The organism is Lelliottia jeotgali (assembly GCF_977070485.1).
Map to the genome: position 1 here is coordinate 115,022 of NZ_CDRVFO010000013.1, position 56,029 is coordinate 171,050.

At 62.9% G+C, this 56,029-nt stretch carries 54 protein-coding genes (1 of these 54 only partly in view); 27 read left to right on the forward strand and 27 right to left on the reverse strand.

Features of this window, described 5'->3' with window-relative positions; translation table 11 throughout:
* Together gyrA and mtnA are read right to left on the reverse strand one after the other, a co-directional pair.
* A protein-coding gene (gene gyrA / locus ACW4TB_RS19385; protein ID WP_279931347.1) for a DNA gyrase subunit A crosses the window boundary here: on the reverse strand, window positions 1-797 show its beginning. It extends 1,975 nt beyond the left edge of the window; the window shows 797 of its 2,772 coding nt (coding positions 1-797); the start codon lies at window positions 795-797; its stop codon lies off the left edge, out of view.
* A gap of 313 nt (window positions 798-1,110) precedes the next feature.
* On the reverse strand, window positions 1,111-2,187 hold the full coding sequence (gene mtnA, locus ACW4TB_RS19390; RefSeq protein ID WP_012313285.1) for an S-methyl-5-thioribose-1-phosphate isomerase: 1,077 nt from the start codon (window positions 2,185-2,187) through the stop codon (window positions 1,111-1,113).
* 110 nt (window positions 2,188-2,297) lie between these two features.
* Here mtnA and ubiG point away from each other — a divergent pair, with 110 nt between their 5' ends.
* Genes ubiG through ACW4TB_RS19405 form a run of 3 tightly spaced genes read left to right on the forward strand, consistent with a single transcriptional unit; the run spans window position 2,298 to window position 4,454 of the window.
* A complete protein-coding gene (gene ubiG, locus ACW4TB_RS19395) occupies window positions 2,298-2,996 on the forward strand; it encodes a bifunctional 2-polyprenyl-6-hydroxyphenol methylase/3-demethylubiquinol 3-O-methyltransferase UbiG (protein ID WP_046787382.1) in 699 nt (232 codons plus the stop codon).
* Between the two features lie 2 nt (window positions 2,997-2,998).
* The gene (gene mupP / locus ACW4TB_RS19400; protein WP_012313283.1) at window positions 2,999-3,670 is read left to right on the forward strand and encodes an N-acetylmuramic acid 6-phosphate phosphatase MupP; all 672 of its coding nucleotides are present in this window, start codon (window positions 2,999-3,001) and stop codon (window positions 3,668-3,670) included.
* A 43-nt stretch (window positions 3,671-3,713) separates the two neighbouring features.
* Window positions 3,714-4,454 carry a YciK family oxidoreductase gene (locus ACW4TB_RS19405; RefSeq protein ID WP_012313282.1) on the forward strand — a complete coding sequence of 247 codons (741 nt, stop codon included), beginning with the start codon at window positions 3,714-3,716 and terminating at the stop codon, window positions 4,452-4,454.
* 140 nt (window positions 4,455-4,594) lie between these two features.
* Here ACW4TB_RS19405 and ACW4TB_RS19410 read toward each other — a convergent pair whose 3' ends face one another.
* The 7 genes from ACW4TB_RS19410 to ACW4TB_RS19440 all read right to left on the reverse strand — a co-directional run bounded on the left by ACW4TB_RS19410 (window position 4,595) and on the right by ACW4TB_RS19440 (window position 12,425).
* Window positions 4,595-5,380: a TenA family transcriptional regulator gene (locus ACW4TB_RS19410; protein WP_012313281.1), complete on the reverse strand. Its 786-nt coding sequence runs from the start codon at window positions 5,378-5,380 to the stop codon at window positions 4,595-4,597.
* A gap of 39 nt (window positions 5,381-5,419) precedes the next feature.
* Entirely contained in the window at window positions 5,420-7,876 is a 2,457-nt protein-coding gene (locus ACW4TB_RS19415; protein WP_254467293.1) for an EAL domain-containing protein, read from the reverse strand.
* Window positions 7,877-7,991: 115 nt separating this feature from the next.
* Window positions 7,992-9,773 (reverse strand): ABC transporter ATP-binding protein, encoded by a 1,782-nt coding sequence (locus ACW4TB_RS19420; protein ID WP_455843053.1) that lies wholly within the window; start codon window positions 9,771-9,773, stop codon window positions 7,992-7,994.
* A gap of 43 nt (window positions 9,774-9,816) precedes the next feature.
* Window positions 9,817-10,449, reverse strand: a complete 633-nt coding sequence (locus ACW4TB_RS19425) for a DsbA family protein (protein WP_012313278.1) — start codon at window positions 10,447-10,449, stop codon at window positions 9,817-9,819.
* Between the two features lie 4 nt (window positions 10,450-10,453).
* A complete protein-coding gene (gene trhO / locus ACW4TB_RS19430) occupies window positions 10,454-11,386 on the reverse strand; it encodes an oxygen-dependent tRNA uridine(34) hydroxylase TrhO (RefSeq protein WP_254467292.1) in 933 nt (310 codons plus the stop codon).
* Window positions 11,387-11,590: 204 nt separating this feature from the next.
* Window positions 11,591-11,890 carry a BolA family protein gene (locus ACW4TB_RS19435; RefSeq protein ID WP_012313276.1) on the reverse strand — a complete coding sequence of 100 codons (300 nt, stop codon included), beginning with the start codon at window positions 11,888-11,890 and terminating at the stop codon, window positions 11,591-11,593.
* 10 nt (window positions 11,891-11,900) lie between these two features.
* Window positions 11,901-12,425: a DUF2059 domain-containing protein gene (locus ACW4TB_RS19440; RefSeq protein ID WP_039602789.1), complete on the reverse strand. Its 525-nt coding sequence runs from the start codon at window positions 12,423-12,425 to the stop codon at window positions 11,901-11,903.
* Between the two features lie 155 nt (window positions 12,426-12,580).
* Between ACW4TB_RS19440 and ACW4TB_RS19445 the strand changes: the two genes are divergently transcribed.
* Window positions 12,581-13,975 carry a class II fumarate hydratase gene (locus ACW4TB_RS19445; RefSeq protein WP_279931357.1) on the forward strand — a complete coding sequence of 465 codons (1,395 nt, stop codon included), beginning with the start codon at window positions 12,581-12,583 and terminating at the stop codon, window positions 13,973-13,975.
* A gap of 166 nt (window positions 13,976-14,141) precedes the next feature.
* On the opposite strand, the gene ACW4TB_RS19450 is transcribed toward ACW4TB_RS19445, so the two are convergent.
* Window positions 14,142-15,104, reverse strand: a complete 963-nt coding sequence (locus ACW4TB_RS19450; protein WP_012313273.1) for a DMT family transporter — start codon at window positions 15,102-15,104, stop codon at window positions 14,142-14,144.
* A gap of 119 nt (window positions 15,105-15,223) precedes the next feature.
* The gene (pap, locus tag ACW4TB_RS19455; RefSeq protein ID WP_455828477.1) at window positions 15,224-16,717 is read right to left on the reverse strand and encodes a polyphosphate:AMP phosphotransferase; all 1,494 of its coding nucleotides are present in this window, start codon (window positions 16,715-16,717) and stop codon (window positions 15,224-15,226) included.
* A 156-nt stretch (window positions 16,718-16,873) separates the two neighbouring features.
* Here pap and mnmC point away from each other — a divergent pair, with 156 nt between their 5' ends.
* From mnmC to ACW4TB_RS19480, 5 genes are all read left to right on the forward strand, one after another.
* Window positions 16,874-18,847: a bifunctional tRNA (5-methylaminomethyl-2-thiouridine)(34)-methyltransferase MnmD/FAD-dependent 5-carboxymethylaminomethyl-2-thiouridine(34) oxidoreductase MnmC gene (gene mnmC, locus ACW4TB_RS19460; RefSeq protein WP_279931360.1), complete on the forward strand. Its 1,974-nt coding sequence runs from the start codon at window positions 16,874-16,876 to the stop codon at window positions 18,845-18,847.
* A 217-nt stretch (window positions 18,848-19,064) separates the two neighbouring features.
* Window positions 19,065-20,852, forward strand: a complete 1,788-nt coding sequence (locus ACW4TB_RS19465; RefSeq protein WP_012313214.1) for an N-acetylglutaminylglutamine amidotransferase — start codon at window positions 19,065-19,067, stop codon at window positions 20,850-20,852.
* A gap of 3 nt (window positions 20,853-20,855) precedes the next feature.
* Window positions 20,856-22,601, forward strand: a complete 1,746-nt coding sequence (gene ngg, locus ACW4TB_RS19470) for an N-acetylglutaminylglutamine synthetase (RefSeq protein WP_012313213.1) — start codon at window positions 20,856-20,858, stop codon at window positions 22,599-22,601.
* 149 nt (window positions 22,602-22,750) lie between these two features.
* Complete coding sequence (locus ACW4TB_RS19475; RefSeq protein WP_279931364.1) at window positions 22,751-23,935, forward strand: osmoprotectant NAGGN system M42 family peptidase; 1,185 nt, start codon at window positions 22,751-22,753, stop codon at window positions 23,933-23,935.
* Window positions 23,936-23,996: 61 nt separating this feature from the next.
* On the forward strand, window positions 23,997-24,224 hold the full coding sequence (locus ACW4TB_RS19480; protein WP_039603187.1) for a YheU family protein: 228 nt from the start codon (window positions 23,997-23,999) through the stop codon (window positions 24,222-24,224).
* Between the two features lie 54 nt (window positions 24,225-24,278).
* Here ACW4TB_RS19480 and csrA read toward each other — a convergent pair whose 3' ends face one another.
* Together csrA and ACW4TB_RS19490 are read right to left on the reverse strand one after the other, a co-directional pair.
* The gene (csrA, locus tag ACW4TB_RS19485) at window positions 24,279-24,467 is read right to left on the reverse strand and encodes a carbon storage regulator CsrA (RefSeq protein ID WP_012313210.1); all 189 of its coding nucleotides are present in this window, start codon (window positions 24,465-24,467) and stop codon (window positions 24,279-24,281) included.
* A gap of 120 nt (window positions 24,468-24,587) precedes the next feature.
* Window positions 24,588-25,403: an SDR family oxidoreductase gene (locus tag ACW4TB_RS19490; protein WP_254467288.1), complete on the reverse strand. Its 816-nt coding sequence runs from the start codon at window positions 25,401-25,403 to the stop codon at window positions 24,588-24,590.
* Between the two features lie 206 nt (window positions 25,404-25,609).
* On the opposite strand from ACW4TB_RS19490, the gene ACW4TB_RS19495 reads away from it, so the two are divergent.
* Complete coding sequence (locus ACW4TB_RS19495; protein WP_003252624.1) at window positions 25,610-25,762, forward strand: DUF3309 family protein; 153 nt, start codon at window positions 25,610-25,612, stop codon at window positions 25,760-25,762.
* Window positions 25,763-25,827: 65 nt separating this feature from the next.
* Here the strand turns inward: ACW4TB_RS19495 and ACW4TB_RS19500 are convergent, their stop codons facing one another.
* From ACW4TB_RS19500 to ACW4TB_RS19510, 3 genes are all read right to left on the reverse strand, one after another.
* On the reverse strand, window positions 25,828-27,492 hold the full coding sequence (locus ACW4TB_RS19500) for a cation acetate symporter (RefSeq protein WP_012313208.1): 1,665 nt from the start codon (window positions 27,490-27,492) through the stop codon (window positions 25,828-25,830).
* A complete protein-coding gene (locus ACW4TB_RS19505; RefSeq protein WP_012313207.1) occupies window positions 27,489-27,800 on the reverse strand; it encodes a DUF485 domain-containing protein in 312 nt (103 codons plus the stop codon). Before ACW4TB_RS19505 ends, ACW4TB_RS19500 begins: the two co-directional genes overlap by 4 nt.
* A 249-nt stretch (window positions 27,801-28,049) precedes the next feature.
* A complete protein-coding gene (locus ACW4TB_RS19510) occupies window positions 28,050-28,892 on the reverse strand; it encodes a glycine betaine ABC transporter substrate-binding protein (protein ID WP_455843054.1) in 843 nt (280 codons plus the stop codon).
* Window positions 28,893-29,119: 227 nt separating this feature from the next.
* On the opposite strand from ACW4TB_RS19510, the gene ACW4TB_RS19515 reads away from it, so the two are divergent.
* A complete protein-coding gene (locus ACW4TB_RS19515; protein WP_455843055.1) occupies window positions 29,120-30,673 on the forward strand; it encodes a glycoside hydrolase family 17 protein in 1,554 nt (517 codons plus the stop codon).
* Window positions 30,674-30,712: 39 nt separating this feature from the next.
* Here ACW4TB_RS19515 and ACW4TB_RS19520 read toward each other — a convergent pair whose 3' ends face one another.
* Window positions 30,713-31,081: a hypothetical protein gene (locus tag ACW4TB_RS19520; protein ID WP_279931372.1), complete on the reverse strand. Its 369-nt coding sequence runs from the start codon at window positions 31,079-31,081 to the stop codon at window positions 30,713-30,715.
* 240 nt (window positions 31,082-31,321) lie between these two features.
* Here ACW4TB_RS19520 and ACW4TB_RS19525 point away from each other — a divergent pair, with 240 nt between their 5' ends.
* Window positions 31,322-32,575 (forward strand): hypothetical protein, encoded by a 1,254-nt coding sequence (locus ACW4TB_RS19525; RefSeq protein WP_455843056.1) that lies wholly within the window; start codon window positions 31,322-31,324, stop codon window positions 32,573-32,575.
* Window positions 32,568-33,392, forward strand: coding sequence for an MlaA family lipoprotein (locus ACW4TB_RS19530; protein ID WP_012313202.1), 825 nt, complete (start codon window positions 32,568-32,570; stop codon window positions 33,390-33,392). Before ACW4TB_RS19525 ends, ACW4TB_RS19530 begins: the two co-directional genes overlap by 8 nt.
* A 157-nt stretch (window positions 33,393-33,549) precedes the next feature.
* On the opposite strand, the gene ACW4TB_RS19535 is transcribed toward ACW4TB_RS19530, so the two are convergent.
* Both ACW4TB_RS19535 and ACW4TB_RS19540 read right to left on the reverse strand, forming a co-directional pair.
* On the reverse strand, window positions 33,550-34,698 hold the full coding sequence (locus ACW4TB_RS19535) for a patatin-like phospholipase family protein (protein ID WP_279931375.1): 1,149 nt from the start codon (window positions 34,696-34,698) through the stop codon (window positions 33,550-33,552).
* A gap of 66 nt (window positions 34,699-34,764) precedes the next feature.
* Window positions 34,765-35,700, reverse strand: coding sequence for a lipid A biosynthesis lauroyl acyltransferase (locus ACW4TB_RS19540; protein WP_012313200.1), 936 nt, complete (start codon window positions 35,698-35,700; stop codon window positions 34,765-34,767).
* 111 nt (window positions 35,701-35,811) lie between these two features.
* Here ACW4TB_RS19540 and minC point away from each other — a divergent pair, with 111 nt between their 5' ends.
* The 5 genes from minC to ACW4TB_RS19565 all read left to right on the forward strand — a co-directional run bounded on the left by minC (window position 35,812) and on the right by ACW4TB_RS19565 (window position 39,918).
* On the forward strand, window positions 35,812-36,558 hold the full coding sequence (minC, locus tag ACW4TB_RS19545) for a septum site-determining protein MinC (RefSeq protein WP_279931378.1): 747 nt from the start codon (window positions 35,812-35,814) through the stop codon (window positions 36,556-36,558).
* A gap of 99 nt (window positions 36,559-36,657) precedes the next feature.
* Window positions 36,658-37,470, forward strand: a complete 813-nt coding sequence (gene minD / locus ACW4TB_RS19550; RefSeq protein WP_012313198.1) for a septum site-determining protein MinD — start codon at window positions 36,658-36,660, stop codon at window positions 37,468-37,470.
* A gap of 3 nt (window positions 37,471-37,473) precedes the next feature.
* On the forward strand, window positions 37,474-37,728 hold the full coding sequence (minE, locus tag ACW4TB_RS19555) for a cell division topological specificity factor MinE (protein ID WP_012313197.1): 255 nt from the start codon (window positions 37,474-37,476) through the stop codon (window positions 37,726-37,728).
* Between the two features lie 141 nt (window positions 37,729-37,869).
* Window positions 37,870-38,505, forward strand: a complete 636-nt coding sequence (locus ACW4TB_RS19560) for an RluA family pseudouridine synthase (protein WP_012313196.1) — start codon at window positions 37,870-37,872, stop codon at window positions 38,503-38,505.
* 123 nt (window positions 38,506-38,628) lie between these two features.
* Window positions 38,629-39,918, forward strand: coding sequence for a M18 family aminopeptidase (locus ACW4TB_RS19565; protein WP_279931382.1), 1,290 nt, complete (start codon window positions 38,629-38,631; stop codon window positions 39,916-39,918).
* Window positions 39,919-39,962: 44 nt separating this feature from the next.
* Here ACW4TB_RS19565 and ACW4TB_RS19570 read toward each other — a convergent pair whose 3' ends face one another.
* The gene (locus ACW4TB_RS19570) at window positions 39,963-40,700 is read right to left on the reverse strand and encodes a hypothetical protein (RefSeq protein ID WP_279931384.1); all 738 of its coding nucleotides are present in this window, start codon (window positions 40,698-40,700) and stop codon (window positions 39,963-39,965) included.
* Between the two features lie 52 nt (window positions 40,701-40,752).
* The gene (locus tag ACW4TB_RS19575) at window positions 40,753-41,184 is read right to left on the reverse strand and encodes a hypothetical protein (protein ID WP_254467281.1); all 432 of its coding nucleotides are present in this window, start codon (window positions 41,182-41,184) and stop codon (window positions 40,753-40,755) included.
* Window positions 41,185-41,397: 213 nt separating this feature from the next.
* Here ACW4TB_RS19575 and ACW4TB_RS19580 point away from each other — a divergent pair, with 213 nt between their 5' ends.
* A complete protein-coding gene (locus tag ACW4TB_RS19580; protein WP_012313193.1) occupies window positions 41,398-41,565 on the forward strand; it encodes a hypothetical protein in 168 nt (55 codons plus the stop codon).
* Window positions 41,566-41,609: 44 nt separating this feature from the next.
* Window positions 41,610-43,766 carry a mechanosensitive ion channel family protein gene (locus ACW4TB_RS19585; protein ID WP_012313192.1) on the forward strand — a complete coding sequence of 719 codons (2,157 nt, stop codon included), beginning with the start codon at window positions 41,610-41,612 and terminating at the stop codon, window positions 43,764-43,766.
* Between the two features lie 28 nt (window positions 43,767-43,794).
* On the opposite strand, the gene ACW4TB_RS19590 is transcribed toward ACW4TB_RS19585, so the two are convergent.
* Entirely contained in the window at window positions 43,795-44,508 is a 714-nt protein-coding gene (locus tag ACW4TB_RS19590; protein WP_279931388.1) for a UTRA domain-containing protein, read from the reverse strand.
* A 341-nt stretch (window positions 44,509-44,849) separates the two neighbouring features.
* Here ACW4TB_RS19590 and ACW4TB_RS19595 point away from each other — a divergent pair, with 341 nt between their 5' ends.
* From ACW4TB_RS19595 to ACW4TB_RS19620, 6 genes are all read left to right on the forward strand, one after another.
* Window positions 44,850-45,914, forward strand: coding sequence for an ABC transporter substrate-binding protein (locus tag ACW4TB_RS19595; protein ID WP_012313190.1), 1,065 nt, complete (start codon window positions 44,850-44,852; stop codon window positions 45,912-45,914).
* A 109-nt stretch (window positions 45,915-46,023) separates the two neighbouring features.
* Window positions 46,024-46,830 carry an alkaline phosphatase family protein gene (locus ACW4TB_RS19600; RefSeq protein WP_012313189.1) on the forward strand — a complete coding sequence of 269 codons (807 nt, stop codon included), beginning with the start codon at window positions 46,024-46,026 and terminating at the stop codon, window positions 46,828-46,830.
* A complete protein-coding gene (locus ACW4TB_RS19605) occupies window positions 46,827-47,666 on the forward strand; it encodes an ABC transporter permease (RefSeq protein ID WP_012313188.1) in 840 nt (279 codons plus the stop codon). Before ACW4TB_RS19600 ends, ACW4TB_RS19605 begins: the two co-directional genes overlap by 4 nt.
* Window positions 47,656-48,462 (forward strand): ABC transporter permease, encoded by an 807-nt coding sequence (locus ACW4TB_RS19610; RefSeq protein ID WP_012313187.1) that lies wholly within the window; start codon window positions 47,656-47,658, stop codon window positions 48,460-48,462. The genes ACW4TB_RS19605 and ACW4TB_RS19610 overlap by 11 nt, the downstream gene beginning before the upstream one ends.
* Before the next feature lies 1 nt (window position 48,463).
* A complete protein-coding gene (locus ACW4TB_RS19615) occupies window positions 48,464-49,453 on the forward strand; it encodes an ABC transporter ATP-binding protein (protein WP_012313186.1) in 990 nt (329 codons plus the stop codon).
* A gap of 13 nt (window positions 49,454-49,466) precedes the next feature.
* A complete protein-coding gene (locus ACW4TB_RS19620; RefSeq protein WP_012313185.1) occupies window positions 49,467-50,120 on the forward strand; it encodes an HAD family hydrolase in 654 nt (217 codons plus the stop codon).
* 100 nt (window positions 50,121-50,220) lie between these two features.
* On the opposite strand, the gene ACW4TB_RS19625 is transcribed toward ACW4TB_RS19620, so the two are convergent.
* Window positions 50,221-51,183 carry an NAD(P)H-quinone oxidoreductase gene (locus ACW4TB_RS19625; RefSeq protein WP_012313184.1) on the reverse strand — a complete coding sequence of 321 codons (963 nt, stop codon included), beginning with the start codon at window positions 51,181-51,183 and terminating at the stop codon, window positions 50,221-50,223.
* 142 nt (window positions 51,184-51,325) lie between these two features.
* On the opposite strand from ACW4TB_RS19625, the gene ACW4TB_RS19630 reads away from it, so the two are divergent.
* On the forward strand, window positions 51,326-53,407 hold the full coding sequence (locus ACW4TB_RS19630; RefSeq protein WP_012313183.1) for a carboxy terminal-processing peptidase: 2,082 nt from the start codon (window positions 51,326-51,328) through the stop codon (window positions 53,405-53,407).
* A 111-nt stretch (window positions 53,408-53,518) separates the two neighbouring features.
* Here ACW4TB_RS19630 and ACW4TB_RS19635 read toward each other — a convergent pair whose 3' ends face one another.
* The 4 genes from ACW4TB_RS19635 to ACW4TB_RS19650 form a co-directional block, all read right to left on the reverse strand.
* Window positions 53,519-53,887: a hypothetical protein gene (locus ACW4TB_RS19635; RefSeq protein WP_012313182.1), complete on the reverse strand. Its 369-nt coding sequence runs from the start codon at window positions 53,885-53,887 to the stop codon at window positions 53,519-53,521.
* On the reverse strand, window positions 53,884-54,222 hold the full coding sequence (locus tag ACW4TB_RS19640) for a helix-turn-helix domain-containing protein (RefSeq protein WP_012313181.1): 339 nt from the start codon (window positions 54,220-54,222) through the stop codon (window positions 53,884-53,886). Before ACW4TB_RS19640 ends, ACW4TB_RS19635 begins: the two co-directional genes overlap by 4 nt.
* Before the next feature lie 100 nt (window positions 54,223-54,322).
* Window positions 54,323-54,763, reverse strand: coding sequence for a YkvA family protein (locus ACW4TB_RS19645; RefSeq protein ID WP_012313180.1), 441 nt, complete (start codon window positions 54,761-54,763; stop codon window positions 54,323-54,325).
* A 280-nt stretch (window positions 54,764-55,043) separates the two neighbouring features.
* Window positions 55,044-55,808, reverse strand: a complete 765-nt coding sequence (locus ACW4TB_RS19650) for an FKBP-type peptidyl-prolyl cis-trans isomerase (protein ID WP_012313179.1) — start codon at window positions 55,806-55,808, stop codon at window positions 55,044-55,046.
* Between the last annotated feature and the right edge of the window lie 221 nt (window positions 55,809-56,029).

Genomic DNA, 56,029 nt, shown 5'->3' on the forward strand with positions numbered 1-56,029 from the left:
GGCAGTTCGGTGACGACGATCTGCTGGCGGCCACCGACCTTGTCGATGTCTTCGATCTCGGAGCGCGCGCGCATGTAGATGCGGCCACGGCCGGTACGGTACGCCTCGATGATGCCCTGGCGGCCGTTGATGATGCCGGCAGTCGGGAAGTCGGGGCCGGGGATGAACTGCATCAGCTCGTCGACGGTGACTTCCGGGTTGTCGATCAGCGCCAGGCAGCCGTCGATGACTTCACCGAGGTTGTGCGGCGGAATGTTGGTCGCCATGCCCACGGCGATACCGCTGGAACCGTTGACCAGCAGGTTGGGGATACGGGTGGGCATGACCGCCGGGATCTGCTCGGTGCCGTCGTAGTTGGGCACCCAGTCGACGGTTTCCTTATGCAGGTCGGCCAGCAGCTCGTGGGCCAGCTTGGCCATACGCACTTCGGTGTATCGCATCGCCGCGGCGTTGTCGCCGTCGACCGAACCGAAGTTGCCCTGGCCGTCGACCAGCAGGTAGCGCAGCGAGAATGGCTGGGCCATACGCACGATGGTGTCGTAGACCGCAGTATCGCCGTGCGGGTGGTACTTACCGATCACGTCACCGACCACACGGGCGGATTTCTTGTACGGCTTGTTCCAGTCGTTGCCCAGTTCGCTCATCGCAAAGAGAACGCGACGATGCACGGGCTTCAAGCCGTCACGTGCATCGGGCAGCGCTCGCCCGACAATCACGCTCATCGCGTAGTCGAGGTAAGACTGTCTCAGTTCGTCTTCGATATTGACCGGGAGGATTTCTTTGGCCAGTTCGCCCATGAGAAGCCTGATTCCTTTTTCTGGTGAAACTTCGCAGCTCCATCAAGGGCCGAACGAAGCTCGCCGCCGCAGCGCATAAGGGTGCGACGACTTACGACAAATCAATGAGTTGTAACATGGATCTGCGCAATGAAGGCCGCCGTCATGGGCGGTCTTGGAAACTGCCGGATGTTATCACAAAGGCAGTAGCGGTGGGGAGATATGGCGCAGGGGGTGGAGGGGGTTTTGTGGGAATTGTTGACGTGATTGGCGCTGATGCCGTATTGCCGGCGCTCGACCTCCCGCACTCCCTCTCCCACCCCACCCCAAACGATCAATGCAGGCGTTTGCGGCACATCAATTGCGCCAGTTTGGCTGTATCCGGGCGCTCGATGACACCTTTCTCAGTCACGATCACATCGATCAGGTCAGCCGGAGTCACGTCGAACACCGGATTGAACACCTCCACCTGCGGCGCCACGCGGGTGCCGGCGTAATCCAGCAATTCGTCGGCATCACGCTCTTCCAGCGGGATGTCTTCACCCGTGGCCAGATTGAGATCGATGCTGGTGCTGGGCGCCACCACCATGAACCGCACACCATGGTGCATGGCGTTCACCGCCAGCTGGTAGGTGCCGATCTTGCTCGCCACGTCACCGTTGGCGGCTATGCAATCGGCGCCGACCACCACCCAGGTAATGCCCTTGCTCTTCATCAGGTGGGCCAGCGCCGAATCGGCACACAGGGTTACCGGAATGCCTTCGTTGGCCAGCTCCCAGGCGGTAAGGCGCGAACCCTGCAGCCAGGGCCGGGTTTCGCCGGCATAGACGCGCTCGACCATACCCTCGAGAAAGCCTGCGCGGATCACCCCCAACGCCGTACCGAAGCCTCCACTGGCCAGGGCACCGGCGTTGCCGTAGGTCAGCAGGGCCTGCTCGCTACCCTGGTGGCGGCGGATCAGCTCGATGCCTTGCTGGGCCATGGTCAGGTTGGCCTCACGGTCGCTTTCATGAATGGCCACAGCCTCGGCCTCCAGCGCTGCCAGCACATCCTCGCCGGGGCGCAGGCGCTGCAGGCGATCACGCATGCGGTTGAGTGCCCAGAACAGGTTGGCGGCCGTAGGCCGCGCTTCGGCCAGGCTGAGGAAGTCCTCTTCCAGGTCCATTTCCCAGTCGCCACCCTCGGCCAGGCGCTCTTCCAGGGCAAGCACCAGGCCATAGGCGGCAGCAATGCCGATGGCCGCCGCACCCCGCACGGCCATATCGCGGATCGCCGCCGCCACCTGCGCGACATTGTCGCAGGCCAGCCAGCGTTCTTGCGAAGGCAGCAGGCGCTGGTCGAGCAGGTGCAAGGCGCCGTGGTGCCACCGGATACCGGTCACCTTCTCCGCCGCCATAAGTCGCTCGCGCATCACCTCTCCCTGACTTTCGCATATCAAAAGCGGACGATTATAGCGACCAACAGCCTTGGGCGCTCGGGTATACTCCGGCGCAATTCGTAGAAGTTTCAGAGGACTGTTCAATGAGCAACGTCGACCACGCCGAAATCGCCAAGTTTGAAGCCTTGGCGCACCGCTGGTGGGACCGCGAGAGCGAGTTCAAGCCGCTGCACGATATCAATCCGCTGCGCGTCAACTGGATCGACGAGCGCGTCAGCCTGGCCGGCAAGAAGGTGCTGGACGTAGGCTGCGGCGGCGGCATCCTCAGCGAGGCAATGGCCCTGCGTGGCGCCACCGTCACCGGCATCGACATGGGCGAGGCGCCCCTGGCCGTGGCCCAGCTGCACCAGCTGGAGTCCGGCGTGGAGGTGGAGTACCGGCAGATCACCGCCGAGGCCCTGGCTGAAGAAATGCCCGAGCAGTTCGATGTGGTCACCTGCCTGGAAATGCTCGAGCACGTGCCCGACCCGTCTTCGGTCATCCGCGCCTGCTACCGCATGGTCAAGCCGGGTGGCCAGGTGTTCTTCTCGACCATCAACCGCAACCCCAAGGCCTACCTGCTGGCCATCATCGGCGCCGAATACATCCTCAAGATGCTGCCGCGCGGCACCCACGACTTCAAGAAGTTCATCCGCCCTTCCGAGCTGGGTGCCTGGAGCCGCGTGGCCGGCCTTGAGGTCAAGGACATCATCGGCCTGACCTACAACCCGCTGACCAAGCACTACAAGCTCAGCAGCGATGTGGACGTCAACTACATGATCCAGACACTGCGCGAGGAATGAGCATGCGTTTGCGAGCAGTACTCTTTGACATGGACGGCACCCTGCTCGACACGGCGCCGGACTTCATCGCCATTTGCCAGGCCATGCTCGCCGAGCGCGGCCTGCCGGCCATCGACGACAAGCTGATCCGCGACGTGATTTCCGGCGGTGCCAGGGCGATGGTCGCCGCGACCTTCGCCATGAGCCCGCAGGACGAGGGTTTCGAGGCCCTGCGCCTGGAGTTCCTCGAGCGCTACCAGCGTGACTGCGCGGTGCACAGCAAGCTGTTCGACGGCATGGGCGAATTGCTGGCCGACATCGAGCGGGGCAACCTGCTGTGGGGCGTGGTGACCAACAAGCCGGTCCGCTTCGCAGAGCCGATCATGCAGCGCCTTGGCCTGGCCGAGCGTTCTGCACTGCTGATCTGCCCGGATCACGTGAAAAACAGCAAGCCCGACCCGGAGCCGCTGATCCTGGCCTGCAAGACCTTGAACCTGGACCCGGCCAGCGTGCTGTTCGTCGGCGACGACCTGCGCGACATCGAGTCGGGCCGCGATGCCGGCACCCGCACGGCGGCCGTGCGCTACGGCTATATTCATCCAGAAGACAACCCGAACAACTGGGGCGCCGACGTGGTGGTGGACCACCCGCTGGAACTGCGCAAGGTGCTCGACAGCGCCCTGTGCGGGTGCTGATCTTTTAGCGGCAAGCTGCAAGCTTCAACTCAAGGACAAACGCATGTTCGACTATACCGCCCGCCCCGACCTTCTCAAGGGCCGCGTCATCATGGTCACCGGCGCTGGCCGTGGCATCGGTGCAGCCGCCGCCAAGGCTTATGCCGCCTTGGGCGCCACTGTGCTGCTGCTGGGCAAGACCGAAGCCAACCTGAACGAGGTCTACGATGAAATCGAGGCCGCCGGCCACCCGCAGCCGGTGGTGATCCCGTTCAACCTGGAAACCGCCCTGCCCCACCAGTACGACGAACTGGCTGCGATGGTCGAGGAACAGTTCGGCCGCCTGGACGGCCTGCTCAACAATGCCTCGATCATCGGCCCGCGCACCCCGCTCGAGCAGCTCTCGGGCGACAATTTCATGCGGGTGATGCACATCAACGTCGATGCCACGTTCATGCTCACCAGCACCCTGCTGCCGCTGCTCAAGCTGTCGGAGGACGCCTCGGTGGTGTTCACCTCCAGCAGTGTCGGGCGCAAGGGCCGGGCTTACTGGGGCGCTTATGGCGTGTCCAAATTCGCTACCGAAGGCCTGATGCAGACTTTGGCAGACGAACTGGAAGGTGTGGCGCCGGTGCGCTCCAACAGTATCAACCCGGGGGCTACCCGCACGGCGATGCGGGCCCAGGCCTATCCGAGCGAGAACCCGCAGAACAACCCGCTGCCTGAAGAGATCATGCCGGTGTACCTGTACCTGATGGGGCCGGACAGTACCGGGGTGAACGGGCAGGCCTTCAACGCTCAGTAGGGCTTGAAACCGATGGGGCCGCTTTGCGGCCCTTCGCGACACAAGGCCGCTCCTACAGGATAGCGGTGCCGTTGAATCCGGCATCAAATCTGTAGGAGCGGCCTTGTGTCGCGAAAGGGCTGCAAAGCAGCCCCAGGCATTCAGCCAGCAGCCAAGGTCGGGCGCAGGCGCCCTTGCTGGCGGCCTTCCAGCTGCATGCACCGTTCCAGGAACAGGTACATGCAGTCATAACTTTTGCAGATCGCCTTGCGCAGCTCATTGCGCAGCCCCAGGGTCGGGTTTTCGCCAGCCAGCGTACAAATGATCTCCAACGCCTCCCACGGGTGGGCGTCGTCATACTGCGCATGCATCTTCAACCACTTCATGGCGCGTTTACGCTGGTCCTCCGGGAAGCCCATGGCGTAGGTGTCTTCAGCGCAGACCACCGCCGACCACTCACCCGTCGCCCCTTCAATGGCATAGTTGGTAGCAGCCATGGCAATGGCCAGCGACTCGGTGGTACACACTCGCCAGCACCAGTCATTGAGGCCATTGAGCTCGACGGGCACTTCCTGGGACTGCAGCTCGTGCAGGTGAATGCCATGGGCATGGCACCAATGCACCCAGTAATCGGCATGGTGGAGCTCCACGCGGATATTGCGCATCAGCCAGCGCCGCGCCATGTCTTCGCCCGGGTGGCGGGCATAGCGGGTCTTGGTCAGGTTGTGGGCCATGTACAAGGAAAACTGCTCAACCACCGGCCAGCCACCGATCAGGTACTGGCGAATGGTGGCTTGGCGCAGCTGGCCATCGCGCAGGCGCTGGTAGAATTCATGCTCCACCACCCGACGCTTGCTCTGGCGGCAATCTTCGATCAGTTGCTGGGCCCATTGAGGGTAACTGGCCGGGTCCATCAAAGGCCCGATACGGACGAATGCATCAATCACTTTTCAGCTCCTTGATCCCTGTGATTTACCAACGCTACTTCAGCGAAAGGTTCCAGGCGCCCGATGCAGCAGGGGCCGTGCGGCAATCCGTTGGCGCTGCAGGCTGTCGCAAGTGAATACCTGCGGTCTTTCGATCAGATAGCCCTGGGCGTAGTCCACGCCGATCTCCTGCAAGGCCTGCTCGATCAACGGAGTTTCAACGAACTCGGCAATGGTCCGTTTACCCATGACGTGGCCGATGTGATTGATGACTTCGACCATGGCCCGGTTGACCGGATCATCAAGCATATCTTTGACAAAACTTCCGTCGATCTTCAAGAAGTCGACGGGTAAATGTTTCAAATAAGCGAATGACGACATTCCGGCACAAAAGTCATCCAGCGAGAACTTGCAACCCAGCCCTTTCAATTCATTGATGAACCGGATGGCACTGCCGAGGTTGGCAATGGCACTGGTCTCGGTGATCTCGAAGCAGATCAGCCGTGGCGGAATCGAATATTCGACGAACAGGCGCTGCAGGTACTCCAGGAACTTGTCGTCACCGATACTCGAGCCCGACAGGTTGATGGCACACATCGACAGCGGGCCCTCGCGCCCCTCATCCAGGCACTGGCGAATGACCTGAAACACATTGCGCACCACCCAGCGGTCGATAGCGGTCATCAGGCCATAGCGCTCGGCCGCCGGGATGAAGCTGTCAGGCAGGATGGTGCGGCCGCTTTCGTCCTGCAGGCGCAACAGAATCTCGACATGCCCCTGCCCTTCAAGGGCGGTGAGTGCGGCGATTTCCTGGGCGTACAGGCAGAAGCGGTTCTCCTCCAGGGCGACGTGCAGGCGCTGTATCCAGGCCATTTCACCAAACCGCATCGACAGTTCACTGTCATCGGCATGGTAGACCTGGATGCGGTTACGGCCCTTCTCCTTGGCCATGTAGCACGCCATGTCCGCTGCCCGCAGGGAGGCTTCCAGCGTGGCCGGGGCTTGTGCCATGTGCACCAGGCCGATACTCACAGTGGTGACGAACGGCCTGCCTTTCCATACGAAGTGCAGGCTTTGCACCGCCTGGCGCAGGTTTTCGGCAATGCGCTCGGCCTGTTCGCCCGGGCAGTTTTCCAGCAGCACGCCAAACTCATCCCCCCCCAGCCGCGCCAGGGTATCGCCTTCGCGCAGCACCGATTGCAGCACGGCGCAGATGTGCCGCAGCAATTCGTCACCGGCGGCATGCCCACAGGTATCGTTGACCAGCTTGAACTGGTCGAGGTCAAGGAACATCAGCGAATGCCGCCCGCCCTGGCGCACCAGGTCGTTCAGTGCCTGCTCCAGGCGGTACTCGAATTCACGGCGGTTGGCCAGGCCGGTCAGCGCGTCATGGGTAGCCTGCCAAGACAGGTTGGCTATGTATTGGCGCTCCTGGGTCATGTCATGCAGCACCAGGACAATGCCAGCCACCTGCCCGTCACTGATGATGGGCGACCCCACCAGGTTGATCGCAACCGTGCTGCCATCCAGGCGCTGGATCAACCGTGCATGCTCGGCGCCCCCCTTGAGGCTGCCGCTGAGCACCTGTTCGAGCAGGGTGCTGCTGTCGTTCTGGGCCTGCTCGTCCACCAGGCTGAACAGTGCTGTCAACGGCAGCCCCAGGGCCTGGCCTGCCTGCCAATGGGTAAGCTGCTCGGCCGCCGGGTTCATGTAGCCGATGCTGCCATCGACATCGGTGGTGATCACAGCATCGCCAATCGCCTGCAGGGTAATCTGTGCGCGCTCCTTTTCTTCCTGCAGGGCGCTGGCGAAGGCCTGGCGCTGGGCCAGCAGTTTGCTCGAACGGCGCCAGGCAAAGGTGATGAGAAACAGTGCGGTGAGCAGGTTGGTGACCAACAACACCCGCAACAGCATGCGCGACCCTTCACCCAGGGCATCGCTGAAGGCTTTGGCCGCCGGTGTCACGCCTTCATTGATAGCGACGATGCGGGCGCGCCATTGGCTGACCTGGCGCGGCCCGACCTGGCCTTTGGCAAAACCCTCGCGCATCTCGTTGGCCAGCACATCCAGCTGGTTGAGGAAATCATCACCGACATTCCAGTAGGCGATCGCCGCCTGCACGTAGCTGATCTGGCTGAAATTGCGGTAGAACCAGATGATGCGGTCGACGTCGTCGGGGTGATTGCCGCCTTGCAGTACGGCTTGGCGCGCGACGTCAAGGTCTGGATCAGGCTGGTCGAGCACCTCGCGCATCTGCCGGTCACCGTGGGGCACAGTGATGACCTGGCGATAGCGCTGGTAGGTGCGCTCATCGCCAGTTTCGGCATACAGGTTCAGGTAATAGATAGCGTCTTTCTGGGCCTTGGACCACAGGCTTTCGCCGGCGACATAGGCACGCACAGCCGAAAGCGCGTAAAGGCTGAGGCTGCCCAGCAGGACCTGGAAGACTACAACGGCGACGAAGGGCCAGATGATACCCAGCAGCCTTGGCGCCTCTAGTGTGCGATGTCCCTTCATGAAGTCCCTGTCACAGAGCAGATAAGGCTCGAATCAACCCAGACAAGCTCAGCGTAGGCCATCTGCCATCTGTGTGGAGGGAATTTTGAGCTGCAAGCTGCAACCTGCAGCTGGATCAAGTCTGCTGCAGATGCCCGTACAGCTTGGCATACAAGCCGCCCTCGGCGATCAACTGCTGGTGCCCGCCATCCTCGGCTACGTGCCCGCCATCGAATACCAACACACGGTCGGCCTGCTTCACCGCCGAAAGGCGGTGGGCGATGATCAATGTGGTACGGCCACTGAGGAAACGCGCCAGAGCCTGGTGCAGGTTGTACTCAGTGGCGGCGTCCAGCGCTGAAGTGGCCTCGTCGAGGATCACCACCTTCGGCTCGGCCAGGACCATGCGGGCAATCGCCAGGCGCTGGCGCTGGCCGCCGGACAGGCGCACACCAGAGCGGCCAACCACGCTGTCCAGCCCTTGCGGCAAGGCGGCAATGGTGGCGTCCAGCTGGGCGATGCGCAGCGCCTGCCAGCAGGCATCGTCCGTGCAATCACGGCCCATGGTCAGGTTGGCGCGTACCGTGTCGTTGAACAGTGAGGGGTGCTGCAGCACCACTGCCACATTTTCACGCAAGGTCTCCAAGCCGATTTCCTGCAGGCTGGCACCGCCAAAACGGATAGTCCCGGCCTGGGCGCTGTACAGGCCCAGCAGCAACTGCACCAGGGTACTTTTGCCGCCGCCACTGGCGCCGACAATGGCGACTTTTTCGCCCGCAGCGATGGACAGATCCAGGTGCTCGAGCACCGGCTCGTCGGCATAGGCAAAGCGCAGGTCGCGCACCTCGATGCCAACCGTTTCACGGCCGGCGAACGGGTCGCGGGCAGCCGGGTATTGAGGCTCGTCAGCACGCGCCAGCAACTCGTTGAGCCGGCTCAAGGCCCCCCCGGCGGCGTAGTAGGCATATTGCAGGTTCAGCAACTGCTCGACCGGGCCGATCATGAACCACAGGTAGCTGAACACGGCCAGCATCTGCCCGATCGACAGGTCGGAAAACAGCACCGTGAGCATCGCCGCAGCACGGAAGATATCGATACCGAACTGGAACAGCAGGCCACTGGCACGGCCACTGGCATCGCTTTTCCATTGCGAATCCACGGCGTAATCACGCACTTCGCGGGCACGCAGGCCCAGGCGGCCGAGGAAGTAACCCTGGCGATTGCTGGCGCGGATTTCCTGGATGGCATCAAGGGTTTCGGCCAGCGCTTGGGTGAACCGCGAGGTGCTATCGTTTTCGAGCTTTTTAAGGTGTTTGACGCGCTTGCCCAACTGCACGGTGAAGTAGATCACCAACGGGTTGAACAACAGGATCAGCAAAGCCAGCTGCCAGTGCATCCAGATCAGGATCGCCGCCGTGCCGGTCAGGGTCAGCATGGCCACCAGGAAGCGGCTCAGGGTTTCGCCGACAAACTTGTCGAGGGTCTCCAAGTCGGTGACCAGGTGCGTGGTCACGGTGCCGCTGCCCAGGCTTTCGTACTCCTTGAGCGAGATACGCTTGAGCCGCTCGATCAGACGGATGCGCAGACGATAGACGATGTCTTTGGCAAGGCCGGCGAACAGCTTGGCCTGCACCACGTTGAACCCCAGCGCGGCCACGCGCAGGCACAGGGTAACGACCAGCATCAGGCCGATATACCCGGCCGCCACCTGCCAACCGCTGGGCAGCAGGTGGTTCATGAACTTCAAAGCGCCATCGCCGTGGCCCAGCAGCACTTCGTCCACCAGCAAGGGCAGCAACAGCGGAATCGGCACGCTGCAGCAGGCCGCCAGCACGGCCACCAGGTTGGCGGCCCAGAGGTGCTTCTTGTGGTGCAGTGCCAAGCGGCGTATTTGCGCCCAGCTCAGCCGGTCAGGCACAGCAGCTGGCTTCCCTGGCACCGGGTCGGGCGAGCCTGGCAGGTCAAGCACAGGCGGCCTGCTGTAGCCAGCGGCCAAGCAAGGGCTGCAGGCTTTGCAGTGGCTGGTAGCCGTTGGTCAACAGGGCGAGCTGGCCGTTGCGTTCAGCCAGCAGCGTTGGAAAACCGGCAATCCCCAGGTCCTGTACCCAGCTGAAATCGGCTGCAGTGGCAGCGCGCACTTCGGCACGCAGCAAGGCATCGGCAAAGGTTGCGCGATCGAACCCGGCCTGCTCGGCCAGCTCGACCAGCTGCGGCGCGGTGGTGACGTCCAGGCCCTGCTGGTAGAACCCACGCTGAATCAGCGCCAGCAGCGGCCAAACGCGCTCGGCGTCCAGTTCGCGGGCGGCCACCAGGGCGCGGCAGGCCGGCTCCGTGTCGTAGACGAAGCCATCGGGCATGGCACCTTCGAACGCGAACGGCTGCCCGGTGGCCTCGGCCACCGCCTGCCAGTGTTCGAGGATGTACTTGCGGGTCGAGGCGTCCAGCGGGCTGGCACCGCGACGCAACCCACCCGGTACCACCCGGGTGGCCACGCCCGCTTCACGCGCCTGGGCGATCAGGGCCTGGGCCACCGGTGCAAAACCCCAGCACCAGGAGCACATCGGGTCCATCACATAGAGCAGGCGGGCATTCATGCAATCAGGCCTCGGCTTTGTAGTTGTAACCGATCGGGTGCGGCAGGTTGCGGGCCTTGGCCAGCTCGATCTGCTTCTGCCGGTCGATGGCGCTGCGCCGGGTCTTTTCGCTCAGGCTGTCCCAGCAATGCGGGCAGCTCACGCCTGGCGAATAGTGCTCGGACGCGCGGTCCTGGGCGTTGACCGGGTGGCGGCAGGCATGGCACTGGTCGTACTCGCCTTCGGTCAGGTCATGGCGCACCGTGACGCGGTTGTCGAAGACAAAGCAGTCGCCGTCCCAAAGGCTTTCTTCCTGGGGTACTTCCTCGAAGTATTTCAGGATGCCGCCCTTAAGATGATAGACCGCCTCGAAGCCTTCACCGAGCATGTAGCTGGAGGCTTTTTCACAACGGATACCGCCGGTGCAGAACATGGCGACCTTCTTGTGCTTGCTGGGGTCGAAATTGGCCTTGATGTACTCGGGGAACTCGCGGAAGGTCTCGGTCTTGGGGTCGATTGCGCCCTTGAAGGTGCCGATGGCCACTTCGTAATCGTTGCGGGTGTCGATCAGCAGTACTTCCGGGTCGCTGATCAGCGCGTTCCAGTCTTTGGGCTCGACGTAGGTGCCAACGGCATTGTTCGGGTCCACGCCCGGCACGCCGAGGGTGACGATCTCTTTCTTGAGCTTGACCTTGGTGCGGTAGAACGGCTGCTCGTCGCAGTAGGATTCCTTGTGGTCGACATCGACCAGGCGCGGGTCGCTGCGCAGCCAGGCGAGCAGGCCATCGATGCCTTCGCGGGTGGCCGAAACCGTGCCGTTGATACCTTCGTTGGCCAGCAGCAGAGTGCCTTTGACGCCATTGTCGAGCATGGCCTTGAGCAAGGGCTCGCGCAGCTCTGCGTAGTCTTCAAGGGTGACGAACTTGTACAGCGCCGCCACGACGATCGGTTGGGTCATTGCGTTGAATCTCCAGGTGGTTGCCCTCGTAAGGGGCGGACCGGGTTTGACAAAAAGCTGGGGGGCGCTCTGCGCCCCTTTCGCGACACAAGGCCGCTCCTACAGGTGAATACATAACCCCTGTAGGAGCGGCCTTGTGTCGCGAAAGGGCCGCAAAGCGGCCCCCCCGGATGTTGCGAATTGTACCAGAACGACAAAAAGGATTCAGTGCTTGCCGCCACCTGCACACACCGGCGACGCGGGTGCAACACCCACCTTCGCCCACTCCTCGTTGGTATAGGTGTGGATGGCCAACGCATGGATCTGGCCCATCAGTTCACCCATGGTGGCGTACACCTTCTGGTGGCGCTTGACGCTGTTGAGCCCGGCAAACTGCTCGCTGACGATCACCGCCTTGTAGTGGGTTTCCTGGCCACGGCTGTGCATGTGGCTTTCGTTGAGCACTTCAAGGTGCTGCGGCGCCAGTGCGGCCAGCTGCTGCTCGATGCGTTGCTGCATGGTCATCGGGTGTTACTCACTTCTTGGCAGGGGCGGCGGCCTTGCCGGCGTTGGGGTCAAGCTCTTTGGTCATGTCTTCGAGCAGCTTGTTGACCACCGGTACTGCCGGTTCCAGGCTTTGCTGGGTCAGCTGGGCCGACTGCTGGGTGACCTTGGGCATCTGGCTGAGGACTTTCTTGCCCAGTGGCGACTGGTAGAACTTGACCAGGTCCTTGAGCTCCTGCTCGGTGAAGGTCTGGGTGTACAGGTCGACCATCTTCGGCTTGAGCTTGTTCCAGCCGATGGCGCTGTCCAGCGCGGCGTTGGCCTTGGCCTGGTAGCTCTCCAGCACCGACTGCTTGGTGGCCGGGGCTTTGGTCTGGGCGAAGCGCTGGGCGAACATCTGCTGGACCTGCATGTACACCGGGGTACCCAGCTTGTCAGCGTTGGCCAGGGTCAGGAATTTCTCGGCGGCAGCGTTGTGGCTGGCAGTGGCAGCGAGTACCTGGCCGCTGGCACAGGCCAGGGCGACGGCAGCACAGAGGGCACGGAGACGGGTCATTGCATATCCTTCAAGGAGGGGGAGGCGGTACCTCAGAGATGAGCATTCTGCTCCCGCCAGGGGGCAGCGCTCAAGTGGCACGACGAGCGATTGAACCGCTCGATCGCATGGGGGCCTAAACTGCTGATTCTGACTGACAAGGGAGTGAACGCAGCATGAGCCGTATCGAAACAGACAGCCTGGGCCCGGTCGAAGTTCCGGAGCACGCCTACTGGGGCGCACAGACCCAACGCTCGCTGATCAACTTTGCCATTGGCAAGGAACGCATGCCGCTCGCGGTGCTGCACGCTCTGGCGCTGATCAAGAAGGCCGCGGCCCGGGTCAACGACCGCAATGGCGACCTGCCAGCCGACATCGCCCGGCTGATCGAGCAGGCCGCCGACGAAGTGCTCGACGGCGAGCACGACGACCAGTTCCCGCTGGTGGTGTGGCAGACCGGCAGCGGCACGCAGAGCAACATGAACGTTAACGAGGTGATCGCGGGCAGGGCCAACGAGCTCGCCGGCAAAGGCCGCGGCGGCAAGGCGCCGGTGCACCCCAACGACCATGTCAACCGCTCGCAGAGCTCCAACGACTGCTTCCCTACCGCCATGCACATTGCCGCAGCGCAGGCGGTGCACGAGCAACTGCTACCGGCGATCGCCGAACTGTCTTCGGGGCTGGCCGAGCTGTCGGCGCGCCACCATAAACTGGTCAAGACTGGCCGCACGCACATGATGGACGCCACGCCCATCACCTTCGGCCAGGAGGTGTCGGCCTTCGTGGCCCAGCTCGACTACGCCCAGCGCGCCATCCGCGCCACCTTGCCAGCGGTATGCGAACTGGCCCAGGGGGGCACTGCCGTGGGCACCGGGCTCAATGCACCGCAGGGTTTCGCCGAAGCCATTGCTGCTGAACTGGCCGCCCTCTCCGGCCTGCCGTTCGTCACCGCGCCAAACAAGTTCGCTGCCTTGGCCGGCCACGAGCCGCTGACCAGCCTGGCGGGGGCGCTCAAGACCTTGGCGGTGGCCTTGATGAAAATCGCCAACGACCTGCGTTTGCTCGGCTCCGGCCCCCGCGCCGGCCTGGCCGAGGTGCGCCTGCCGGCCAACGAGCCGGGCAGCTCGATCATGCCGGGCAAGGTCAACCCGACCCAGTGCGAAGCGCTGTCGATGCTGGCCTGCCAGGTACTGGGCAATGACGCGGCCATCGGTTTCGCCGCCAGCCAGGGGCACCTGCAGTTGAATGTGTTCAAACCGGTAATCATCCACAACCTGCTGCAATCGATCGAGCTGCTAGCCGATGGTTGCCGCAACTTCCAGCAGCACTGCGTGGCCGGCATCGAGCCGGATGCCGAACAGATGGCGGCGCACCTGGAGCGCGGGCTGATGCTGGTGACCGCGCTCAACCCGCATATCGGCTATGACAAAGCGGCGGAGATTGCCAAGAAGGCCTACAGCGAGGGCAACACCCTGCGTGAGGCGGCGCTGGAATTGAAGTACCTGACCAATGAACAGTTCGATGAGTGGGTGCGGCCGGAAAACATGCTGGCACCGGGTGGCAAGGGCTGATTGATTGGCTGGTACTTATGGCCCTATCGCCGGCAAGCCGGCTCCCACCGGTACCCCACAGTCTTCAGGCTTGGTGGGAACCTGAGGGAGTGTCTTGCTCAACTTCTAAAAGCTGGCGCGATCCCTGTGGGAGCCGGCTTACCGGCGATGGGGCCGGAACAGGCTCTCAACCAACCTGAGCCAGGCGCGCCCTTCTCGCCCGCCATCCGGCCACCAGCGATGGCCCCAAGGCCACCAGCGTCGACCCCAGTACCACCGTCACTGCGCCCACATAGCCCAGGGCATTGATGTCTTCGGCCTGCACATATGCAGGCCACATCCAGGCCGCCAATGCCACCGCAACAAAGGTCACCAGCGGTGTCAGCGCCAGCGTGGCGCTCACCCGCGATGCCTCCCAGTGCGCCAGTGCCTCGGCAAAAGCACCATAGGCCACCAGCGTGTTCAGGCAGCAGGCCAGCAACAGCCAGCCTTGCAGGGGCGTCAACTGCAACGCCTCCAGAGGGTGCACCCAGGGTGTCAGCAGCGCGGCGCAGCTCAGGTAGATCACCATCATCACCTGTTGCGAATGCCACACCGTCAGCAGTTGCTTCTGGCTCAGGGCATAGAACACCCAGATGCTGGTGGCCAGCAGGATGGTCAGCACGCCCGTGGTGTAGGTGCCCAACGAGGTCAGCAGCTCTTCAAGGCGTTGATTGAAGAACAGGCCGAAGCCGGCAAGCAGCACCAGTAGCCCCAGGCCTTGGCCCAGGCTGAAGCGTTCCTTGAACACGAACACGCTTGCCACCAGCAGCAGCACCGGGCCGATCTGCACCACCAATTGCGCAGTGCCGGGGCTCAGCAGGTTGAGGCCGATCAGGTACAGCACGTAATTGCCCATCAGGCCGCACACGGCCACGGCCACCAGGCCTTTGCCTTTAGCGCCGAGCTTGCCGAAAGAAGGCAAACGGCGCTTGGCTGCCAGCCAGGCGAACAGCAGGCCGCCGGACACTAGCAGGCGGAACCAGGTGACGGTCACCGGGTCGACCACCTGCAGCACCTGCTTGAGTTTGATTGGCAGGATGCCCCAGAGCAGTGCGGTCAGAAGCGCCAGGGCCAGTCCATAGCTCCGGCGTCCGGATGTGATGTGCATAAAGTCCTCGGTCGAGCCCGTTGTGGGGTGCCTCGATTCTAAAGGCTTGCTACCTGCCAACGGGGGAAAAAGGCGGGAAAAGAATTCATCAGGTCATTCCCTTGAGGCATGGCGGCTGACTATTTTTTGTGTTTGGCAAACGCCGCTTCCAGGGCTTCATTGATGGTGCGCAACACTTTCACCCGCGCCCAACGCTTGTCATTGGCCTCAACCAGGGTCCATGGCGCGATCTCGGTGCTGGTGCGGTCGACCATGTCCCCCACTGCATCCACATACAGGTCCCACTTGTCGCGGTTGCGCCAGTCGTCCTCGGTGATCTTGTAGCGCTTGAACGGGATCTGCTCGCGCTCTTGAAAACGCTCCAGCTGGGTCTGCTGGTCGATCGCCAGCCAGAACTTGACCACTACCGCGCCGGCGTTCACCAGCTGTTCCTCGAAATCATTGATCTCGCCGTAAGCACGCATCCAGTCGGCCGGTGTGCAGAAGCCTTCGATGCGCTCCACCAGCACCCGGCCGTACCAGGAGCGGTCGAAGATGGTGAACTTGCCGCGTGCCGGAATGTGCCGCCAGAACCGCCACAGGTACGGCTGCGCACGCTCATCTTCGCTAGGGGCGGCGATCGGCACGATACGGTACTGGCGCGGGTCCAGCGCTACAGCCACACGGCGAATCGCCCCGCCCTTGCCTGCAGCATCATTACCCTCGAACACGGCCACCAGCGAGTGCCGGCGCATGTGCTTGTGGCGCAACAGGCCGGCCAGGCGAGCCTGCTCGGTCACCAGTTGTTCCTCGTAGTCCTGCTTGTCCAGGCGCAGTGTCATGTCCAACGCGCCAACCAGGCTGCGCTGATCGATGCTGCGGCCCAGTGGCGCGATGTTGCCCTGGTGCTTGCCTTTGGGGTTGACGGCCAACGCGGCCTGCAGGCTTTCCAGCAAGATGCGCCCTACGGCCAGGCTGCGGTAGTTGGGGTCGACACCTTCAACTACATGCCACGGTGCATAGTCACGGCTGGTACGGCGCAACACCCGCTCGCCAAAACGCACGAAACGGTCGTAGGTCTGCGACTGTTGCCAATCCAGCGGGCTGATGCGCCAGCTGTGCAAGGGGTCGTCCTTGAGCGACTTGAGCCGCGCTTTCATCTGTTTCTTGGACAGGTGGAACCAGAACTTGATGATCAGCGCACCTTCGTCGCAAAGCATCTGCTCCAGGCGCTCGGCGCCGGTGATTGCCTGGTCGAGCACCGCATCCTTGAACTGCCCGTGCACCCTGCCCTGCAGCATCTGGCTGTACCAGTTGCCGAAAAAAACGCCCATGCGCCCCTTTGGCGGCAGCGCCCGCCAGTAGCGCCAGGCGGGCGGGCGGGCCAGCTCTTCGTCGGTCTGCTGGTCGAAGGTGAGCACGTCGATCATGCGCGGGTCCATCCACTCGTTGAGCAGCTTGACCGTCTCACCCTTGCCGGCACCTTCGATGCCATTGATCAGCACGATCACCGGGAAGCGCGCCTGCTGCTTGAGTTCGTACTGGGCTTCGAGCAAAGCCTCGCGCAGCGCGGGCACTTCTGCCTCAAACGTATCGTCGTCGATGCTGTGACCAATTTCGGCGGATTCGAACATGCATTGGCTCCTTCAATGGATAAGCAAGATTAGCGGAATCCTGGCTGCAAGCGGCAAGCTTCAAGCTGCAAGAAAACGCGGGCCGTGCCACCATCTGCATTTTCTTGCAGCTTGCAGCTTGCCGCTTGCAGCTCCCCACCTCCAGCGAAACCAGCCATGCCCGCATCCACCCTCCTTCAGCATGCCCAGATCGACTGGGACGACCAGGGCCGCCCCCATTCGCGGCAATACGGCGATGTGTACTTCGCCATCAACGAGGGCATTGCCGAAACCCAGCATGTGTTCCTCGAACAAACCCGCCTGCGCCAGCGCTTCGCCAACCTGGCCCCCCACGGCTGCCTGGTGATCGGCGAAACCGGCTTTGGCACCGGCATGAATTTTTTCTGCGCCTGGCAGCTGTTCGCCGAAACAGCCCACGCCGACGCCCGTCTGCATTTCGTCAGCGTCGAGAAGTACCCACTGGGCCATGCCGACATGGCCAGGGCTATGCGCCTGTGGCCGGAGCTGGCTGCGTTCACCGAACCCTTTTTGCGCCAGTACGTCGCGGTGCACCAGGGCTTCCAGCAGTTCACCTTCGACCAGGGCCGAATCACCCTTACCCTGTTGATCGGCGATGTGCTGGAGCAGCTGCCGCAGCTGGACGCGCGTATCGACGTGTGGTTCCTCGACGGTTTTGCCCCGGCGAAGAACCCCGACATGTGGACACCCGAGCTGTTCACGCAACTGGCCAGGCTGTCCCATGCCGGCACCGCACTTGGCACCTTCACCACCACCGGCTGGGTTCGCCGCAGCTTGATCGAAGCCGGCTTCACCATGAAAAAGGTGCCTGGCATCGGCAAAAAGTGGGAGGTGATGAGCGGTGAGTACACCGGCCCGCCCAACGCCCCCATGTCGGCGCCCTGGTACGCGCGGCCAACTGCGCCTGAAGGCCCACGCGAGGCCCTGGTGATCGGCGCAGGGCTCGGCGGCAGTGCCAGCGCTGCCAGCCTGGCCGCACGCGGCTGGCAGGTAACGGTACTGGAGCGCCACGACGCAGCGGCCCGCGAAGCCTCCGGTAACCCCCAGGGCGTGCTGTACCTCAAGCTGTCCGCGCACGGCACGGCTTTGTCGCAGATGATCCTGTCCGGTTTCGGCTACACCCGGCGCCAGCTTGAACTACTGCAGCGCGGCCAGGACTGGGATGCGTGCGGGGTGTTGCAACTGGCCTTCGACAGCAAGGAAGCCGAACGCCAGGGCAGGCTCGCTGATGCCTTCGAGGGCAGCTTGCTGCGTGCCGTGCAGCGCAATGAAGCCGAAGCGATTGCCGGGGTCGGGCTGCCTGCCGGCGGGTTGTTCTACCCCGAAGGCGGCTGGGTGCACCCACCGGCACTGTGCAAGGCTCAACTGCAGCACCCGAACATTCGCCTGCTGGCCCATCACGATGTGCTCGATCTACGCAAGGCCGATGGCCTGTGGCAAGCCTGGGCCGGCGACCGGCTGCTGGCCAGCGCGCCAGTGGTGGTGCTGGCCGGGGCAGCTGATGTGAAGCGTTTCGAGCCTTGTGCGCAGCTGCCGCTCAAGCGCATTCGCGGGCAGATCACCCGCCTGCCGGTGACTGACGCCAGCCGGGCGCTGGCTACCGTGGTCTGCGCCGAGGGCTATGTGGCACCGCCCAGGGGTGAGGAGCACACGCTGGGGGCCAGCTTTGACTTCCATAGTGATGACCTGACGCCGACCGTGGCCGAACACCAGGGCAACCTGGCCATGCTGGATGAAATCTCCACCGACCTGGCCCGGCGCCTGGGTACCGCAGCGCTTGCCCCTGAGCAGTTGCAGGGGCGCGCAGCATTTCGCTGCACCAGCCCGGATTATTTGCCGATTGTGGGGCCGGTTGCCGACCCTGCAGCCTTTGCCGAGGCCTATGCCGTACTGGCCAAGGACGCGCGGCAGGTGCCCGAGGTGCCCTGCCCCTGGCTGGAGGGGCTGTATGTGAACAGCGGGCATGGGTCGCGGGGGCTGATCACGGCGCCGCTTTCGGGCGAGTTGATTGCGGCGTGGGTCAGTGGCGAGCCGTTGCCGCTGCCGCGGGCGGTGGCTGAGGCATGTCATCCGAACCGGTTTGGCTTGCGCAGGTTGATTCGGGGTAAATGAAAGGGGCTGCTGTGCAGCCCAATCGCCGGCAAGCCGGCCCACACGATCCGCAGCGCTGCTGAACCCTGTGGCAGCCGGCTTGCCGGCAATTGGCCGCATTACAAAGTGCTGCTTATAACGGATTGATCTAAAACTCTCACAAATCCACCAGGTCAGTTCCTTACAGGCGCCCTAATCCGGGGCGCTGATTCCCCAACGGAAAAACCGGTAAGGACCTATGTGCGGATTAGCAGGAGAGTTGCGTTTCACCCCCATCGACCAAGCCCCTCGCCCGGCGGACCTCGCCGCGGTAGAGCGCATGACCCATCACCTGGCGCCCCGTGGCCCCGACGCCTGGGGCTTCCATAGCCTGGGCCCGATCGCCCTGGGCCATCGCCGGCTGAAAATCATGGACCTGTCCGACGGCTCGGCTCAGCCCATGGTCGACAACACCCTGGGCCTGTCTTTGGCCTTCAACGGTGCCATCTACAACTTCCCCGAACTGCGCCAGGAGCTTCAGGACCTGGGCTACACCTTCTGGTCCGACGGCGACACCGAGGTGCTGCTCAAGGGCTACCACGCCTGGGGCGCGGCCTTGCTGCCCAAGCTCAACGGCATGTTCGCCCTGGCCATCTGGGAGCGCGACAACCAGCGCCTGTTCCTGGCCCGCGACCGCCTTGGCGTCAAGCCGCTGTACCTGTCGCGCAACGGCGAGCGCCTGCGCTTCGCCTCAACCCTGCCAGCGCTGCTAAAAGGTGGCGACATCGACCCGATGATCGACCCGGTAGCGCTCAACCACTACCTCAACTTCCACGCTGTGGTGCCGGCGCCACGCACCTTGCTGGCCAATGTGCAGAAGCTCGAACCCGGCACCTGGATGCGCGTCGACCGCCACGGTGAAGTCGAGCGCCAAACCTGGTGGCAGCTGCATTACGGCCCTAATCCGGACGAGCGCGACCTCGATCTGGAAGGCTGGACCACCCGTGTGCTCGATGCCACCCGTGATGCCGTCGGCATCCGCCAACGCGCCGCCGTGGACGTGGGTGTACTGCTGTCCGGCGGCGTCGATTCCAGCCTGTTGGTCGGCTTGCTGCGGGAAGTGGGCGTAGATGACCTGTCGACGTTCTCCATCGGCTTCGAGGATGCCGGCGGCGAGCGCGGCGACGAGTTCCAATACTCCGACCTGATCGCCAAGCATTACGGCACCCGCCATCACAAGCTGCGCATCGCCGAAAGCGAAATCATCGAGCAACTGCCGGCCGCGTTCCGTGCCATGAGCGAACCGATGGTCAGCCACGACTGCATCGCCTTCTACCTGCTGTCACGCGAGGTGGCCAAGCACTGCAAGGGCGTGCAGAGCGGCCAGGGTGCCGACGAGCTGTTTGCCGGCTACCACTGGTACCCGCAGGTGGACGGCGCCGAGGATGCCTTTGGCGCCTACCGAGATGCGTTCTTCGACCGCAGCCATGCCGAGTACCGCGACACCGTGCAAGCCCCGTGGCTGCTGGAGACCGACGTGGCCGGCGACTTCGTGCGCGAACACTTCGCCCGCCCGGGCGCGCCCGACGCGGTGGACAAGGCGCTGCGCCTGGATAGCACGGTGATGCTGGTCGACGACCCGGTCAAACGGGTCGACAACATGACCATGGCCTGGGGCCTGGAAGCCCGTACGCCGTTCCTGGACTACCGCCTGGTCGAGCTGTCGGCACGCATCCCGGCGCGCTTCAAGCTGCCCGATGGCGGCAAGCATGTGCTCAAGCAAGCCGCACGCCGGGTGATCCCCCATGAGGTGATCGACCGCAAGAAAGGCTACTTCCCGGTACCCGGCCTCAAGCACCTGCAAGGCGCCACCCTGGACTGGGTACGCGAACTGCTCACCGACCCCAGCCAGGACCGCGGGCTGTTCAACCCGACCATGGTAGACCGCCTGCTGAGCAACCCGCATGGCCAACTGACCCCGCTGCGCGGCTCCAAGCTGTGGCAGCTGGCGGCGCTGAACCTGTGGCTCAGCGAACAAGGAATCTGACCGATGAAAGCCCATGAAACCGCTTACGGTCAGCGCCTGCTGCGTGGCCAGGCGCCGTCCTACGAGCGCCTGCAGGCGCGCCTGGCCGGCGATGGCAGCGAGCCCCACGACCAGCCGCGTGCGCTGCACTGCGGCTGGGGTCGGCTGCTGATAGGCCACACCTACCCGGACCCGGCCAGCCTGGCCGAGGCGCTGCAGCAGGAACGTCCCGGCGAGCGCGACATCGCGCTGTATGTGGCGGCCCCTCAACAGCTGCTGGCGCAGGCACCGCAGCAGCTGTTCCTCGACCCGTCCGATACGCTGCGGCTGTGGTTCACCGACTACCGCCAGGCGCAACGGGTGTTTCGCGGTTTCCGCATCCGCCGCGCACAAAGCGCCAGCGACTGGCAGGCGATCAACACCCTTTACCAGGCACGCGGCATGCTCCCGGTGCAGCCAGACCTGCTGACGCCACGCCACCAGGGCGGGCCGGTGTACTGGCTGGCCGAGGATGAAGATAGCGGTGCGGTGATCGGCAGCGTCATGGGCCTGAACCACAGCAAGGCGTTCGATGACCCCGAGCACGGCAGCAGCCTGTGGTGCCTGGCCGTGGACCCGCATTGCACACGCCCTGGCGTGGGTGAGGTGCTGGTGCGCCACCTGGTCGAGCACTTCATGAGCCGCGGTCTGGCCTACCTGGACCTATCGGTGCTGCACGACAACCGCCAGGCCAAGCGGCTGTACGAGAAGCTCGGTTTCCGCAACCTGCCGACCTTCGCGGTCAAACGCAAGAACGGCATCAACCAGCAGTTGTTTCTGGGCCCCGGCCCTGAAGCGGGGCTGAACCCGTATGCGCGGATCATCGTCGATGAGGCCTACCGCCGTGGCATCGAGGTGCAGGTGGACGACGCCGCAGGCGGGCTGTTCACCCTCAGCCTCGGCGGGCGTCGGGTGCGTTGCCGCGAGTCGCTGAGCGACCTGACCAGCGCGGTCAGCATGACCCTCTGCCAGGACAAGCGCCTGACCCAGCAAACCTTGCACAATGCCGGCCTGCTGGTGCCGGTGCAGCAACTGGCCGGCAATGCCGACGACAACCTGGCGTTCCTCGACGATCACGGCGCGGTGGTGGTCAAACCGGTCGATGGTGAGCAGGGCCAAGGCGTGGCGGTGAACCTGACCACTTACGAGGAAGTCAGCCAAGCCATAGAACACGCCCGCCGTTTCGACAGCCGTGTGCTGCTGGAGAGCTTCCACCCGGGCCATGACCTGCGCATCGTGGTGATCGGCTTCGAGGTGGTTGCAGCGGCAGTTCGGCACCCGGCACAGGTGGTCGGCGACGGCAAACACAGCGTCCTTCAGTTGATCGAAGCCCAGAGCCGCCGCCGCCAGGCCGCTACGGGCGGTGAAAGCCGCATTCCGCTGGACGACGAGACCGAGCGCACCTTGCGTGATGCCGGTTTCGACTACACCAGCGTACTGCCTGCGGGTCAGCGCCTGGCCGTGCGCCGGACCGCCAACCTGCACACCGGCGGCACGCTGGAGGATGTTACCGAGCGCCTGCACCCGGTGCTGGCCGACGCCGCCGTGCGCGCTGCACGGGCGCTGGAAATTCCAGTGGTGGGCCTGGACCTGATGGTGCGTGATGCCGAACAGCCGGACTACGTGATCATCGAGGCCAATGAACGCGCCGGCTTGGCCAACCATGAACCGCAGCCAACGGCAGAGCGCTTTGTCGACCTGCTGTTCCCGCATAGCCGGGCGTTGGCGTGAATCCATGACGGCCCTATCGCCGGCAAGCCGGCTCCCATATGGACCGTGATGAGCCTTGCCGGCTCCTACATGGACCGTGATGAGCCTTGTGGGAGCCGGCTTGCCGGCGATAGGGCCCGCCAGAGCACAGCTTTACCCGAGGAGTACCCATGTCTGAACCATACCCCGAGCCGGACCTTGACTACCTCAAGCGCGTCCTGCTGGAGATGCTCGCCATCCCCAGCCCGACCGGCTTCACTGACACCATCGTGCGCTATGTCGCCGAACGCCTGGACGAACTGGGCATTCCCTTCGAGCTGACCCGCCGCGGCACCATCCGCGCCACCCTCAAGGGCCGGCAAAGCTCGCCCGACCGCGCCGTCTCGGCCCACCTGGACACCATCGGCGCCAGCGTGCGCCAATTGCAGGACAACGGCCGCCTGGCTTTGGCCCCGGTGGGGTGCTGGTCGAGCCGCTTCGCGGAGGGCAGCCGTGTCAGTGTATTCACCGATACCGGCGTGTTCCGCGGCAGCGTGCTGCCGCTGATGGCCAGCGGGCATGCTTTCAATACCGCCATCGACCAGATGCCCGTCAGTTGGGAACACGTCGAAGTGCGCCTGGACGCCTACTGTGCCACCCGCGCCGACTGCGAGTCCTTGGGGATTGCCATCGGCGACTTCGTGGCATTCGACCCACTGCCGGAGTTCACCGACAGCGGCCATATCAGTGCCCGCCATCTGGACGACAAAGCCGGCGTGGCAGCGCTGCTGGCTGCCCTCAAGGCAGTCGTGGAAAGTGGCCGCCAGCCGATGATCGACTGCCACCCGCTGTTCACCATCACCGAGGAAACCGGCTCAGGCTCTGCCGCTGCCCTGCCTTGGGACGTCAGCGAGTTCGTCGGCATCGACATCGCCCCGGTAGCACCTGGCCAGGCATCGAGCGAACACGCTGTCAGCGTGGCCATGCAGGACTCGTCGGGGCCCTACGACTACCACCTGTCGCGCCACTTGCTGAAACTGGCCGGCGACCAGGACCTGCCGGTGCGCCGTGACGTGTTCCGCTATTACTTCAGCGATGCCCATTCGGCGGTCACCGCCGGGCACGACATCCGCACGGCGCTGGTGGCATTCGGTTGCGATGCCACCCATGGTTACGAGCGCACCCACATCGACAGCCTGGCCGCGCTCAGCCGCCTGTTGTCGGGTTACCTGCTCAGCCCGCCGGTGTTCGCAAGCGATTCCAACCCGGCCAATGCCTCACTGGAGCGCTTCAGCCACCAGCTGGAGCACGATGCGCAGATGGAGAGCGATACCCGGGTGCCTGCGGTCGACAGCCTGGTGGGGAACAAGGAGTGAGCCGCAGCGGCCCGGTTTGGCGTAGCATGGGCGCATTCCTTTACCAAACTGAATGCCGCCCATGCTGATCCCCTACGAACACTTGCAAGCCGAAACCCTGACGCGCCTGATCGAGGACTTCGTCACCCGCGACGGCACCGACAATGGCGACGACACGCCGCTGGAAACTCGTGTGCTGCGGGTGCGGCAGGCGCTGGCCAAGGGCCAGGCGTTCATCCTGTTCGACCCGGAAAGCCAACAGTGCCAGCTGCTGGCCAAGCATGATGTGCCGCGCGAACTGCTCGACTGATCAGTACCGGCCTATTCGCGGGGCAACCCCGCGAATAGGCCGGTAAATTCAACCTCAGGCCGAATTGCCCTTGCGCTTCTCCCCCGCCTTTATCCGCTTGTATACCTCTGCCCGGTGCACCGACACTTCACGCGGCGCACTGACGCCAAAACGCACCATGCCGTTGCGTGTTTCCACCACTTTGATCTGAATATCGTCACCAATGTTGATGACTTCGCCGACCTCACGTCCAATGACCAACATGTTCCGGTCCTCCGGCAACAGGGAAAACCGGAGATTGCATGGGGATATCCGGTGACTCAACGGGCCCGCAGCAATTCAGAACAAGCCTACATCGGCAGGTAATTCGCCCTACAGACGGTACTACAATCCGCGCGCTTGGGCCTTGCTACGCATTTTCACCGCCATCTCTGCCATCTCGTCATACAGCCGCTGCGGCGCCTGCTGCTTGAGCTGCCAGGCCTGGCGCCCGGCCTCGTGGGGCAGGATCAGGAACTCACCGGCGTCGACCTGCTGGTGGATGTAGTCGGCAATGTCCGCCGCACTGATCGGCGAGCCCTCCAGCAGTTTGCCCACCTGGGCCTTCATGGCCGGGTTAGGCCCACGGAAAGAGTCGAGCAGGTTGGTCTGGAAGAACGACGGGCACACCACGTGCACTGCCACTTCCAGCTGGCGCAGCTCTACCAGCAGGCTCTCCGACAGTGCCAGCACACCGGCCTTGGCAACGTTGTAGTTGCTCATGCCCGGCCCCTGCATCAGGGCCGCCATCGACGCCACATTGATGATGCGCCCCTTGCTGCGCTCGAGCAGCGGCAGGAAGGCCTTGCAGCCTTTGACCACACCCATCAGGTTGACCGCGATCTGCCAGTCCCAGTCTTCCAGCGACAGCTCGGCGAAGAAGCCGCCCGAGGCGACACCGGCGTTGTTGACGATCACGTCGATACCGCCGAACTTCTCTTCGCAGGCCTGGGCCAGGGCGGTCAGCTGGCTGTAGTCGCGCACGTCGCAGCGCTGAATGAAACCTTCGCCACCGGCACTGCGCACCCGCTCAAGGGTTTCGCGCAGGCCTGGCTCGTTGACATCGGCCAGCGCCAGGCGCCAGCCCTCGCGCGCCCAGCGCAGGGCAATCTCGCGGCCGAGACCGGAACCGGCGCCAGTGATCATGATGCGTTTGTGCATGGTGGCAGGCCTTGTACTGATGGGTGGTGAGCCCAGTCTAATCAAGGCGTTGACGTCAGGGAGGGTTCATCAGGGTAGTGAATGGGTGGGCATGACCACGCGGTCAGTGCCAAGCAAATGGAATCTTTGCCAAGCGGCGCCGGTCCGAATTAACAAGAGGCCAGCTGTTCGAGGCCCTTGACCCCTAACCACGCAAGGACTCCGTCATGACCACGATCCTCATCATCATCCTGATCCTGCTGTTGATTGGTGGCTTACCGGTCTTCCCACACTCGCGCAGCTGGGGCTATGGCCCATCCGGCATCATTGGCGTGGTGCTGGTGATTCTGCTGGTGTTGTTGTTGCTCGGCATGATCTAGCGCTGGCAAACAAAAAAACCGCGCTGCAGCAACAGCTGCAGCGCGGTTTTTCATTGGGGCGTCAATCAGTGCGAAACGGCGCCTGAAGCCCCCAGGCCGGTTTGCGAGCGGACGAACTGCGGGAAGAACAGCGCACGTTCGCTTTCAGCCGCCTTGGACTTGTCGGTGACCGAGAAGAACCAGATACCGACGAAGGCAATCAGCATCGAGAACAGTGCCGGGTACTCGTAAGGGTAAATCGGCTTCTCGTGGCCGAGGATCTGCACCCAGATGGTCGGGCCAAGGATCATCAGTGTCACTGCACTCACCAGGCCCAGCCAGCCGCCGATCATGGCGCCGCGGGTGGTCAGCTTCTTCCAGTACATCGAAAGCAGCAGTACCGGGAAGTTGCAGCTGGCGGCAATGGAGAACGCCAGGCCGACCATGAAGGCGATGTTCTGCTTCTCGAACAGAATCCCCAGGCCGATCGCCAGCACGCCAAGGGCGATGGTGGTGATCTTCGAGACGCGGATCTCGTCCTTGTCGTTGGCCTTGCCTTTGCGCCACACGCTGGCGTACAGGTCATGGGATACCGCCGAGGCACCGGCCAGGGTCAGGCCGGCAACCACCGCCAGGATGGTGGCGAACGCCACCGCCGAGATGAAGCCGAGGAAGATGCTGCCACCCACGGCATCAGCCAAATGCACCGCGGCCATGTTGTTGCCGCCCAGCAGGGCGCCGGCGGCGTCCTTGAAGTCCGGGTTGGTGCTGACCAGCAGGATCGCGCCAAAACCGATGATGAAGGTCAGGATGTAGAAGTAGCCGATGAAACCGGTGGCGTAGAGCACGCTCTTGCGCGCTTCCTTGGCGTCGCTGACGGTGAAGAAGCGCATCAGGATATGCGGCAGGCCGGCAGTACCGAACATCAGCGCCAGGCCCAGCGAGAAGGCAGAGATCGGGTCCTTGACCAGGCCGCCCGGGCTCATGATCGCCTCGCCCTTGCTGTGCACCTTGATCGCTTCGGAGAACAGGGTGTTGAAGTCGAAGCCGACGTGCTTCATGACCATCAGTGCCATGAAGCTGGCGCCGGACAGCAGCAGTACGGCCTTGATGATCTGTACCCAGGTGGTGGCCAGCATGCCGCCGAACAGCACGTACAGGCACATCAGGACGCCCACCAGGATAACCGCCACATGGTAGTCCAGGCCGAACAGCAGTTCGATCAGCTTGCCGGCGCCGACCATCTGCGCGATCAGGTAGAACGCCACCACCACCAGCGAACCGGAGGCCGACAGGGTACGGATTTCCTTTTGCCCCAGGCGGTAGGACGCCACGTCGGCAAAGGTGTATTTGCCCAGGTTACGCAGGCGCTCGGCGATCAGGAACAGAATGATCGGCCAGCCGACCAAAAAGCCGATCGAGTAGATCAGGCCGTCGTAGCCGGAGGTGAACACCAGCGCGGAAATACCCAGGAACGATGCTGCCGACATGTAGTCGCCGGCAATCGCCAGGCCGTTCTGAAAGCCGGTGATCTTGCCGCCGGCAGCGTAGTAGTCGGCTGCCGACTTGTTACGCTTGGAGGCCCAGTAGGTGATGCCCAAGGTAAAGGCGACGAAGGCCACGAACATGGCGATCGCTGCAACGTTCAGCGGTTGTTTCTGCACCTCGCCGGTCAGGGCATCGGCTGCCCACACAGCGGGTGCGAAAACGCCGCAGGCCAGTACGGCCAAGGCTTTGGTGTGGCGAATCATTGTTGCGCCTCCTTGAGGATGGCCTTGTTCAGCTCATCGAACTCGCCGTTGGCGCGGCGCACGTAGATGGCGGTCAGGACAAATGCCGAAATGATCAGGCCGACGCCCAGGGGGATGCCCCAGGTAATCGACGACTCAGGGCTGAGCTTGGCGCCCAGCAGATGAGGACCGTAGGCGATCAGGAGGATGAAGGCGCAGTACAAGCCGAGCATGATCGCCGAGAGAATCCAGGCGAACCGTTCGCGTTTGCTGACCAGCTCCTTGAAGCGGGGGCTGTTTTGTATCGAGAGGTAAATGCTGTCGTTCATTGTTTTTGTCCTAGCAGCACAGATAGGGGATGGAACCCACACCGTCACTTTATGCTGCCTTTGAACGCCAACCAGACGACCTTAGTCTTAGATGCAACGGTGTTTTACAGAATAAGTAACAAAGCGGGGCCGCTGTACGGCCCTTTCGCGACACAAGGCCGCTCCTACAGGGATCGCATAACGCCTGTGGGAGCGGCCTCGTGTCGCGAAAGGGCTGCACAGCAGCCCTGCTTCGGAAAGTTTGATTCGTTACTTGCCAGTCCACTCCTTGACTCGATCCGGGTGCTTGGCCACCCAGTCCTTGGCCGCCGCTTCAGGCTTGGCGCCTTCCTGAATCGCCAGCATCACCTCGCCGATCTCATCCTTGGACTGCCAACTGAACTTCTTCAGGAACTCGGCCACTTCCGGCGCCTTGGTCGCCAGCTCCTTGCTGCCGATGCTGTTGACCGTCTCGGCGGCACCGTAGACACCTTTGGGGTCTTCGAGGAACTTCAGCTTCCACTTGGCGAACATCCAGTGCGGCACCCAGCCGGTCACGGCAATGGACTGCTGCTTGGCGTAGGCGCGGCCCAGTTCGGCGGTCATCGCCGCGCCGGAGCTTGCCTGCAGCTTGTAGCCGGTAAGTTCGTAGTCTTTGATGGCCTGGTCGGTCTTGAGCATTACCCCGGAGCCTGCGTCGATGCCGACGATCTTCTGCTTGAAGCTTTCATCGGTCTTGAGGTCGGTAATGCTGTTGGCCTTGACGTACTCCGGAACGATCAGGCCGATCTTGGCATCCTTGAAGTTGGCGCCGTAATCGACCACGTTGTCCTTGTTCTTGGTCCAGTACTCACCATGGGTCACCGGCAACCAGGCCGAGAGCATGGCGTCGAGTTTGCCGGTGGCCACACCCTGCCACATGATGCCGGTGGCCACGGCCTGCAGCTTCACGTCGTAGCCGAGTTTCTGCTTGATCACTTCGGCGGCCACGTTGGTGGTCGCCACGCTGTCGGCCCAGCCATCCACGTAACCGATGCTCACTTCTTTGGCCATGGCCTGAGCAGCGCTCATGGCCAGTACCAGGGCGGTGCCCGCCCCCAGGAGTCGTCGCATTTTTTTCAAAGTTGCCATCAAAGCATCCCCTCGTCAGGTCTCGGAGATTGCATCATGTTCCTGCAACGGAGCCCAACCTGCTCCAAGTGCGACCTGTAACCAAATCCTTTGCGACAGCACTGTGCCATTAGCGGCATCTGCCTGCGCCGTTCTGCGCGATCCTTGCATGCCAAAGGATTGGCGCCGGGCTACTATCTAACGCTTTGCGCCTGACGATGGACCGCCTGATGCCCAGCCCTGCCCGCCTGCTGCTACCGCTGTACCTGTTCGCCTGCCTGCTTGCCCTCTCAGGGCTTGGGGCGCTCTGGTACACGCTCGGCAAGCCGATCCTGCTACCGGACGCTGCCAGCCCCACGCACAAATTACAGTGTGCCTCCTACACCCCGTTCGACAAGGACCAGTCGCCTTTCGACCAGCCTTTTCGCTTGCGCCCGGCGCGCATGGACGCTGACCTGGCGCTGTTGGCCGAACGTTTTCAGTGCATCCGCACCTATTCCATGACCGGCCTGGAGGCGATTCCGGCACTGGCGCGCAAGCATGGCCTGAAGGTGATGCTCGGGGCATGGGTCAATGCCAACCCGGTCGATACCGACAAGGAAGTGGATTTGCTGATCGCCGCCGCCAACGCCAACCCGGACGTGGTCAGTGCGGTGATCGTGGGCAACGAGGCGCTGCTGCGCAAGGAAGTGACCGGCGAGCGCCTGGCCGCGCTGATCGGCAAAGTGAAAAGCCAGGTCAATGTACCGGTGACCTATGCCGATGTCTGGGAGTTCTGGCTGCAGCACCCGCAGGTGGCGCCAGCGGTGGACTTCCTGACGATCCACCTGTTGCCCTACTGGGAGGACGACCCGCGCGGTATCGAAGATGCCCTGGCGCATGTCGCTGATGTGCGTCGGGTGTTCGGTACGCGCTTTGCGCCCAAGGATATCTTCATTGGCGAGACCGGCTGGCCCAGCGAAGGCCGCCAGCGCGAAACCGCTGTGCCCAGCCGGGCCAACGAAGCACGCTTCATCCGCGGCTTCGTCGCCATGGCCGAGGCCAATGGCTGGCACTACAACCTGATCGAAGCCTTCGACCAGCCGTGGAAGCGCGTCAGCGAAGGCGCGGTGGGCGGCTACTGGGGCCTGTACGATGCCGACCGGCAGGACAAAGGCGTACTCGAGGGCCCTGTGAGCAACCTGCACCACTGGCCCCAGTGGTTGTTGGCAAGCGCGGTGTTGATGGTAGTAATGCTGGTGTTCGCAGGGCGCCCTGGCACCGCAACCGGGGCGTTGCTGTTGCCGTTGCTGGCGGCGTTTGGCGCTGGCTGCCTGGGGCTGTGGGGTGAATTGATGCGTACCCACGCAAGGTTTGCCGGGGAATGGCTGTGGGCAGCGTTGCTGGCGGGGCTGAATCTGCTGGTGCTGGCCCATGCACTGCTGGCGCTGGCGCGCCGGGCTGGCTGGCGGGAGCGTTTGTTTGCCTGGCTCGAGGCGCGCGCTGGGTGGTTATTGGTGGCGGCAGGCATTGCGGCGGCAGTGAGCATGCTGGCGATGGTGTTCGACCCGCGTTATCGCAGTTTCCCTACGGCAGCGCTGGCGTTGCCGGCGCTGGTTTACCTGCTGCGCCCGGTGGTGGCAGCACGGGCAGAGGTGGCGTTGCTGGCGTTTATCGTCGGGGCCGGTGTGATGCCGCAGCTGTATCGGGAAGGGCTGGAGAATCAGCAGGCCTGGGGTTGGGCGGTGGTCTGTGTGCTGATGGCAGCGGCGTTGTGGCGGAGTTTGCGGGTGCGCAAGGCTTGATACCGAGGTGCCGGCGAATGGGCTGCATGGCAGCCCCTGTCAGCCGCGACGCGCTTGCCGTACCAGCCGTAACCCCGCCAGCACGACCGCAAACACCGCAATGCTGGCGGTATACAGCACCAGCGCCGGGATGCCGAAGACCAGCGCCAACACCGCCAGCCACCAACCGCTGCGCCCGCCAAGCACCTGCGCCAGCAACGCCAGCGCAAGCCCGGCCCAGGCCATCACCTGAAAGTGAATCCCCAGCCCCAGCATCGAGCGCACCTGGCACTGCCAGTGCTCACCCGGTACGGCGCAAAGGCCGACCCACTGCGCATCTTCCATCAACCCGTAGCGCACGCCGTAACTGGCAGCCAGCCACAAGGCGAGAAACAGCAAGAGCAGCGCAGCCGGCAAGGTACGAGACATCCCGTTCTCCAATAGCAGTAATCGAAACAAGCCATGATCGCCCAAGGCCCGTTGTAAGGCAAAATCACAATCCTGCAGCTATGTTGCAGATAACAAGCACACCAAAGGCCACCGCACTTGGCAACTTTGCCAAGGCACTTGTGGTCCTAGCCTGCGTAGCGCAGTACCTTGCTCGCGTTCTTTCTGGGGGATTACATGCTTCGATATTGGCGCCTAGCCGCCCTTCTTGGCGGCCTGCTCATGACTGTGGCCGCTTCTGCGCGCGACATCGACGCCGCAACCTACGGCTTCCCCTTGACCAACCCGTTCGAGGCGACGATCGCCACGACGCCGCCCGATCAGCGCCCAACGCTGCCCAGCGACGACGAGATCGACCAGAGCGACTACAGCCTCAATTTGCGCCCGGAGCGTGAATTCACCCTGCCCGACAACTTCTGGGCAGTGAAAAAGCTCAAGTACCGCCTGGCTCGCCAGGACCATGAAGCGCCGCTGATCTTCATCATCGCCGGCACCGGCGCGCCGTATTCGAGCACCATCAACGAATACCTGAAAAAACTATTCTACCAGGCCGGTTACCACGTGGTTCAGCTGTCGTCGCCGACCAGCTACGACTTCATGAGCGCCGCCTCGCGCTTCGCCACCCCGGGCATCAGCCGGGAAGACGCCGAAGACATGTACCGGGTGATGCAAGCCGTACGTGCCCAGCACCCGCGCCTGCCGATCAGCGAGTACTACCTCACCGGGTACAGCCTGGGCGCGCTGGACGCGGCGTTCGTCAGCCACCTGGATGAAACCCGTCGCAGCTTCAACTTCAAGCGTGTGCTGCTGCTCAACCCGCCGGTCAACCTGTACACCTCGATCAACAACCTCGACAAACTGGTGCAGACCCAGGTCAAAGGCATCGACCGCAGCACCACGTTCTATGAGCTTATGCTGGAAAAGCTCACCCGCTATTTCCAGGACAAGGGCTACATCGACCTCAACGAGGCCCTGCTGTATGACTTCCAGCAGTCGCGTCAGCACCTGTCCAACGAACAGATGGCGATGCTGATCGGCACCTCGTTCCGCTTCTCGGCGGCCGATATCGCCTTCACGTCGGACCTGATCAACCGGCGTGGCCTGATCATCCCGCCGAAGTACCCGATCACCGAGGGCAGCAGCCTCACGCCGTTCTTCAAGCGTGCCCTGCAGTGCGACTTCGACTGTTACATGACCGAGCAGGTGATCCCGATGTGGCGCGCCCGCACCGATGGCAACAGCATCCTGCAACTGGTCAACCAGGTGAGCCTGTACGCGCTGGAGGACTACCTGCGCGACAGCCCGAAAATCGCCGTGATGCACAATGCCGATGATGTCATCCTCGGCCCGGGCGATATCGGCTTCCTGCGCAAGGTGTTCGGCGAGCGCCTGACCCTTTACCCCCATGGCGGCCATTGCGGCAACCTCAACTACCGCGTCAACAGCGACGCCATGCTGGAGTTCTTCCGTGGTTAACAAATTCCTCTTCGCCACCGCCCTGCTGTTTGCCGGCAATGCCCTGGCCGCGGAAACCGCGCCGCGCACCAGCGTGATCGAGTCCGACCCTCAGGTAACCGCCGAACCCTTGGCCCCCGAAGCCGACGGCTTCATCGACCCGCTGCGCGAACTGAAATTCAACCCAGGCCTGGACCAGCGCGAATTCGAGCGCTCCACCCTGGCGGCGCTCAACATATACGACCCGCTGGAGTCGCTGAACCGGCGCATCTACCACTTCAACTACCGCCTGGACCAGTGGGTGCTGCTGCCGCTGGTGGATGGCTACCAGTACGTCACACCCAGGTTCGTGCGCACCGGGGTGAGCAATTTCTTCAATAACCTGGGCGATGTGCCGAACCTGTTCAACAGCGTGCTGCAGCTAAAGGCCAAGCGTTCGGCAGAGATCACCGCACGGCTGATGTTCAATACCATCATCGGTGTGGGTGGGCTATGGGACCCGGCGACCAAGATGGGCCTGCCGCGCCAGAGCGAGGATTTTGGCCAGACATTGGGGTTCTATGGCGTGCCTGATGGGCCGTACATCATGCTGCCGGTACTGGGGCCATCCAACTTGCGCGATACCACCGGGGTGGTGGTGGATTACGCCGGCGAACAGGCGATCAATTACCTGAATATGGCCGAGGTCAGCACCGATCATCCGGAAATTTTCCTGCTGCGCGCGGTGGACAAGCGCTACACCACCAAATTCCGCTACGGCCAGCTCAACTCGCCGTTCGAGTACGAGAAGGTTCGGTATGTGTATACCCAGTCGCGCAAGTTGCAGATTGCCGAATAATTTACTGCCCGCACAACCGCTGTAGGAGCGGCCTCGTGTCGCGAAAGGGCCGCACAGCGGCCCCAGGTTTTCAGCGGCGCTGCAACTATCGATGGGGCCGCTTTGCGGCCCTTTCGCGACACAAGGCCGCTCCTACGCGCCGTTCGCGTAGGTTCGGTTACACCCCCAGAAACTGCTCCAGCTCCCGCCGCTTGGCCAGCGCATCCCGCCGCCCCAGCTCGATCAGCTCGCTGCAATAGCTGGCTTCGAACAGCAAGTAGCTCAACACCCCAGCCCCGCTGGTCCGCGTCGCCCCCGGCCCGCGCAGGAACAAGCGCAGCGCCGCCGGCAGCTCGCGCCGATGCCGCGCGGCAATTTCGTCCAGCGGCTGGCTGGGCGCCACCACCAGCACCTCGATCGGCGCCAGGCCCAGGCGTCGCGCATCCAGGTGGGCCGGCAGCAGGCGGCTGAGGTGGTTCAAACGCTGCAACAGCTCGATATCGCCTTCCAGGCTGTCGATGAACGTGCTGTTAAGCATATGCCCAGCGATCTGCGCCAGGCTTGGCTGATGGCCACTGAACACGCGCTGGGTCGGCAGCGGCGGCGCTGGCCGCTGCGGGTTGCCGCTGACGCCGACCACCAGCACGCGGCTGGCCCCCAGGTGCAGGGCCGGGCTGATCGGCGCCGACTGGCGTACCGCGCCGTCGCCGTAATACTCGTCGCCGAGCCGAACCGGGGCGAACAGCAGCGGGATAGCCGAGCTGGCCAGCAAGTGGTCAACGGTCAACGGCGTGGGCACGCCGAGGCGGCGGTGGCGTAGCCATGCGTCAATGGTGCCGCGGCCCTGATAGAAGGTCACTGCCTGGCCAGACTCGTAGCCGAATGCGGTAACTGCCACCGCGCGCAGTTGCTCGCTGGCCAGGGCATGGTTAATGCCATCGAGGTCAATGTGCGACTGCAGCAAGCCGCGCAGCGGGCTGCTGTCGAGCAGGGCAACCGGTGCCTGGCCACCCAGCCCCAGCAGGCTGTGGCCGACAAAGCGGCTGGCCTGGCGGATTACACCGGGCCAGTCGCTGCGCAACACCAGGTGGCTGCCCAGGTTCTGCCAGAAGGTGGTGAGCCGTTGCACCGCCTCGCTGAAGCGCATTGCGCCACTGGCCAGGGTCACGGCATTGATGGCGCCGGCCGAGGTACCGACAATCACCGGGAAGGGGTTGGCAGCGCCGGCAGGCAGCAGCTCGGCGATGCCGGCCAGAACGCCAACTTGGTAGGCGGCGCGGGCACCGCCGCCAGAGAGGATCAGGCCGGTGGTGGGGGGTGGGGCCATGTCTTGCTCCCTGGATCTTTTACTGCCAGTGCTGGCCTCATCGCCGGCAGGCCGGCGCCCACATGATCAGCGTTTTTTCTTTTCATACAGCCGCGGCGCACCTTCAGGCCGCGACTTGAAGCGCCGGTGCGCCCACAGGTATTGCTCGGGGCACTCGCGCAACACGCCTTCGATCCACTGGTTGATGCGCAGGCAATCGGCCTCTTCGCTTTCACCGGGGAAGCTCTCCAGCGGCGGGTGGATCACCAGGCGATAGCCACTGCCATCCTCCAGGCGCTTCTGGGTGAAGGGAATGACCTGTGCCTTGCCCAGGCGGGCGAACTTGGTGGTGGCGGTAACCGTCGCCGCCTGGATGCCGAACAACGGCACGAACAGGCTCTGCTTGGCGCCGTAGTCCTGGTCGGGCGCATACCAGATGGCGCGGCCGGCGCGCAGCAGTTTAAGCATGCCGCGCACGTCTTCACGCTCCACCGCCAGCGAATCGAGGTTGTGGCGCTCACGGCCGCTGCGCTGGATGAAGTCGAACAGCGGATTGCCATGCTCGCGGTACATGCCGTCGATGGTGTGCACCTGGCCCAGCAACGCGGCGCCGATCTCCAGGGTGGTGAAATGCACAGCCATGAGGATCGCGCCCTGCCCGGCCTGTTGCGCGGCTTGCAGGTGCTCGAGGCCCTCGATGTGCGCCAGGCGCGCCAGCCTGGCCTTGGGCCACCACCAGCTCATGGCCATTTCGAAGAAAGCGATGCCGGTGGAGGCGAAATTCGCCTTCAGCAAACGGCGCCGTTCGTCGACGGACATCTCGGGGAAACACAGTTCCAGGTTGCGTGCAGCGATGCGTCGGCGCTCACCGGCCACCCGGTACATCAGCGCGCCCAGGGCAGCGCCAAGCCACAACAGGGCGCGGTAGGGCAATTGCACCACCAGCCACAGCAGGCCCAGGCCCAGCCACAGGCCCCAGAACCTGGGGTGAAGGAAATAGGGACGAAAACGCGGGCGTTCCATTGAAGCTTCCGGTAAGTCAAAGGCCGAGCATTCTACATCGGATCGGCGCCGGTTGCGGCCAACCGGTCTTATCGTTATAAGTCAGGGCACTTTTTCCGCAACAAGCCGTCTATGCAGACCATGAGCCCAAACCACACACCCGACACCGCCTCCGTGTTCCAGCTCAAGGGCAGCATGCTCGCCATCACTGTGCTGGAGCTGGGGCGCAACGACCTTGAAGCCCTCGACCGCCAGCTGGCGGCGAAAGTGGCCCAAGCCCCCAATTTTTTCAGCAACACACCGTTGGTGCTGGCGCTGGACAAGCTGCCGGCCGACGAAGGGGCGATCGACCTGCCCGGGCTGATGCGCATCTGCCGTCACCACGGCCTGCGAACCCTGGCGATCCGTGCCAACCGCATCGAGGACATCGCTGCCGCGATCGCCATCGACCTGCCGGTATTGCCGCCCTCCGGCGCCCGTGAGCGGCCGCTGGAACCGGAGCCGGAAGTGAAAAAGCCCGAGCCGGCGCCCGCCGCAGAGCCGCAAATCCGCCCGACCCGGATCATCACCTCGCCTGTGCGTGGCGGCCAGCAGATCTATGCTCAGGGTGGCGACCTGGTGGTCACAGCCTCAGTCAGCCCGGGTGCGGAACTTCTTGCCGATGGCAACATCCATGTGTACGGCGCCATGCGCGGCCGCGCCCTGGCCGGCATCAAAGGCAACACCAAGGCCCGTATCTTCTGCCAGCAGATGACCGCCGAAATGGTCTCAATCGCTGGTCAGTACAAGGTCTGCGAGGACCTGCGCCGCGACCCGCTGTGGGGCGGCGGCGTGCAAGTCAGCCTGTCCGGTGACGTGTTGAACATCACCCGTCTTTAACGGATACTTGCGGTCATTTTTAGAGCAACTTTTTTACCTGTTGCCGTTTTTTGCATTTTGCTGGGACGCCTGTCCCGACTTATTTAGGGGTGAAACACCTTGGCCAAGATTCTCGTCGTTACTTCCGGCAAGGGGGGGGTGGGCAAGACCACCACCAGCGCCGCCATCGGCACCGGCCTCGCTCTGCGCGGCCACAAGACGGTCATCGTCGACTTCGACGTGGGGCTGCGTAACCTCGACCTGATCATGGGCTGCGAGCGCCGCGTGGTTTACGACTTCGTCAACGTGGTCAACGGTGAAGCCAACCTGCAGCAGGCCCTGATCAAGGACAAGCGCCTGGAGAACCTGTACGTGCTGGCCGCCAGCCAGACCCGCGACAAGGACGCGCTGACCCAGGAAGGCGTCGAAAAGGTACTGATGGACCTGAAAGAACAGTTCGAGTACGTCATCTGCGACTCGCCGGCGGGTATCGAGAAAGGCGCGCACCTGGCCATGTACTTCGCCGACGAAGCCATCGTCGTGACCAACCCTGAAGTGTCTTCGGTACGTGACTCCGACCGTATGCTGGGTATCCTGTCGAGCAAGTCGCGCCGCTCTGAAAACGGCGAAGAGCCGATCAAGGAGCACCTGCTGATCACCCGTTACCACCCCGAGCGTGTCGTCAAGGGCGAAATGCTGAGCGTGGCCGACGTGGAAGAGATCCTGTCGATCAAGCTCAAGGGTGTGATCCCGGAGTCGCAGGCGGTACTCAAGGCGTCCAACCAAGGTATCCCGGTCATTCTCGATGATCAGAGCGATGCGGGCCAGGCCTACAGCGATGCGGTCGACCGCCTGCTGGGCAAAGAGAAGCCGATGCGCTTCATCGATGTACAGAAGAAGGGATTCTTCGAGCGCATTTTCGGGAGCAAATAAACCATGAACCTTTTTGACTTCTTTCGTGGCAGACAGAAACAGACCAGTGCGTCGGTGGCGAAAGAGCGTCTACAGATCATCGTGGCGCATGAGCGCGGCCAGCGCAGCGAACCGGACTACCTGCCGGCACTGCAGAAAGAGCTGCTCGAGGTGATCCGCAAGTATGTGAACATCGGCAGCGATGATGTGCACATCGAACTGGAAAACCAGGGCAGTTGCTCGATCCTGGAGCTGAACATCACCCTGCCCGATCGCTGATACAGCGAACTGGCTTGATCATTGGGGCTGCTTTGCAGCCCGTTCGCGACACAAGGCCGCTCCTACAGAGAGCGGCCTTGTGTCGGGATCGGGCCGCAACGCGGCCCCAATGGTTTTCCCCGATTTGACCGAGAACCCGCAATGCCGCTGTCGAACGTCCAGATCCTTCATGAAGACGCCGCCATCCTGGTGGTCAACAAGCCGACCCTGCTGCTGTCGGTGCCAGGCCGCGCCGATGACAACAAGGACTGCCTGATCACCCGCCTGCAGGAAAACGGCTACCCGGATGCGCTGATCGTCCACCGCCTGGACTGGGAAACCTCCGGCATCATCCTGCTGGCCCGCGATGCCGACAGCCACCGCGAGCTGTCGCGCCAGTTCCACGACCGCGAGACCGAGAAGGCCTACACCGCCCTGTGCTGGGGCCAGCCGGCGCTGGACAGCGGCAGCATCGACCTGCCCCTGCGCTACGACCCGCCCACCAAGCCACGCCATGTGGTGGACCACGAGCAAGGCAAACACGCCCTGACCTTCTGGCGCATCCTCGAGCGTTGCGGCGACCACTGCCGGGTTGAGTTGACGCCGATCACCGGCCGTTCGCACCAGTTGCGCGTGCACATGCTGTCGATCGGGCACCCGCTGCTCGGTGACCGTTTGTATGCCAACCCCGAGGCACTGGCGGCACATGAGCGGTTGTGCCTGCATGCGGCAATGTTGAGCTTCACCCACCCGGTTTCCGGGGAGCGGCTGAAGTTCGAGTGCCCTGCACCTTTTTAAGCTGCAAGCTTCAAGCGACAAGCTGCAAGAAAAGCCAGAACAGACCGCGTTGCAGCTTGCTACGCGGCCTGCTCTTGCTTGAAGCTTGCAGCTTGAGGCTTGAAGCTCGAATTGGAGTGAGTTATGCGCGAAGCACTGAACACCGGCCTGATCGATTTTCTCAAGGCCTCCCCTACGCCCTTCCACGCCACCGCCAGCCTGGCCCTGCGCCTGGAGGCGGCCGGCTACCAGCGCCTGGACGAGCGTGACAGTTGGGCCACGGTGCCTGGCGGCCGCTACTACGTCACCCGCAACGACTCTTCGATCATCGCCATCAACCTGGGCAAACAAGCGCCGCTGCAGGGTGGCATTCGCATGGTCGGTGCGCACACCGACAGCCCGTGCCTGCGGGTCAAGCCGCAGCCGGAGCTGCAGCGCCAGGGTTTCCTGCAGTTGGGTGTGGAAGTGTACGGCGGCGCCCTGCTGGCGCCGTGGTTCGACCGTGACCTGTCGCTGGCCGGCCGGGTGACCTTCCGGCGTGATGGCAAGGTCGAAAGCCAGCTGATCGACTTCAAGCTGCCGATCGCCATCATTCCCAACCTGGCGATCCACCTCAACCGCACCGCCAACGAAGGCTGGCAGATCAACCCGCAGAACGAACTGCCGCCGATCCTGGCTCAGGTGGCCGGCGATGAGCGCATCGACTTCCGCGCCCTGCTCACCGAGCAGCTTGCCCGTGAACACCAGCTCAACGCCGACGTGGTGCTGGACTACGAGCTGAGCTTCTACGATACCCAGGACGCCGCACTGATCGGCCTGAACGGTGACTTCATCGCCGGGGCGCGCCTGGACAACCTGCTGTCGTGCTACGCCGGCCTGCAGGCGCTGCTGGCCGCTGACAGTGACGAAACCTGTGTGCTGGTATGCAACGACCACGAAGAAGTCGGCAGTTGCTCGGCCTGTGGCGCCGACGGCCCGATGCTCGAGCAGACCCTGCAGCGCCTGCTGCCGGACGGCGACACTTATGTGCGCACCATCCAGCGTTCGCTGATGGTCTCGGCCGACAATGCCCACGGGGTGCACCCCAACTACGCCGACAAGCATGACGGCAACCACGGGCCCAAGCTCAATGCAGGGCCGGTGATCAAGGTCAACAACAACCAGCGCTACGCTACCAACAGCGAAACAGCGGGCTTCTTCCGCCACCTGTGCATGGCCGAAGAAGTGCCGGTGCAGAGCTTCGTGGTGCGCAGCGACATGGGTTGCGGCTCGACCATCGGCCCGATCACTGCCAGCCATCTGGGCGTGCGCACGGTCGATATCGGCCTGCCGACCTTTGCCATGCACTCGATACGTGAGCTGTGCGGCAGCCAGGATCTGGCGCACCTGGTGAAGGTGTTGACCGCGTTCTACCGCAGCCGCGAACTGCCCTGACCGCCGGCAGTGCCCGCCCCTTCAGTGGGGGCGGGCGTTGCCGACTAAGACGCGGGGTTCAGCAGCGCTTCGAGGTCGAGGCGGCCTTCAGGGGCCCAGTTCATGTATTGCCAGAGGGAGAAGCCTTCGGGGAGGCTGCCAGATTCGCTTTGCGCACGAGCTAAAAGACCGGCTACCCGTTCACGTTCATCGGCTGGAAAATTGAGGCGTTCGACGTCGGTCAAGTTATCCAGATACTCAAGATATCCCTTGAACACGGGTCTTAGGTCGCCTGTGTTATAGGCATGGTCGCTGAGACGTGTGAAGAAAATATTGTCCAATGCTGTTTTTGCTCTAGCTGCCGCATAACGTTCCACTTCGGTATAACTGTTTTCATCCTGCTCGATTGCCACTAGATGAGCGCGGTCCAACCCCCAAAACGGGTTTTCCTCAAACTGAGTCTCCACCCCTGAGAGCTTTTCGATACCTACCAGATAATCCAGGGCTTGCCGGTGGCGTTCAGCCTGTTCAGGCGTGTAATTTTCTGGAGGCGGCTCATTCTTGAATTTTTCTTCTCCCCGTGTTCGATAGCTATAACTGATTCGATCCCCGAGCGACGGTGTTCCATAGATCCGTGCATGAAGTGCTCGAACCTCGTCCTTGTTTCTGGCGTCGTTAAGGGCCTCATCAGACAAACTCACCTTGCACCCTGGTTGTGCAGTACCCTCCTCCGACTTTGTGGCCGGTAGCAGAACGTTTTCCTGGCGTACGACAGGCGTGGCATTAACGCTGAAAATTTTCATGGGCGTTCCTCGGTGCTCATCGAGGGGCACCTTCACTGGCGCCCCGCGAGGTTCATTGAATAGTGAACCTCACCGTGTAGTGATAAGGCATTTGCGTTCCTATCCTTTCCATCTTCACCGTACAAGTTGCGCGCGATGACCCGATCGAAACAGCATCCTTTTTCCAGGTGGGTATATAGCGTGGTGGTGGCGCAGTATGCGATACGGAGAAACGACACTTTTTACTACCGGATGCGTACACAAAGCGCATGCCCGAAATTGAATCAGCAAAGCTTGTAACTAAAAACACTCTGTTCTGGCGAGCATTCACTTCACCCATGATCGGCTGTGACGTACCTGACATGTGCTCATAGGTGTAACTGGCTGCGGCACTTGTTTTATTATCGACAATCACCGTTGCCAAGTTATTCTCGGCATGGGCAGTAATGCTCAACCCTGCCACCGCCAACAACGATAAACTGTTGCGTACTGATTTTGCACTCATCGTCGAACCTTCTAAAAATCCCCACACGCCGTGGTGAATCTTATATCGGCCAAGGGATGCATTCCTGTGTAGGAAACTGGTCTGATAGATGCGTAGGAAATATGAACTTTTAACCCCACCGATTAAACATTATGTGATACAAGTCATTCCGCTTCGCCAGCTAGCCACTATGCTTAAAGCATCACCCCCGCACGTGCAGAAGGATCGCCCGTCATGTCCCCTTTCCTGTCCCTGTTCGTCCCCGTGTTCGGTTTCCTGATGCTGCTGACCATCGGCTTCAGCCTGCGTGAGCGCGACGTCGGTGTGCTGATGATGTGGATCGGCACCTTGGGCATCTTCGGCCTCACCTGCTGGAAGATCCTGGAGAAACTCCCCACATAAACCTCTACACTCGGCCAATCGTTTGACCTGAGGTAGATTTCCCGGTGCCAGCCCTCCTGCGTTGCCTTGCCCTGCTGCTGTTTCTGTTCATCTCCCCGGTACAGGCCGCCGGCCTGCCTGGCCTGCTTGGCTCCAGTGCGCCGGCCCAGCCAGAAGCCACCGAGCCGCTGGGCAAATCGCTGGACGAGGTGATCAAGAACCTGGAGAACGACCAGCAACGCGCCAAGCTGCTGGCCGACCTGAAAAAGCTGCGTGACGCCACCAAGCAGTCGCAACCTACCGCCGAACAGGGCGTGCTGGGCCTGATCGGCGGTGCGCTGCATGATTTCGAGAAGCAGTTCAGCGGCGACGCCAGCCCGTTCCAGCGGTGGGCGCTGGAAATCGACCAGGCCCAGGCGGAGCTGGCTGAACTGGTGGTGCCCGTGCACCAGTGGCCGGCGATCCTGTTCGGCTTTGCCGCGATCATCGCCGTATGGAGCCTGCTGGCCTATGCATTCAACTGGATCGGCCACCGGGTGCGTGTGCGCTTCGGCCTGACAGAGGAGTTGCCGCAGCACCCGCGCACCTGGGACCTGGTGCGCTTCGCCCTGCGCAAGCTGGGGCCGTGGCTGGTGGCGCTGGTGTTCACGGTGTACCTGAGCTTTGCCCTGCCCTCCTCGCTCGGCAAGTCCATGGCCATGGTGTTGGCCTATGCGCTGGTGGTGGGCACCTGCTTCTCAGCCATCTGCGTGATCGCCTTCTCGCTGCTCGACGGCCCGCACCGCCACCGCGCGCTGCACATCCTGCGCCACCAGGCATTTCGGCCGCTGTGGCTGATCGGCAGCTTCGCCGCCTTTGGCGAAGCGATGAGCGACCCGCGCCTGACCGTTGCCCTTGGTACACACCTGGCGCACGCCCTGGCCACCCTGGCCAATGTGATTGCCGCGCTGTGCACCGGGCTGTTCATCCTGCGTTTCCGCCGCCCGATCGCCCACCTGATCCGCAACCAGCCCCTGTCGCGGCGCCTGACCCGGCGCACCCTGAGCGACACCATCGAAATCCTCGGCAGCTTCTGGTACATACCGGCGATGATCCTGGTGGCGATCTCGCTGTTCGCCACTTTCGTGTCGGCCGGCGACACCAGCACCGCGCTGCGCCAGTCACTGATGTGCACGGTGCTGGTGGTGGTGTGCATGGTGCTCAATGGCCTGGTGCGCCGCCACGCCGCCAACCCCAAGCGCGCCAACAAGCGGCAGGCGGTATACACAGAGCGCCTGCGCAACTTCGGTTATGTGCTGGTGCACCTGTTCATCTGGCTGGTGTTCATCGAACTGGGGCTGCGCGTTTGGGGCCAGTCGATGATCAGCTTCGCCGAAGGTGAGGGCCATGAAGTCAGCCTGCGCCTGCTGGGCCTGGCCGGCACGCTGATTGTCGCCTGGCTGGTGTGGATACTGGCCGACACGGCCGTGCACCACGCACTGGTGCGTTCACGCCGGGGCCTTGCCAATGCCCGGGCGCAAACCATGATGCCGCTGATCCGCAACGTGATGTTCGTGGTGATCTTCATCATTGCGCTGATCGTCGCCCTGGCCAACATGGGCATGAACGTCACGCCGCTGCTGGCCGGTGCCGGGGTGATCGGCCTGGCCATCGGTTTTGGCGCGCAGTCGCTGGTAGCCGACCTGATCACGGGCCTGTTCATCATCATCGAAGACTCCCTGGCCATCGACGACTATGTCGATGTGGGCGGCCACCTGGGCACCGTCGAAGGCCTGACCATCCGCACCGTGCGCCTGCGCGACATCGATGGCATCGTGCATACCATCCCGTTCAGCGAGATCAAGAGCATCAAGAACTACTCGCGCGAGTTCGGCTATGCGATCTTCCGTGTGGCCATCCCGCACAGCATGAACATCGACCAGGCCATCACGCTGATCCGCGAAGTGGGACAGAAACTGCGCAACGATCCACTGATGCGCCGCAATATCTGGTCACCCCTTGAGCTGCAAGGGGTAGAAAGTTTCGAGTCTGGTTCGGCGATTCTGCGGGCGCGCTTCAAGACCGCACCCATCAAGCAATGGGAAGTGTCGCGGGCGTTCAACCTGGCTTTGAAGCGCCAACTGGATGCAGCAGGGCTGGACCTGGCGACGCCACGCTTGTCGGTGCAGGTGGTGACGGCGGGCGGCGGCGCGATGGCAGAAGCCGGCGGGACTGCCGATTAGGCCCCAGCGATGGGCTGCCCAGCAGCCCTTATCCCGCCTGGGCGCGGATGCGGATCGCATCATGCCGCCAATACTCAAGGTCACAGTCTATCAGGTGCCCATGCTGGTCACTGTTGACCCGGGTGATATGCAGCCCAGGGCTGCCGGTGGACACTTTCAAGGCTGCGGCCGCAGCCAAGGGTAACGCCGTGGGCAGGATTTCAAAGCATACCTGCCCATAGCGGATGCCATAGACCCGCCCATAAATCTCGGTCAACGACTGCGCAAGGTCATGTTCGAGGATGTCGGGGAAGTAGCGCGGGTTGAGGTAGTGCTCGGCATACAGCACCGCCCGCCCATCGATACGCCGCAACCGGCAGATGCGTATCACGCTGGACAGCGCCGGCAGGTGCAGACGCGCGCAAATGGCCGCCGATGCCGGTTGCAACCGGGCCGAAAGCAGTTCGGTACTGGCCACCCGCCCCTGGTCCCGCACCATCGCGTGAAAGTGGCTACGCTCGATCAGGTCGTAGGTCAGCCGCTCGGGGGCGACGAACCAGCCGCGCCGCTCTTCGCGGTAGATCAGCCCTTGGGCTTCCAGTTGCACCAGGGCCTCACGCAGGGTGATCCGCGTGGTATCGAACACCTCGCTGAGCTTGCGCTCGGCCGGCAGCTTGCCGCCCGGTGCCAGCAGGCCGTGCTCGATCTGCTCCTGCAAGGCATGGCAGATGGCTGTTACCGCACGCGGTGGCGTCGACTGCATCAAGGGTTACCTATCTGGACTAGTCCAGCCCCAGAACAGGGCACTTGGAGAATAGTGCAAGCCTAGGCAGGGCTGATGAACATGCTGTGACAAAGCAGCTGTACACACTTCATCAGAGCACTGCCAGATTCGGGCCAGGCCCTGGGAATCGGGGCTTGCGATCTGGTCTACGCTGTATTCGCAGGAGATGGCAGCACCTGCTTCAACCCTTCCCTTACATCAAATTGTCACGCAACCGGCCTACCTTGGCGCAAGGTTTGCTGACCTAGACCAAAGGTTCGCCAAGCAAGGCTTCACTCATAACAACGATCGCGCAAGGCACCCACCCAAAGGAGCTTCGGATGAAAAAGTTGTTCATGGCGTCACTGCTCGGCTCGGCCATGGCCCTGTGTACCTCGGCCATGGCCGCCGGCACCGACCTCAAGGCCCTGGAAGACGCTGCCCGCAAAGAAGGCACGATCAACAGCGTGGGCATGCCCGATGCCTGGGCCAACTGGAAAGGCACCTGGGAAGACCTGGCCAGCAAGTACGGCCTCAAGCACACCGACACCGACATGAGCTCGGCCCAGGAAATCGCCAAGTTCGATGCCGAGAAGGACAACGCCAGCGCCGATATCGGTGACGTCGGTGCCGCCTTCGGCCCGATTGCCGTGGCCAAGGGCGTGAGCCAGCCGTACAAGCCGAGCACCTGGGACCAGGTGCCGGACTGGGCCAAGGACAAGGATGGTCACTGGGCGCTGGCCTATACCGGCACCATCGCCTTCATCATCAACAAGGACCTGGTGAAGGAAGAAGAACGCCCTAAAACCTGGCACGACCTGGAAAAAGGCAAGTACAAGGTCGCCATCGGCGATGTCAGTACTGCGGCCCAGGCCGCCAACGGCGTGCTGGCCGCAGCCATCGCCTACAAGGGCGATGAGGGCAACGTCGCCCCGGGCCTTCATCTCTTCACCAAGCTGGCCCAGCAGAAGCGCCTGTCGCTTGCCAACCCGACCATCCAGACCCTGGAGAAAGGCGAGGTCGAAGTGGGCGTGGTATGGGACTTCAATGGCCTGAGCTACCGCGACCAGATCGACCCGAAACGCTTCGAAGTGCTGATCCCGTCGGACGGATCGGTCATCTCCGGCTACACCACCATCATCAACAAATACGCCAAAAACCCCAATGCAGCGAAGCTTGCGCGTGAGTACATCTTCAGCGATGCCGGGCAGATCAACCTGGCCAAGGGGCATGCCCGGCCGATCCGCGCCGAGCACCTGAAACTGCCCGCAGACGTGCAGGCCAAGCTGCTGCCCAACGAGCAGTACGGCGCTGCACAGCCGATCAAGAACCCCGAGGTGTGGGAAGCGACCTCGAAAAAGCTGCCGCAGATGTGGCAGGAGCAAGTCATCATCGAGATGGAATGAAGAAGCTTCAAGTTTCAAGCTGCAAGCTGCAGGTACAAGCAGGTGATCGACATGCCGGCTTCTTCTTGCAGCTTGTAGCTTGAAGCTTGCAGCTCCACTGGGAGCCACCATGCAACACAACGTCATCCTGGTCCTGCTCGACGGCCTCAACCACCAGGTCGCGCATCACGCCATGGGCCACCTGCACGCTTACGTCGAAGCCGACCGTGCCGCGCTGTACCGCGTGGAATGCGAGCTGCCGTCGCTGTCCCGGCCGCTGTACGAGTGCATCCTCACCGGCGTGGCGCCGATCGACAGCGGTATCGTGCACAACAACATCAACCGCCTGTCCAACCAGCGCAGTGTGTTCCACTACGCCCGCGAGGCCAACCTGGGCACGGCTGCGGCGGCTTATCACTGGATGAGCGAGTTGTACAACCGCTCGCCCTTCGACCCGCAGCGCGACCGCCATACCCACGCGCCGAAGCTGCCGATCCAGCACGGCCTGTTCTATTGGGACGACCGCTACCCCGACTCGCACCTGCTGGCCGACGCCGAGTACCTGCGCCGCCGCCATGCGCCGAACTTTTTGCTGGTGCACCCGATGAGCATCGACGACACCGGCCACCGCCACGGCCTGGACAGCAGCCAGTACCGCAACGCTGCGCGCAGCGCCGACATCCTGTTGGCCGACTACCTGCCGCGCTGGCTCGAAGAGGGCTACCAGGTACTGGTCACCGCCGACCACGGCATGAACAATGACCGTTCGCACAACGGCCTGCTGGCCGAAGAGCGCGAAGTGCCGCTGTTCGTGTTTGGCGACGCCTTCAGCCTCGACCCGGCCGCCAAGCCGCTGCAAACCGAGCTGTGTGGCACTATCTGCGAGTTGCTTGGCGCTGCCCACGACAAAACCGTCTGCCGGGAGTTGCTCAAGTGAATGCCGGCGCCCGCGGGCGCTACCTGGCCCTGCTCTGCCTGCTGCCGTTTGCTGTCTTCTTCATCATCTTCCAGATCGCCCCGCTGGCATGGGTGGCCATCAACAGCGTGCAGTCGGAAGCAGGCTGGGGGCTGGCCAACTTCAGCAAGGTGTTCGCCTCGAAGTTCTACCTGCAGGCACTGCAACGCAGCCTGGAAATCAGCTTCTGGTCGAGCCTGTTCGGCATCATCATCGCCACCCTCGGTGCTTACTCGCTGCGCCAGGTGGATTCGCGCCTGCGCGATTTCGTCAGCGCTTTCGCCAACATGACCAGCAATTTCGCCGGCGTGCCGCTGGCCTTCGCGTTCATCATCCTGCTCGGTTTCAACGGGGCGCTAACCCTGCTGCTCAAGCAGGTTGGCCTGCTGGAAGACTTCAGCATCTACTCCAAAAGCGGCCTGATCCTGGTCTACACCTACTTCCAGATCCCCCTGGGCGTACTTCTGCTCTACCCGGCCTTCGATGCCCTGCGCGAAGACTGGCGCGAATCGGCCGCGTTGCTGGGCGCCAGCCACTGGCAATACTGGCGGCACATCGGCCTGCCGGTGCTGACCCCGGCTCTGCTCGGCACCTTCGTGATTCTGCTGGCCAATGCCCTGGGCGCGTATGCCACGGTGTATGCCCTGACCACCGGCAACTTCAACGTGCTGCCGATCCGCATCGCCGGCCTGGTGGCCGGTGACATCAGCCTGGACCCCAACCTGGCCAGCGCGCTGGCCATGGTGCTGGTGGGTTTGATGACGGTGGTCACGGTCGTCCATCAATGGCTGCTGAAACGGAGCTACCATGCACGCTAACCGCTCAACCAGGCCCAGCGCCGGCAGCCTCTACCACCGCGCTGTGGTGTACCTGCTGTTTCTCATTCTGCTGCTACCACTGGCCGGCACCCTGCTCTACTCGCTGGCCACCAGCTGGTCAGCCAGCCTGCTGCCCAGCGGCCTGACCCTCAAGTGGTACGTGGCGCTGTGGGGTGAGCCGCGCTTTCTCGCGGCCTTCGGCCAGTCGCTGCTGGTGTGCGTGGGCGCACTGCTGCTGTCGGTGGTGCTGATCCTGCCGCTGCTGTTCGTGGTGCACTACCACTTCCCCAAGCTCGACGCACTGATGAACATCCTCATCCTGCTGCCGTTCGCGGTACCGCCGGTGGTGTCCTCGGTGGGCCTGCTGCAGCTTTACGGCAGCGGGCCTATGGCCATGGTCGGCACGCCGTGGATCCTGATCGGCTGCTACTTCACCATCGCCTTGCCGTTCATGTACCGGGCGATCACCAACAACCTGCAGGCGATCAACCTGCGCGACCTGATGGACGCCGCCCAGTTGCTCGGCGCCAGCACCTGGCAGGCGGCATTCCTGGTGGTGCTGCCCAACCTGCGCAAAGGCCTGATGGTGGCGCTGCTGCTGTCGTTCTCGTTCCTGTTCGGCGAGTTCGTGTTCGCCAACCTGCTGGTCGGCACGCGTTACGAGACCCTGCAGGTGTACCTGAACAACATGCGCAACAGCAGCGGCCACTTCAACAGCGCGCTGGTGATCTCGTACTTCGCCTTCGTGCTGGTACTGACCTGGGTCGCCAACCGCCTGAACAAGGACAAGACCTGACATGAGCTTCGTCAGCGTACAGAAACTGCACAAACGCTATGCCGGCACCCCCGTGTTCGAAAATATCGACTGCCAGATCGAGCGCGGCGAATTCGTCACCTTGCTCGGCCCTTCCGGCTGCGGCAAGTCCACCCTGCTGCGCTGCATCGCCGGGCTGACCCCGGTGGACGGCGGGCAGATTCTGCTCGACGGCCAGGACATCGTGCCGCTGAGCCCGCAAAAGCGCGGCATCGGCATGGTGTTCCAGAGCTATGCGCTGTTCCCCAACATGACCGTGGAGCAGAATGTCGCCTTTGGCCTGCGCATGCAGAAGGTCAAGGCCAGTGACATTCAAGTACGCGTGCGCGAGGCGCTGGAACTGGTGGAACTGGGCAGTTTTGCCGGGCGCTACCCGCACCAGCTGTCCGGCGGCCAGTGCCAGCGGGTGGCCCTGGCCCGCTCGCTGGTCACCCGCCCGCGCCTGCTGCTGCTCGACGAGCCGCTGTCGGCGCTGGATGCGCGTATTCGCAAGCACCTGCGCGAGCAGATCCGCGCCATCCAGCGCGAACTGGGGCTGACCACCATCTTCGTTACCCATGACCAGGAAGAAGCGCTGACGATGTCTGATCGCATCTTCCTGATGAACCAGGGGCGCATCGTGCAGAGCGGCGACGCTGAAACCCTGTACACGGCCCCGGTGGACCTGTTTGCCGCCGGTTTCATCGGCAACTACAACCTGCTCGACCCGGACAGTGCCAGCCGACTGCTGCAACGCCCGGTGGCCAACCGCCTGGCGATTCGCCCCGAGTCGATCACCTTGAGCCGCAATGGCGAACTGGACGGCGAAGTGCGCAGTCACAGCCTGCTCGGCAATGTGATCCGCTACCGGGTACGGGTACGTGAAGTGGAGCTGGTGGTGGATGTGCTCAATCGCTCATCGGCCGACCTGCACGCGGACGGCCAGCGGGTATCCTTGTCGATCGACCCCACGGCGCTACGGGAAGTGGCCTAAGGAGATTCAACGCATGGCACTGGCAATTTTCGATCTCGACGAAACCCTGATCCATGGTGACTGCGCGTCGCTGTGGAGCGAGCAGATGGCAAGGCTGGGCTGGGTCGACGGCAAGGAGTTCCTGCGCCGCGACCATGCCCTGATGGAGGCCTACGGCAAAGGCCACTTGCAGATGGAAGAGTACATGGCCTTCAGCCTGGAACCGATTGCCGGGCGTACGCTGGAAGAGGTCGAGCACCTGGTCGAACCATGGGTGGAAGACGTCATCGAGCCGATCATTTTCGGTGATGCCTGCCGCTGCATCGCCGAACATCGCAAGCGTGGCGACCGCATCCTGATCATTTCCGCCTCGGGCACTCACCTGGTCGGGCCGATTGCGGCGCGGTTAGGGGTGGACGAGTACCTGGCGATCGAGCTGGAGGCTGTGAACGGGGTGTATACCGGGAAGACTCATGGGGTGCTGACTTACCGGGAGGGCAAGATCACCCGCCTGCTGGAATGGCTGGACCAGGAGCAGGAGAACCTGGAGGGGGCGAGCTTCTATTCCGATTCGCGCAACGACCTGCCGTTGTTGCTGAAGGTGGATCATCCGCATGTGGTGAACCCGGATGCGGTGTTGCGCGAGCATGCCGAGAAGAATGGCTGGCCGATACTGAGCTGGTCTTGAGGGCCATGGGGGCGCTTTGCGCCCCTTTCGCGACACAAGGCCGCTCCTACGGTAGGAGCGGCCTTGTGTCGCGATGGGCTGCAACGCAGCCCCGGCAATCTCACGCCAGGCTAGCGTCGATCACCATCACCAGCTTGCCCGACACCTGATTGCTCTCAAGCTCGGCATACGCTGCCTGGGCGAACTCGACCGGGTAGGTGTCCACCAACTGCGGCGACAAGCGCTTTTCGGTAAACAGCGGCCACACCTGCTGCTGCAGCTCGCGCAACAGCTCGGCCTTGAACCCGTCGTCACGGTTGCGCAAGGTGGAACCGGTGATTTCCAGGCGCTTGCCCAGCACCTGCGCCAGGTCCAGTTCAACCGTGCGCCCGCCCATCAGGCCGATGATCACCCAACGCCCGTCGCGTGCCAGCAGCTTGAGGTTGAGCTGCCCGTAACTGGCGCCCACCGGGTCAAGAATCACGTCGAACGGGCCCATGCCCTCCAGCGCTTCCAGGTTTTCGTTGCGCACCACTCCGCCCGTAGCGCCCAGGGCCTGGCAGTACGCCAGGCGCTCCTGCGAACCAACGCTGACGTACACCGGGTTGCCGAACGCCTTGCACAACTGAATGGCTGCCGAGCCGACACCGCTGGCACCGGCGTGTACCAGCACCTTCTCGCCGGCCTTCACCGCACCGAGCTGGAAAATGTTCAACCACGCGGTGGCGTAGACCTCGGGCAGCGCTGCTGCCTCGTGCAGGCTCAGGCCCTCGGGCACCGGCAGCACATGGCGGGCATCGACCACCACTTCCTCGGCCATGGCCCCGCTGGCCAGCAGCGCGCACACTCGGTCGCCTACCCGCCAGTCGGCGCCCGGCCCCACTTCTTCCACTACCCCGGCGCATTCCAGGCCCATGTATGGGCTGGCACCGGGTGGTGGCGGATAAAGACCCTTCATTTGCAACAGATCGGCCCGGTTCAGGCCCGCCGCAGCCACGCGAATGCGTACCTGGCCGGCATCCAGGGCCGGGCGCTCGGCCTCGACCCACTCCACATGTCCGTCTTCGCCTTGCAATGCCTTCACAGTGCCTCCATAGTTGATTGACATGACTGAGCCTGGGGTATCCACGCCCCTGGCTTTTTGCAGTATTTGTCCGGCTCCATGGAACCGGCAACGGAAAAGACGGCCTACTATGCGTGATCAATTGCCTCCACGTCGAATCAGCATGAAGCATTTCCTCCCAAGCACCGCCCTGGCCCTGATGATCGGCCTGGGCAGCCTCACGCTCGGCGGCAATGCGGCGGCCGCCAACAAATGGGACAGCCTGCAGCCCGACCGTGACGAAATCGTCGCCAGCCTCAACGTGGTTGAGTTGCTCAAACGTCACCATTACAGCAAGCCGCCGCTCGATGACGCCCGCTCGGTGATCATCTACGACAGCTATATCAAACTGCTCGACCCTGCGCGCAGCTACTTCACTGCGGCCGACATCGCCGAGTTCGACAAGTGGAAGAGGCAGTTCGACGACTTCCTCAAAAGCGGCAACCTCGACCCTGGCTTCACCATCTACAAGCGCTACCTGGACCGCGTCAAGCAACGCCTGGACTTCGCCCTGGCCGAGCTGAACAAGGGCGTCGACAAGATGGACTTCACCGCCAAGGAAACCTTGCTGATCGACCGCAAGGACGCTCCGTGGCTGAAGAACCAGGCCGAGCTGGACGACCTGTGGCGCAAGCGCGTCAAGGACGAGGTGCTGCGCCAGAAGATCGCCGGCAAAGAGCCCAAGCAGATTCAGGAAACCCTGACCAAGCGTTACAAGAACCAGCTGTCGCGCCTGGACCAGACCCGTGCCGAAGACATCTTCCAGGCCTACATCAATACCTTCGCCCAGTCCTACGACCCGCACACCAACTACCTGTCGCCGGACAACGCCGAGAACTTCGACATCAACATGAGCCTGTCGCTCGAAGGCATCGGCGCGGTGCTGCAGAGCGACAATGATCAGGTCAAGATCGTGCGTCTGGTGCCTGCGGGCCCTGCGGCCAAGACCAAGCAGGTGGCCCCGGCCGACAAGATCATCGGCGTCGCCCAAGGCAACAAAGAAATGGTCGACGTGGTCGGCTGGCGCCTGGACGAAGTGGTCAAGCTGATTCGTGGCCCGAAAGGCTCGGTTGTGCGCCTGGAAATCATCCCGGCCAGCAATGCCCCGAGCGACCAGACCAGCAAAGTGGTGTCGATCACCCGTGAGGCGGTCAAGCTCGAAGAGCAGGCGGCCAAGAAGTCGGTGCTCAAGCTCAAGCAGGCTGGCCGTGACTACAAGCTGGGCATCATTGAAATCCCTGCCTTCTATCTGGACTTCAAGGCTTACCGGGCCGGGGACCCTGAGTACAAGAGCACCACGCGCGACGTGAAAAAGCTGCTCACCGAACTGCAAAAGGAAAAAGTCGACGGCGTGGTCATCGACCTGCGCAACAACGGCGGCGGTTCCCTGCAGGAAGCCACCGAGCTGACCAGCCTGTTCATCGAGAAGGGCCCCACGGTTCTGGTTCGCAACAGCGATGGCCGGGTTGACGTGCTAGAAGACGAAAACCCTGGCGCCTTCTACAAAGGCCCCTTGGTACTGCTGGTCAACCGCCTCTCGGCCTCGGCCTCGGAAATCTTCGCCGGCGCCATGCAGGATTACCACCGCGCCCTGATCATAGGCGGCCAGACCTTCGGCAAGGGCACCGTGCAAACCATCCAGCCGCTCAATCATGGCGAGCTGAAACTGACCCTGGCCAAGTTCTACCGGGTGTCCGGGCAGAGCACCCAGCATCAGGGCGTACTGCCAGACATCGATTACCCGTCGATCATCGACACCAAGGAAATCGGTGAAAGCGCCCTGCCCGAGGCCATGCCGTGGGACACCATCCGCCCGGTGGTCAAGCCGGCGGCCGACCCGTTCAAACCCTTCCTGGCGCAGCTCAAGGCCCAGCATGAAGCGCGCAGCGACAAGGACGCGGAGTTCACCTATATCCGTGACCGCCTGGCACTGACCCAGAAGCTGATGAACGAGAAGACCGTCAGCCTCAACGAGCAGGACCGCCGTGCCCGCCATGATGAGATCGAGGCCAAACAGCTGGCGCTGGAAAACATCCGCCGCAAGGCCAAGGGTGAAGAGCCGTTGAAGGAATTGAAGAAAGAGGACGAGGACGCCCTGCCGACCGAGGATGAAAACACCAAGCCCGAAGACGACGCTTACCTGTCCGAGACCGGTCGCATCCTGATCGACTACCTGAGTGCCAGCACCAAGGTGGCCAAGCAGTAATCAGTCAGCGCTGATGTGAAAAAGAAGGGGCCGGGCACGTAAGTGCCCGGCCCCTTCTTTTTTCGGAGTGTGGCGTTGGTGGAAGTTTGGCGGGGCAAGTCTATCGACCTGTCAGGCAATCTCCGGGTAGGCGTACTCGAATACCCGCACAACTTCCGAAGCATGCCACGACGCTGCCTCCATGCCGTCGACCGGCCCGGAGAAGCGCCCAAGGCGCTCCACGCATTCGAAGAAACCGGTACGCGGCAGGCGGCTGGCGCCCTGGCTGATCACCAGCGAGCTGCGCAGCGGCTGCTCGGCACGGGCATCGAGCACCGCCAGGTATTCAAGCGCCGCAGTCAGCGTCTGCATGGCCGGGCTGGGCAATTGCAAACGCTCGATCAGCGCGCGGTAAGTCAGCAAATGCCGTTGACGGCGGGCCAGGTCAAGCTCATCCAGCAAGCTTTGCCAATGCTGACGGCTGATCCTGACCTGGCTCATGACGGCTCGCTCCAGCCCGCCACACCCAAGTGCCAGGCCAGGGCACGGCGGATCGCCGCATCCGGCTGGCGTTCACCCGACTCGATCATCGCCAGGTAGGCGGGGCTGACACCCACATTTCGCGCCAATTGCTCTGGTGCGATGCCTTTGGCCTGACGCAGCTGCGCCACTTCGCTGAAGGCGGGCAAACTGGCACTTGTCGCACTGTGATCGTTGGTTTCGCCAAGCGCCTCGGCAGGCGCCTGACCGGCCGCCTTGAGCAGCGCCTGATACTGCTCCCAGGGAACGACTGCGTACTCGGGCTGACCGTCCCGGCTAATGACCTGAATACCCATTACAACCCCCTTACGTAGGATTACCGCATGTAATCCGTAGGCATAACCCTTATGCCAATTATATTACCAAGCCCGGGGGTCTGTGGGGATCTGCTCGATTTCAGTGCGTTTTACGCTCCAGGCGCAAAGCTTCAGGGGTGTCGGGCAAGCGCTCGACCACGCGCAGGCGCTCGGGTGCCTGGCTGTCGCGCCAGGCCTTGAACCGTGCCAGCTCATCGGAGACGGTCTTCAGCACCCAGCCGAGCACGGCGATATCATCGAGAAAGCCTACACCCAACAGCCAGTCGGGGATCGCATCGATGGGGCTGACGAAGTACAGCAGGCCGGCGACGATGGTCACCAGTGCCTTGGGGCTAATCGCCCGGTACTCGCCACGCCACCAGGCCAGGCACAGCGACTGCAAAAGCTTGATGTCTTCACGCAACTGGCCCAGGCGCGGGCCTTTGCGGGCCACGGCGAACAGCAAAGCCGGCAGGCGGCCACGGCTCAGCAGGCGCTCGGCCAAGGGCAGGAAGCGGGCGAAATTCCAGGGTGCGCTCATGTAGCCTCCAGCAGGGAGAGGTTATCCACATTTATTGTGGATAACCTTGTGAACAGGGCGAATTTTCTGACGGCAGGTGCCTGTAAAGCAAGGGCCCCGGTCAGATCGGGCGTTTTTTACACAGTCGTTTCAGAACCGCAAACGATTTGCGTCAGAAGCCTCCTGCTTCTTCACACTGCCCTTTCTCGGACAGCCTCCTGCCCACGAGGTTCGGCCCGATGCCTGATGCACAAACGACAACGCCCCGTTTAGACGGGGCGTTGTGCATTCCCAACCAGTATTACTTGGCTGGTGCTTCAGCCGGAGCTTCGGCAGGTGCCTGAGCTTCAGGCGCGTCGCCCTGCAGCTGGGCCGGGTCTTTGATGGCGATCAGTTCCAGGTCGAACACCAGGACCGAGTTGGCCGGGATCAGCGGGCTTGGGCTCTGTGCGCCATAGGCCAGCTCAGCCGGGATGAACAGTTTGTACTTCTCGCCAACGTGCATCAGTTGCAGGCCTTCAACCCAGCCTGGGATGACACCGCTGACCGGCAGGTCGATCGGGCTGCCACGCTCTACCGAGCTGTCGAACACCTTGCCATCGATCAGCTTGCCTTCGTAGTGGACAGTGACCACGTCGGTCGGTTTGGGCTGTGGGCCGTCGGCCTTCTTGACCACTTCGTACTGCAGGCCCGAAGCGGTGGTGACCACGCCTGGCTTCTTGGCGTTTTCTTCGAGGAACTTCTTGCCGGCGGAGGCGGCTTCTTCGCTGGCCTTGGCCAGGCGCTCCTCGGCGCGCTTCTGCAGCGAGGTGAAGGCTTCTACCAACTCTTCGTCCTTGATGCGCTGTTCTTTCTTGCCAACGGCGTCTTCGATGCCGAGGGCAACGGCTTTGGAATCAAGGTCTTCCATGCCTTCCTGAGCCAGGCTCTTGCCCATGTTCAGGCCGATACCGTAGGAGGCTTTCTGTGCCGGAGTTTTCAGCTCGGGGCTGCTGGCTTGTTGATCACAGCCAGCCAGTACCAGGCCTACCAGGGCAACCGCAGCCGCCAAACGATGCTGTTTCATGCTATTTCCTTGTTCATGCGCCATGTGGGCAATCAGGGTAAAGCCGCGAGCTTATCAGGCGGCCATTACCAATGGCTACCGGCATAAGAGCGGGTTTCATAGAGTAAGTTCACTCGACAACGCGCTGGCACACAACCTTACGGGCCTTTGGCCAGTATTGGCCACACGCACAGCCAGCGCCCCGGCAAAACTGGCTCTGCCAGCAACCAGCCCCACCCTGG

Bases quoted from the DNA above. Each gene is read 5' to 3' on its own strand.
- mtnA (WP_012313285.1), bottom strand. From the start codon at position 2,187: ATGCGCGAGCGACTTATGGCGGCGGAGAAGGTGACCGGTATCCGGTGG.
- ubiG (WP_046787382.1), top strand. From the start codon at position 2,298: ATGAGCAACGTCGACCACGCCGAAATCGCCAAGTTTGAAGCCTTGGCG.
- mupP (WP_012313283.1), top strand. From the start codon at position 2,999: ATGCGTTTGCGAGCAGTACTCTTTGACATGGACGGCACCCTGCTCGAC.
- ACW4TB_RS19405 (WP_012313282.1), top strand. From the start codon at position 3,714: ATGTTCGACTATACCGCCCGCCCCGACCTTCTCAAGGGCCGCGTCATC.
- ACW4TB_RS19415 (WP_254467293.1), bottom strand. From the start codon at position 7,876: ATGAAGGGACATCGCACACTAGAGGCGCCAAGGCTGCTGGGTATCATC.
- ACW4TB_RS19425 (WP_012313278.1), bottom strand. From the start codon at position 10,449: ATGAATGCCCGCCTGCTCTATGTGATGGACCCGATGTGCTCCTGGTGC.
- trhO (WP_254467292.1), bottom strand. From the start codon at position 11,386: ATGACCCAACCGATCGTCGTGGCGGCGCTGTACAAGTTCGTCACCCTT.
- ACW4TB_RS19435 (WP_012313276.1), bottom strand. From the start codon at position 11,890: ATGACCATGCAGCAACGCATCGAGCAGCAGCTGGCCGCACTGGCGCCG.
- ACW4TB_RS19440 (WP_039602789.1), bottom strand. From the start codon at position 12,425: ATGACCCGTCTCCGTGCCCTCTGTGCTGCCGTCGCCCTGGCCTGTGCC.
- ACW4TB_RS19445 (WP_279931357.1), top strand. From the start codon at position 12,581: ATGAGCCGTATCGAAACAGACAGCCTGGGCCCGGTCGAAGTTCCGGAG.
- ACW4TB_RS19450 (WP_012313273.1), bottom strand. From the start codon at position 15,104: ATGCACATCACATCCGGACGCCGGAGCTATGGACTGGCCCTGGCGCTT.
- pap (WP_455828477.1), bottom strand. From the start codon at position 16,717: ATGTTCGAATCCGCCGAAATTGGTCACAGCATCGACGACGATACGTTT.
- mnmC (WP_279931360.1), top strand. From the start codon at position 16,874: ATGCCCGCATCCACCCTCCTTCAGCATGCCCAGATCGACTGGGACGAC.
- ACW4TB_RS19465 (WP_012313214.1), top strand. From the start codon at position 19,065: ATGTGCGGATTAGCAGGAGAGTTGCGTTTCACCCCCATCGACCAAGCC.
- ngg (WP_012313213.1), top strand. From the start codon at position 20,856: ATGAAAGCCCATGAAACCGCTTACGGTCAGCGCCTGCTGCGTGGCCAG.
- ACW4TB_RS19475 (WP_279931364.1), top strand. From the start codon at position 22,751: ATGTCTGAACCATACCCCGAGCCGGACCTTGACTACCTCAAGCGCGTC.
- ACW4TB_RS19480 (WP_039603187.1), top strand. From the start codon at position 23,997: ATGCTGATCCCCTACGAACACTTGCAAGCCGAAACCCTGACGCGCCTG.
- csrA (WP_012313210.1), bottom strand. From the start codon at position 24,467: ATGTTGGTCATTGGACGTGAGGTCGGCGAAGTCATCAACATTGGTGAC.
- ACW4TB_RS19490 (WP_254467288.1), bottom strand. From the start codon at position 25,403: ATGCACAAACGCATCATGATCACTGGCGCCGGTTCCGGTCTCGGCCGC.
- ACW4TB_RS19495 (WP_003252624.1), top strand. From the start codon at position 25,610: ATGACCACGATCCTCATCATCATCCTGATCCTGCTGTTGATTGGTGGC.
- ACW4TB_RS19500 (WP_012313208.1), bottom strand. From the start codon at position 27,492: ATGATTCGCCACACCAAAGCCTTGGCCGTACTGGCCTGCGGCGTTTTC.
- ACW4TB_RS19505 (WP_012313207.1), bottom strand. From the start codon at position 27,800: ATGAACGACAGCATTTACCTCTCGATACAAAACAGCCCCCGCTTCAAG.
- ACW4TB_RS19510 (WP_455843054.1), bottom strand. From the start codon at position 28,892: ATGCGACGACTCCTGGGGGCGGGCACCGCCCTGGTACTGGCCATGAGC.
- ACW4TB_RS19515 (WP_455843055.1), top strand. From the start codon at position 29,120: ATGCCCAGCCCTGCCCGCCTGCTGCTACCGCTGTACCTGTTCGCCTGC.
- ACW4TB_RS19520 (WP_279931372.1), bottom strand. From the start codon at position 31,081: ATGTCTCGTACCTTGCCGGCTGCGCTGCTCTTGCTGTTTCTCGCCTTG.
- ACW4TB_RS19525 (WP_455843056.1), top strand. From the start codon at position 31,322: ATGACTGTGGCCGCTTCTGCGCGCGACATCGACGCCGCAACCTACGGC.
- ACW4TB_RS19535 (WP_279931375.1), bottom strand. From the start codon at position 34,698: ATGGCCCCACCCCCCACCACCGGCCTGATCCTCTCTGGCGGCGGTGCC.
- ACW4TB_RS19540 (WP_012313200.1), bottom strand. From the start codon at position 35,700: ATGGAACGCCCGCGTTTTCGTCCCTATTTCCTTCACCCCAGGTTCTGG.
- minC (WP_279931378.1), top strand. From the start codon at position 35,812: ATGCAGACCATGAGCCCAAACCACACACCCGACACCGCCTCCGTGTTC.
- minE (WP_012313197.1), top strand. From the start codon at position 37,474: ATGAACCTTTTTGACTTCTTTCGTGGCAGACAGAAACAGACCAGTGCG.
- ACW4TB_RS19560 (WP_012313196.1), top strand. From the start codon at position 37,870: ATGCCGCTGTCGAACGTCCAGATCCTTCATGAAGACGCCGCCATCCTG.
- ACW4TB_RS19565 (WP_279931382.1), top strand. From the start codon at position 38,629: ATGCGCGAAGCACTGAACACCGGCCTGATCGATTTTCTCAAGGCCTCC.
- ACW4TB_RS19570 (WP_279931384.1), bottom strand. From the start codon at position 40,700: ATGAAAATTTTCAGCGTTAATGCCACGCCTGTCGTACGCCAGGAAAAC.
- ACW4TB_RS19575 (WP_254467281.1), bottom strand. From the start codon at position 41,184: ATGAGTGCAAAATCAGTACGCAACAGTTTATCGTTGTTGGCGGTGGCA.
- ACW4TB_RS19580 (WP_012313193.1), top strand. From the start codon at position 41,398: ATGTCCCCTTTCCTGTCCCTGTTCGTCCCCGTGTTCGGTTTCCTGATG.
- ACW4TB_RS19590 (WP_279931388.1), bottom strand. From the start codon at position 44,508: ATGCAGTCGACGCCACCGCGTGCGGTAACAGCCATCTGCCATGCCTTG.
- ACW4TB_RS19595 (WP_012313190.1), top strand. From the start codon at position 44,850: ATGAAAAAGTTGTTCATGGCGTCACTGCTCGGCTCGGCCATGGCCCTG.
- ACW4TB_RS19600 (WP_012313189.1), top strand. From the start codon at position 46,024: ATGCAACACAACGTCATCCTGGTCCTGCTCGACGGCCTCAACCACCAG.
- ACW4TB_RS19610 (WP_012313187.1), top strand. From the start codon at position 47,656: ATGCACGCTAACCGCTCAACCAGGCCCAGCGCCGGCAGCCTCTACCAC.
- ACW4TB_RS19615 (WP_012313186.1), top strand. From the start codon at position 48,464: ATGAGCTTCGTCAGCGTACAGAAACTGCACAAACGCTATGCCGGCACC.
- ACW4TB_RS19620 (WP_012313185.1), top strand. From the start codon at position 49,467: ATGGCACTGGCAATTTTCGATCTCGACGAAACCCTGATCCATGGTGAC.
- ACW4TB_RS19630 (WP_012313183.1), top strand. From the start codon at position 51,326: ATGAAGCATTTCCTCCCAAGCACCGCCCTGGCCCTGATGATCGGCCTG.
- ACW4TB_RS19635 (WP_012313182.1), bottom strand. From the start codon at position 53,887: ATGAGCCAGGTCAGGATCAGCCGTCAGCATTGGCAAAGCTTGCTGGAT.
- ACW4TB_RS19640 (WP_012313181.1), bottom strand. From the start codon at position 54,222: ATGGGTATTCAGGTCATTAGCCGGGACGGTCAGCCCGAGTACGCAGTC.
- ACW4TB_RS19645 (WP_012313180.1), bottom strand. From the start codon at position 54,763: ATGAGCGCACCCTGGAATTTCGCCCGCTTCCTGCCCTTGGCCGAGCGC.
- ACW4TB_RS19650 (WP_012313179.1), bottom strand. From the start codon at position 55,808: ATGAAACAGCATCGTTTGGCGGCTGCGGTTGCCCTGGTAGGCCTGGTA.